Here is a 57,671-nt window from a genome sequence, read left to right on the forward strand (position 1 = left end):
CTTCTGCGCCTGCATTGGCGCAAACTCAAAACGACAATAAAATGAAAAAAAAAATCATTAATCCCTGGCAATGGCAGGACAAACGCAGTTATGTGCAAGCCGTTGAAGTAAAAAATGTAGAAAGCACACTGTATATTTCGGGGCAGACGGCCATAAACGCTGATGGAATATCAAGTAACGAAGACATGGAAACTCAATTAAATCAGGCGTTACAGAACCTGGAACAGGTTATCAGCAAAGCTGGATACGAATGCAAAGACATTGTGCGTTTAAATATCTATACGACTTCAAAGGCCGAGCTTTGGCCGCACTTCCATATTTTTCAAGATTGGATAGCTAAACATAATATTAAACAAACGCTTACTTTGTTGGAAGTGAAAAGCCTTTTTGAAACATTGAAAGTGGAGCTGGAGGCTACCTTGGTGAAATAGTGAACTAAAGACTTGTAGTGCATTAGAGGAGACTATCTCAAAAGGATAGCCTCTTTATTATTTTGCAGTATATTATTGGGGGTTGATCGGCCTGGGATTATTTTTCAGAGCCGTGAAAAATTTGAGAAAAGGCCGTTAAGCTGCTTTTTTAGCGAGATAATTTGTTAATTAACAAGGGTATGGCTTTTTTTGAATCCTTATTCACATTTCCAAACCTTTATGGAAGATTTAAAACAAGAAATGCAATTAATAGCTCAGCAAATCAATTTGTAACCTATACTCCTGATACTTATAATTTTCACGTTGGGATCATCACTTAGCATCCTGCGTAAATGTGTAATGAATACGTTCATGCTGTTGCCATTATACATACTGTCTATACGCTTGTCTGAATTGTAACCATTCCGGAGAAAGGAAAAAAGCCCTGAAATTTTTATTGCCTTCATGACCGTGTAGCGCACTTAAATAAGTTCCTGTTTTTGCAGTCTGGCCCACCATCTCTTCCAAATCGCGCTTCGCCTGGTCCCGCTGTGAAAGGTATAATTGGTTAAGCCAGGCAAGTTGTAAAACAATGCTTACCGCAATAACCAGGATCACCATAGGGTAAGTGTAACGATTAGATAACCATTTCATAAAACGAAATTGATCATAATATTTATTGATTTATCCATGCGTATCGCAGTTTTTTCTGTTCGTCTGTGAGGTTTTCATTCTTTGTGATTTTACCATCTTTCATATTCAACCCAACCTTTTTCAATGTTTCCTCAAGCGGCAATGCTTCATGTCCTTTTACATATCTCTCAAAGAAACCGCCTATTTCAGGATACCCGCAGATCTTTACGATTTCATCAAACAACTGATCATCCTTAAATGCTTTATCCGGGCCATATTTTTTCAGCAAAGCGAACACCAGATCCTGGGCGCCAAATTTTCCGTCAGAAAGCTCTCTTAAACGAATATCCAGGCATAAATTCAGCAACGGCCCTTTCTGATAGATATTGAGGTACTGGTCGTCCAGCTTCATAGAGTTCAAGCTAAAATCTACCAGGGAAATATCATTGTTGTATTTCTGCATTGCCTTATACTTATTTTCAATAACCTCAATAAAATCATCCAGGGAGATCAATTTGTTTTTTATGGGCATATGAATGGTGAAGTACTCCGTCATTCCTTCATAAAGCCAAAGATGCCGGGAAAATTTAGGGTCGTTAAAGTCATAATCAGCAATTTCGTACGAATGTATGCCAAGCGGCATGATAATATGAAAAAACTCATGACTGGCTGTGCCATAAACAGATTCTTTTAATGCAGCCATATCCAGTGGTGCGTTTAGTAAAATCAGTGTGGAATTGGCATGTTCAAGGCCCTGGGTCATGACCTTTTTTGAATCTTTTCGTTCATTATGGTAGATAATAAAGGTATACCTGGATACCGGTAATTTTCCACCTAAATATTTAGATTGATTAATTAGCAATGGCCTGATATAATTTGCTATTTCTTTTGACATAGGTTTACCACTGTTTGAATAACAGGCCACCTGCACATTGATCCCCGGCAACGTGATATTTGTAGTGTCGGGGATAGCATACAAAACCGGGTTATCTATCAACTGGTTATATGATCTGGCATAAAATACGTCCTTTAGCGGTGTCATGGATGATTTTAAACTGGTAGCAGCATATAAATATCCGGGCTTGCTAACCTGGATCTCGAACGGAGATTTCTCGAATTTTTTAAAATAACCGAATATGGTGTTATGATTGATTACGAAGCAGCTGTCTTTAAAGCTGGATTCAGTCATATAATATTCTCCGGTCCACTTTGAATGATTAAACTCCTCCCAGTTGCCGTTAACGGTATAGCTGACCCCGGTCAATTTTTTTGAGCCATAAATCTCCCACCGATTTACATCTATTCTTTTATTTAACAGCAGGTTACCTTGTTTGTCTTTAAAGCTGATTTTCTCAACGGATTTCCCGTAGTCAGCGGCGCTGTAAATACCGGGGATAATTTTAGGAAAACAAAACTGAACGGTATCGTCTTTAAACCCATTCACGTTAAGTTGAACCGATAATTGATTGTTTTTTAAATTATTCAGGTTTATGGAATACTTGTATGTTATTTCCGTTTGGTATGATGGCTTATTTTTTAAAGAAGCACATCCGGTAATTATTACAATGATGAAGCATAAAATTGAGTTTTTCATTTAATATAGTAGTTCAAGTTGGGGTTTGTGGAGCTCTTTCGCAAACAGATTGAAATCCAGCGGCGATAAGTAAATTTTCATAAAGCAAAGCTAGTCAGAAGTAATATTAATGAAACTTAAAAAACATTAAATATTGATATCGGTTAACCTTCAATAGCCTGTTAACTATAAGGTATGCTTTATTAAAATTCCGAGAATTCAAAGGCTAAAAAAGTTATAGCAGACTCGTGTTTTATGGCTGGGCTGTATCCATGGAATTTATTTTTAAGGCCCCTTCCCAACTCACCGGCGGGTGCAGCTATCCTGTTTATCTGCCTGATTTCAGGAGGCTACTTCTATCCGTAATGCGGTTAACTTTTCCAGATGCTCTTCCAGGCCTGATAAATGAGTATGGGTTGAAATACCAAGCTCGCGAAACGTTTATTGCTTACAAAATATCCTGCTGTGCCCGTTATTTTGATAGCTATTAATTTACTCGGCGACGCTTTAAGTTTTAGCATCGTTGTCACCATCATTCGTCTTGAGCTTTCCAAATTTATAACTTAAAGTAATACCAAAGGATCGCAATGTTTTTTGTCTTAAGTTGGTTTGTGTAAAACCGGTGCCATAAGCACTTGAATACTGGTTTATATATTGATTAAAGGGGTTCGTAGTTGTATATCCAAAACTTGCTTTCTTATCAAACAATTGCTTCTTTACAGCAAAGGTGTAAATATAAGAACCGGGACGGATGTTCTGAAAATCGGTTCTTTTGGAGTTTATTATACCGAACGCCTCGGCAATAAGGCCGTCACTTAATCTATAGGTAACATTTAAATTAGCCTTATAGGAAAAACCACCTACGCTGGGCAATCCGGGAACACTGTTGTTTTTGGACAGCAGTAAAATGTCCGTGCGAAGGGTTAGCCTTTCTGTAACTGTTGCTGAACCCGAAAGGTTGATACCTACTATTGTTTGTGAGCCAATATTAGCACTTTTTGAAAGCGATACATTGTAATAATTGCTTCCGTTCGCGGTATAAACCGGATAAAAAGTGGTAAAGGACTGGATATCATTATTGTTATAGCTATAAAAACCACCAATGTAGACACTGCTATTGTTTGCAAATGTTTTGTTATAGCCCAGCTCAAATTTATGACCGATTTCATTTTTCAACAGCGGTTCTCCGGTGGCGATATTATGCGGATCGATTATGTCCAGAAACGGATTCAGATCATCATAATCAGGACGTTCTATTCGGTAGGTGTAAGCAAACTTGATCGATTGCGTTTCCTCTAGTTTGTGCAGTACCAAAAGATTCGGTGACCAAATGTTATCAATAGGAATGTGAATACCCAACAAATCAGAATGTGTGTCCGTACGTTCATAACGTATGCCGGCCTTTCCGTTTAAAAAGTCGTTAAATAACGAAAAGGAAGTGGAAACATACCCGGCATAAATATTTCGCTTAAAATTAAACTTGTAGGTCTGGCCATTATCATTGATAAAAGTTCCGTTATTTAACAAGGTATCCGTAACTACACTGTTATTTATATTTTCCAATACGGTCTTAAGTCCTGCTTCTATTTGAAAGCCCTTTGCAACTGGCTCGGTGTAATCAACTGAAATATCTGTTTCACGATCATTTCCAGGGTTATTGCTTTGGATTCCGCTGCTTGGGTAGCCACCATTCAGGTAGTTGGTGATCTGAGAATCATAGTTTGTATTTTTCGAATAGCTGGAACTATACAATATGTTTAAGTCACGCCCTGATTTCCGAAAAGTTTTTTTGTAGTTCAAACTCCAGTTGTCAGCATTTTCGCCGAAATCTGTAGCGGATATGCGCTCGCTGCCGATATCTGATAAGACAATACCTGATGATAGATAGGTTTGCTGGTCCTGAGCCGTCCTTCCCGTCATATGGGTAATAATGTGATTGATGCCGACTGTCGCGGTCAGTTCATCTTTCGGGGTGATGTTCCAGATGAAGCAAAAACCGGATTGGTAACCATTTCTTGAAAATGGCGTGAACCGTTTCTGAAGGTATCTGTTCATGGTATCTTTTGCGGCATTGAATGATAGCCTGTCAGCAGTGTTGACAATATTTGAGTTTAGTTGGTCATTGCCGCTGAAGAAGGTACTTATACCCCAATTATTATTCTTCACATTTAAGTTAACAGAACCGTTTTCCAATCGTGTAGCGGCCGAAATATTGACGCTACCGTTTACTCCCTTAGTCTTATTGTCCTTCAAAATGATGTTAATAATGCCAGCAGTCCCCGCTGCGTCATATTTTGCGCCGGGGCTGGTAATCACCTCAATCCTCTGGATCTGGCTGGCTGGAATAGTTTGTAAAGCATCGGTTATGCTTGAGCCATATATGCTCGCCGGTTTGCCATTAATCAGAAACCTTACATTGGCATTCCCCTGCAATTCTACAATACCGTCTATGTCTACCGATACCATCGGGACTTTTGTCAGCACATCTGTGGCCGTACCGCCTTGTGAGGTAAGATCAGAAGTGACATTGTAAACCAGTTTATCAATCTTGCTTTCTAATATGGGAACTTTTGACTGGATGGTTACTTCTTTTAACTGATGTTGAACAGGTGTAATCATGATCGCTCCCAAAGAAACGTTAGCGGTTTTTGCTCCTATAAGAATATTTTCAACTGTTTTAATCCGGTAACCAAAAAAACCAGCGGTCAGGCGATACGTACCTTCAGGTAGGCCTGTTAAAGTAAACGTCCCTTTTTCATCAGCACTAGTTCTGATAAACGGGGTAACGATACCAATTTTGAATAAGCTGATTGTAGCGAAATCAACAGCCGTGTTAGTGACCGAGTCGATAATTTTTCCTGTGATATGTCCTTTATTAACTGACTGCGCAAAAGTACAGTTGAAAACAAAGGAGAACAAAAGCGTTAGAACAAATGCTAGATGAGTGCTCTTCTGTAATATAAGAACTTCAATTTGCACGCGGATTTGGGTAAAAAAAGTATTCATACCCCAAAGAAATGAGGCATTCCTGATACTTTTTTTTTATTTAGACGTACGGGTAAGATCAGCCGTGAATAGCGTTTTCGATGTGGAAGAACTGAGAAAGCAGTGTATATTTATCTATTAACGGCTCTGAAATCACCAAACGTCGAAAGAAAATAGCCACATGAAGTTTTATGAGCAAATTTGTATAATGCATAAAAATGACCACTACAAGACGATTGGGCGGCACCTGCTCTTTTGGATCGCCTATATTTTCTATATAGCTATTGATGAAGGCGGAAGGCACAGGGATTCCTGGCGTTTTGTATTGCCGATTTCAACACTTACTGACTTACCAGTAGCAGTTATTGTTGTTTACGTAAACTTATATCTACTAATGCCTGTCTACTATAAAAGCCAAAGGTATATTCAATATACATTTTGGCTTTTTGCCCTTTTGCTTTTTGGTGGACTGGCAGGACGTTTTTTTTCGTGGTGGCTGTGGCTTCCCCGTGAGCGCTATCTTGATCCTACAAGCATGGAGCCTAAAGAATTTTGGATATGGATTCGCATTGTTAAAGATTCATTTACAAATCTCCCCGTATTGACCGTAACGCTCGTATTGCAATTGATGAGGGATTCAAGTCAGCGAGAAAAAAGGCTAAGGGAAGTCGAAAAGGAAAGGTTCACTGCCGAAATGAACTTGTTAAAGGCGCAGATCAATCCACACTTCTTTTTCAATACCCTCAATAGCCTTTATTCATTGACCCTGCCTGTTTCGAAAAAAGCATCGGACGTAGTCGTTCGCCTATCAGACTTGATGCGCTATATGCTTTATGATGCCACCGCAATCAAAGTATTATTAAAGGATGAGATAATCCACCTAGAAAATTATATTGCTATTGAACACATGCGGTTCACCGACAGACTGGATCTGTCTTTCCAGCACTCCGGCGACATGGATGGAAAAATGGTGTCACCATTATTATTATTGCCTTTTATCGAAAACGCATTTAAACACGGCATCGGTAACAGCTCGGGTTGGATCACCATTGATCTGCAGGTCATCCGTAATCAACTATTCCTGAAGGTGGAAAACAGTTATACACCTTCAATCCCCAATAAAGGTGGTGGTTTGGGTCTCTATAATGTTAAACGCAGGCTTGACCTGATTTATCCTAATGCCTACTTGTTAAATATTGAACAAACCAATGAAACTTTTGCAGTGGAGTTAAAAATAAGTTTATGAGAAAGATCAACTGTATTGTTGCCGATGATGAAGTACTTGCCAGGAATGTGATTTTAAATCATTTAGGTATGTTAGGGAATATTAATATCCTGGCTACCTGTGCAACAGGCCTGCAGGCATATGATGCAATCAAAGGCTTCGATGTCGACCTGCTTTTTCTTGATATCCAAATGCCTAATCTAACAGGAATAGACTTGTTGCGGACCATTAAAAACCCACCGGCTGTGATCATCACTACCGCTTATTCTGAATATGCGATTGAGGGTTATGAACTTGACGTGATCGATTACCTTCTTAAACCAATAACTTTTGAACGTTTACTCAAAGCTATCGATAAGTTTGAGACGAGGAGTAATCCGGACTATAAGCGCCAGCAGAATTTCAAAGCAGAAAACCCCTCGTTTAATGATGCTTTTATCTATGTGAAATCGGACAAGAAAATGGTAAGGATCCCGCTAATAGATATCATCTATATTGAAGGTTTGAAGGACTACGTTAAAGTACATACGACCAACAGCCAAATAGTGACTTATAAAACAATGACATATTTTGAAGAGAAGTTGCCTGCTACGCAGTTTATGCGTGTACATCGCTCGTTTATTGTTTCTTTAAGCCATATAACTGCTTACACAGCGGCAGAAATAACCATGGGAGGAGATACCATTTCAATCGGAAGCACCTACTTAAAAGAGGTGTCTCGAAAGTTAAATACAATTATTGGCTAAACCCTTCCTTTTAAAACAAACGGAAAGTTGATTACAGCGAGGCTGCTATCAACAGTACCAAAAGAATAAGTTGTTGGTTTATATTGTGATTGATAACGCTAGCGGCAAAGCTTACAAATGAGCCATCCAGATTAACAATATACGCCAAGTCAAACTTTACTTTATAGATATACTCGAGCCAACTATAAATATTTATAATTGACCAAACTGTGACCGCGTGCGGCAGGAACCTTTTGATGAAGCCACAAGTTGTTGGTTTTCTACATGACTCTTCCATTTTTTATTTGTTTATTCAAATGGAAGATGATTTTTTTGGCCTGTAAAATAAATGAGGTGAAAGTGCTGAACTTTGGGGTGAAAAAGAGCAAAAGCTTAAAAAAGAACTCATTTATTTAAACATCTATCGCAACCGCGAGTGGATATCAACGGGGATGAAAAAAATAAACTATTCTTTTTATAGGTGTAATTTACTTCCAATAAGCATTGACTACTTTTTCTTCGAACAAGCCAAATTTAATTCTTTTTACTTCCCGCCTGATATGCCCAGTCAACGATCATTTCAATCGCTTTTAGCATTTCATCCCTACCTTCTTCCGTTGCAAGATCAATATCTGAAAATATCCCACCGTTAAACCGGGTATGTAAAATTGTATAATATATACCGCCGACCAAGAGTGCCGCCACTGCCCGGAAGTTGACGCCAGTATTGACAAAATGCTGATCGGTTAATTCAAACAGTTTCTGGCCCATAGTTTCCCTTACGTTATGGATACTCCGCATTAATGGACTGTTGGTGGAAACTTCCCACATGATCAGCTTTTGCATTTGTTTATCCAGGAAAAAGTATCGGAATTAATTTTGTAGTATATCAGTAATCAGCTTCTGGTTATCTGAAAAAGATCTCCTATCAATTAGCTCCTGGACACTACCAGCAAAAGTCAGCCAGTAATCTGTTTCTAAAATATACGCTTCTACCAGGTTGTCAAAATCCCGTTCAAAATAATCATAGATTAGCTTTTTAGCTACCCCAGCCTGTTTGGCTACTTTATTGACCCCTAAGCCTGTATGACCTTCTTTGCGAAAAATTTCGCCAACCGCGTCAATTAATTTTCGTTTCGTGAGCTCCTTGTTTCTGATAATTTTAGGGTTGTCTTTATTTTCCATAATGTGTAGCCTGGTATACATAAATCTGATTTCCTTCAGAAATTGATTGGCGGTGTAGGATTAGGATATCCAAGAAAGTCCGGATGAATAAATAATCTAAAGTCTTCACATTCATCACAATGATCACCTTGTTCGCCGGAAGATAATAGATAGTTTGGTGAGCTAAACCATAAGATGCCTTCTCACAGATTATAATATTACTGCCATATTTAGTGGCTACGGAATAATACCGTTTGTAAGAGAACTATAATTGGTTTTGCTATTTACCGATGAAGATTATCATCGAAATTACTTTTTCTTATTATCATAACACATTAATAAAAATAGCTTTTTTTTGTACTTTATGGCATTTTATCTATGTTCTGCGAAACAAAAAACAGCGCGTTGTTATCACAACAACCTATTTAAATAACGCTGCATGAAAAACAAAAAAATGTCCATAATGGGGTTTCAAATCCTTTAAGTAAAATAAATTGATTAAATGATGGCGGAGTTGGGAGTACTTTGTTTATAATCCTTCAGGCTAAGGAGTGCAGATAAAATTTGACCGACTTCAAAACAGGCAGAAGCCTCTTATTTCGTTAATTTGTCCTTTCTTGAACAAAACCCATCATAATGCATGAGGAAATCTTTACCCATTCTTTAAAGGACATCACTGACCAGGAAATCATTATCGACAAATTTATTTGGAAGGATAGAATTCATAGTTTATCTAAAAAACCAACGCATCGTAGAAATGACAACCAACTATTTTATTTTCCAAAAGAATGATAAAAGTAAAATTATAGTTGATTTTGAGGAAAGGTAAATTGGGTGGATATTCCGGAGCCGTGGATCATAACATTCCGAAATCGCGGACCAATAGTTCTGCAACACTTTGACCATATCAAATCACTGATTAATAGTTGCCATTTTTTAATGTGATAAACACAAGGCGCTGCTCTAAATGCCACGGAATCGCCTGGTCAAGGCCTACGGAACGTCCAGTTAAATAACATAATCTGAGCCGGCCCGCGATATAAAAATGAGACCATACCGGAATCGAAATTATTTAAAATAAGTTAAATCATCGTTATGAAAACATTTGTGGAGCAAGCTGAAAAGAATGGCATAAAATTATTGCACAGTGGGCCATGCCAATTTTGTCATGCACCAGTTGAAGCTGGTGTCTATAAGTGTTTTGAGCTTTTTAGTCAAGCGCTTAATTTATTAGACCTTAGCAAGCCCGAAGTGTATATTACTCGATTTTTAAGCGTGGACAGCCATGCACTACAACATTCAGAGGTGCATGGACGATGGAATAATCACCTTCACCTAACTCGCTTACATTTAATAATTGAAAGAAAATTTATTTGGGATTATAAAAAGACGCCCATTCTAAGTGATGTTCTAAAGAAGTATAAAAAAAATAACAGCAATGAATATTTAAGTCCACCCTCAGCCGGACAAAGAGGATTAATAACTATAAGTGATATTCAGAATGCAAAAAATGCAAGTGAATTAATAAAAATAATACATGAATGGGCAATCTCCGTCTATCAGGTATATGCTGTTTATCACAAAATCGTTGCTGGCATTGCCGATGAATTTGAAGAATCAGTATGGAAATAATGAGCATGCCATATATTTGGACAATCGGATAACATAGAAGTGAGGAAACTTATGACAAACCTTTCTGATGTTGCCCAAAAAGGCCTAGGGCAAATGGCAGCCGGTATCACAAAACGGCAAACCCGTAAGATTCTTGCTTATTACTCCATCGCTTTCAATTTGTTGTTCATTAAAAGAGAACAAACCATGACTACCGACTATAGATTAATCATAAAACCAACTAACATTGCCGACCTTGAGCATTTCTTTCAATTTCAGCTTGATGATGAGGCAATTTACCTGGCAGCCTTTACCCCTAAAGATCCTGCAGACAAAAAAGCTTATATCGATAAGATATCAAACGCCCTAAGCAAACCAACCACAACCATGCGGACCATCTTTGTGAACGACAACATTGTGGGCAGCGTCGCTAAGTTTGATATGGAAGGCGAAGCCCACATCACCTACTGGATAGACAAAGCATATTGGGGAAAAGGAGTCACCACACAGGCATTTAAAGAATTCCTAATCATTGAAACTACGAGGCCGATCTTCGGCAGCGCGGCGTTTGACAATTTTGCTTCACAGCGGGTAATGGAAAAATGCGGATTTGAAAAAATAGGCACCGACAAAGGATTTGCGAATGCAAGAAATGCCGAGATTGAGGAGTTTATTTATAAATTGATATAGTAGTTTGATGAAATCTTAAAAATTAACTATCCTCTTATTTATAGGGCTGCAAATATCCTGCGACCAAAAGGACGTTAATCTTCAGTAGGCACGCCAAAGAAAATTAGCGACCTGGGTGTAAACATTGCTTTCACCGATAATGGCAAGGGTGATACGACTTTGTTTTTTTACATGGTTGGTGCATCAACAAAACTTATTGGGATAATCAGATAAAATATTTCAGCAAAACTTATCGGGTTGTTAAAAAATTGGGAGGAATTACTATCACAATTTTATGAATATTGATTATTCATAAAATTTAATATTTTAGCGACCTGAAAATTGTCTTTAGTGTTATAAATCAAGTTATAATAAACTAAGTCATGTCGAAATTAATTCCGGAAACCGGGTATAAAGCAACTTTTAATAAAATTTCTGCAGCCATACTGCTGATTGATATTGATGCTCCTTTGTATACAATCCTCGATGTCAATGATGCCTATTTAATAGCTACTAACAGTACCCGCGAGGCATTGGTTGGGAAATCAGTATTCGGAGCCTTTCCGGCTAACCCATCGGATGAGGAGGCTGAGAATATCAGGATGACTATCTTTTCTTTCGAGGAAGCTATCCGTACCAAAATGCCCCATACCATGAGTGATTACAGGTATGATATCCCGATCAGGGGCACCGACGAATTCGAAGAGCGGTACTGGACAACTTCTAATACGCCGGTATTGGACGAAAATGAAAATGTAAGCTATCTCATTCATTCGCCGGCTAACGTGACCGAGTTGATCAAACTCCGGGAAAAAGAGATAGCCAGTGTGGAAGCGCTTAAAAATCACCGGCAGCAATTATATTCTACATTCATGCAAGCCCCGGTTGGAATCGCCATATTCCGCGGACCTGAATTTGTTGTTGATCTCATTAACCCAACGCTTTGTGAAATTTATGGCAGGACAGTAGAAGAAATGCTTGCCAAGCCGATCTTTGATGTGCTTGTGCACATCAGGGGACAAGGGTTTGATCAGTTACTTGAGCAGGTTAGGCTAACGGGGTCGCCTTTTAAGGGGCAAGGATATCCTGCTTCTCTTCTGCGCGATGGTAAACTGGAAACAGTTTACTTTGATTTCGTTTATGAACCCTATCGTGAGATCGACGGAACAATCAGCGGCGTTATTGCAGTAGCAACGGAAGTGACCGAACAGGTTACTGCTAAACAATTAGTAGAGGAAGCTGAGGAGCGGGCAAGATTAGCAGTTGATGCGGTTGGCTTGGGGACCTATGATTTAAATCTGGAAACGGGTGAAATGATTACAACGAAAATATTTGCAAATATATTTGGATTTGATGCACCCGTTCCGCGGGCTGATTATGTTAGTGTTTTTCATCCCGACGATATTAAATTACGCAATATGGCGCACGCAGAGGCAGTGGTCAGCGGTCAGTTATTTTATGAATCACGGGTGATCTGGCCGGATAAATCTGTACACTGGGCCAGGGTAGAAGGCAAGGTATACTATGATGCAGCGTCAAAACCCATGCGCATATTAGGCACACTATTAGATATTACAGCGCAAAAGCAGGCCAAGGAAGAGCAGCAGAAATTGATGGCATTGGTAGCTGATAGCGAGCAATTATTAAGAAATATTACCACTGCCGCGCCTACCGGCTTGTGGATGAGCGATGAACAGGGGGACATAACCTATGTTAACCAGACCTGGATCGATTGGACGGGCTTATGCTATGAAGAAAATCTTGCGAACGGATGGTTGAATTCAATTATCCCGGAAGACAGGAAAAGAGCTGGGGAAAAGTTTCTTGAAGACTTAGCCAATAAAAACTTGTATGAAGTAGAATTCCGAATCAATCACATAGATGGCACTAAGCACTGGTGCGTTGCGACCGGCAGACCGCAATACCGGAACAATGGAACTTTTTCCGGGTATATCGGATCTTGTGTTGACATTACCGAACAAAAGAATTTGCAACAGCAAAAGGATGATTTTATTGGTATAGCCAGTCATGAATTAAAAACGCCGGTGACCAGTATCAAAGCCTACACCCAGGTGCTTGAAAGAATGCTGCTGAAAAAAGGCGAAACCAAGGAGGCAGGAATGATTAGCCGAATGGACGGGCAACTGAACCGGCTAACGAGCTTGATCGGCGATCTGCTTGATGTTACCAAAATTAATTCTGGCAAACTGCAATTTAACGACCGCGACTTTGAATTTAATGACCTTGTAAAGGAATTGGTTGAAGACTTGCAGAGAACTACAGAGAAACATAAATTAATAGAGAAATTCTTCCCAACCGGGGTCGTTTTTGGGGATAAAGAGCGTATTGGCCAGGTCATCACTAATTTGATCACCAATGCTATTAAATATTCCCCGCACGCCGATAAGATCATTATACATACCGGGGTAAAAAATAACGAGGTTAGCTTATGCATAGAAGATTTTGGTATCGGAATCGAGGAAGATAAGCTGAATAAAGTTTTCGAGCAATTTTACCGGGTGAGCGGTGATATGCAGCATACATTCCCGGGGCTTGGACTGGGCTTATATATCTCATCAGAAATAATTAAACGCGAGGGTGGCCGAATATGGGTAACCAGTAAGCATGGTGAGGGTTCAACATTTTGTTTTGCTTTGCCATTAAAAACTAAAACAAAGGCGCTCCGATCTGATTATATAGGATGACGGATAGCTTTTTCAATTAGACCAATGAATAGAATTAAAACAATTATGATCGCCGATGACGACCCCGGCATCCTTGATGCAGTGTGTATCATGCTGGAGTTTGAAGGTTATAACGTTTACTGCACACCCGATGGCGCTGAAATTTTGAATATGAATAGCAAACTTCCTGATTTACTGCTACTGGATATATGGATGTCCGGTATCGACGGAAGAGATATTTGTAAGCAGCTTAAACAAAATCCAACTACCAATAAGTTACCGGTTGTCCTGATTTCAGCCAGCCGAGATATTGAAGGCTCTGCCTTAGCCGCCGGGGCAGATGATTTTTTGGCCAAACCTTTTGATATTGATGATTTGCTAAACAAAATCGAGCGAAATCTGGTTAATTAAACCTGTGGCCGGTATTTACTTTTTACCGCCCTTGTAGTTAGCATACCGACGGGCGCGCGAAAAATCTATATGCAAATGTTTTCGTCCATATGAGCGTTAACAACCTCGTGACGGTCTAATAGGTCAGGGACATTTCATAGATCTGTTCGCTGCTTTCTTGAGCAATAACCTGCGTTTTGAACCGCCAGTGGATTCCAATTTCACTTTCGTAAGGCTCATAGATTAAAACGCCTTGTTCACCTTTTCCAACGTGATAAATTTGGCTACGCACGATAATCGATATCCGGCTTCCAGGCATAGGATTCAATCTTAAAATTCAGGTATGAGGGAGTATCAGGCTTCATAGATTAATCTTGCAGTTCTATCCATACAGGTGCATGGTCACTGGAATATTCCCATCCGCGAACATGCTTATCAACTTGTGCGCCAATCGGCCGTTTGGTTAAATTTTCGTTTAATAGGAAATGGTCAAGTTTTAAACCAGCATCCCTACTGTAGGCATTTCGCAAATAGTCCCAAAATGTGGACGTTCTGAGGGCAATGACCATCCGGTACCGGAAATAGAAGGTAAATAGTTATGCTACACTTTGATCATGTTAAACAGTTGTAGGTAAAGATGCTCTTCATCTCTAATTTACACAAATTGGCGTTCCAAATGGCCCGGAATTGTCCGATCAAAACCTTCGGAATATCCAATGATCCCCGGACTGGACGGAATTCGAACCAATTAATTCAAGATTTGAAGTTTTTGAGTGAATTGAAGGCAGCTTAGATCAGGGGGCCGATTCCCTTGGGGCCCAAAGAAAATAGCCTTTAGCTAAAAGCTGAAGGCTATCCTGTCTTCAGTAGTTTAACATTTTTTTTACTGGAACGGTTAAGAATCATTCAAAAGCGTGTATTTTAAAATGCTATTATTTCCGGGTTAATGGTATCTGTAAATTCGTAGGCCGGTTTTCTTCTGTGTCGAAGCCACGTCCTTCGGCGTTTCGGGCACCCCAGAAAAGCATGTCTTTAAAAAGGTAGATCAAATCATACTCTTTGAAATGTTGCCCTTCGGCTAAACCGAAAGGTAAAAAGGATTTCCCAAAGATGCTTTGCACCTTTCCTACTTCCCATTTATCATAGCCGCTAACGGCTATCTGATTGAGAATGTCTGCAAAACCCTGTATCAAAGGGATGACTTCATCTGCTGTGAAATTCATTTTTTGAGCACCTTCGGCAATAGGTTGATCGCCTTCCCAACTGATATGGCCGGTAATGGCAATCCTGGCTAACGGCACCTTTCCATAAGGATTTGCGAAATTCAGGATCGTCAGTGTGAACTTGCCGCCACCAAATATTCAAAGTCCCGCGTGAGATAAAACGGTTTGGCGCTTCCATTTTCCTTTTTTTGATTGCTTGGCCTGATCTCTGGACTTATGCTATGCCATTTATCAAGAATAGCTTTTTTAGTTTCTTCAATTTTCACAGAGGTTTTGTCAATTACCGGACGAGAGTCATAATTAATTATCTTAGCGTTTTTGGCTGCCGTTTCAAGAATAGCAGCAAGTTGCCATGGTCAAAGTGTAACGGAACGCTCTAAACTTTTTTCCGGAACGCGATAATCAATGGCTCCGGAATTTCCACACAAGAAACTAATATACAAGCATTTTGATAATGCGTACAACCTCATTGAAAACTACATCGTTGAGAAAGACTTTTATATGGAATTTATAGGGAAGTTAGTGGATCTGCTGAAAGCAACATTCATCGTACCCGAGCTTGCAAAAGATTATAGCTTTATTGTTGAGCAACAGAATTTGAACGTTAAGCGATACTTTTTGAACGTTACCCTATCAGCCCCTGCTGTTAAATAAACTACCTTTGGTTTATTAAATGAGCAGGACATGAAAACCGACGAAGTACCTATCACCATCTTTCGCTACGACACCGCTGTCGCCAGTGTCAAGAACAGGGTCACTTTGCAGCAGAACTTATTCAGTTTCCTGCTGGAAGGGGAAAAGACCGTATTTTACGCCGGTTCCACGATCACTATCGACCCCTGCCAGTTCCTCCTGCTTTCCGCGGGCAATTGCCTGATGAGCGAAATGACGGCCGTCAAAGGCGGTGCCTATCGGAGCCTGCTGATCAAATTTGATAATAAAATACTTGCCGATTTTTTCACTGCGCATCCGGACCTGCTCCGGACAAAAGCAAGTAAACTGGAAGAAGAACCAGTACTGCTATTCGAAAAGGACGCTTTTCTGCATAGCTTTCTCGGATCGCTGGATCTCATGCTGGACAAACCATTATCTGCCGGTATGCAGTTGCTTAAACTCAATGAATTACTTTTATATCTGGGCGAAAGCTGCCCGGGCCAATTACAAAAGCTGCGCAACAGCAGCCAGGAAGCCGGCGATGAAATTCAGATCCGGCAGGCCGTGAACGCCAATATCGGCCAGCCGGTGAGTGTCGAGGAACTAGCCTTTCTGTGCAATATGAGCCTGTCCACCTTTAAACGGCGCTTCGCTAAGATTTACGGCACCTCCCCCAATAAATGGCTGATCGAAAAAAGAATGGCGAAAGCGGCGGAACTGCTCAAACAAGGCGGTTATAAAGCCAGTGACATCTATTATGAACTTGGCTATGAGAATCTTTCCAGTTTTATCCAATCTTTCAAACAAGCCCACGGCGTTACGCCCAAGCAGTATCAATTAACGAATTAACGAATTAAAGACATGACCAACACCTATTTTACGGCTTTAGCTGCTTACAACAGCTGGGCGAACGCTAAAGCTATAAGCTGGCTCGAACACATCAGCGAAACTCAATGGAAACAAATCAACGCCAGCAGCTTCAGCAGCGTCCAACAGACCGCTGTGCATATAGCCAGCGCGGAACAGATCTGGATCGACTTCTGGACGAAAGCGCCGGAGCCGGTTTATCTTTCCTCATATTTCCAGGGCTCCAAACAAGAACTCATCGCCATATGGCAAAAAGCCTCCGTTGGCATGCAACGCTTTATTGAAAATTGCGACAACCTGGCTGAGCTGGTGACTTTCGTTTACCCCAATGGAAGGGTCGGCCGAATGCCCTACTGCCAAACCTTCGCCCATATCATGAATCACTCCACCTACCACCGCGGACAGTTAGTTACACTGTTAAGGCAGGCTGGCTTCAGCCAGTTTTCATCCATTGACTTGGCCACCTATTTTATCACGTCCGCTTCCTGCACATCCCAATAAGATACCGATAGACAATGATGCCTGCAGGTAGTTGGGTGGAGATTCCTCAGACGATCAATTCTCTATTAATTGGTAATGTACCTTGGTTTTGAAAAAATCAAGGTGCATTATTAACATATGAAACAATTCCCGAAACAATTCAATTGATAATGAAATTATAAACTAAGCCTGTCTTTCACATCATCATGATTACTTTGATGGGCTGGTGCTATTTTTTTACCGAACTTATAAGATAAGCTTAAGGTAACTCGTCTGCTATCTGAATAACTATGACCGTTCATATGTATTGAACCGGCATTCGAGCTGAGCGTGTAGCCACTGCCCTTAAAAATATCATTTACGCCAAGTTTAACATTCAGCATCTTTTCAAAAAAGTTTTTCGATACGCCCGCATTAACCATGGAGTAATGTGAGATCTGGTATAGACCATCAATACTCGCTGAGCTGTAAATAGCTGTCAACTCGGCCTTCATATTGTTGGATAAAGAAAATGTGTTTATTGAATTCAGGTTGTAGCTAAACTTTCCGTGATTGTAAATGCTACCGCCCACATTGTCGCCATAATATGAATTGTACAAGCCTACTACTGTATTGTTACTGTTCCACCACCGGATAATGTTATAAGGCAAAACAACGGCCACACTGTAGTTTTCCAAGTGAGTAAAATTACCTTTCATAAAGGTCCATACCTTTGTTTGCTCATCCTGCTCAATAAAATCTGTGATGGCGTTATGTGTGTAGGTGTACCCTAAAGTAATAGAGATATCATGAATGTTATTGGTGAGTTCAAAGCTGTGCGCATATTCCGGTTTCAAGTTTGGATTCCCTTTTTCCTGTGTATAACGGTCGATGGGTACTACAAACGGTATAAGTGATTGATAAGCCGGGCGGTTAATTTTACCGGCATAAGAGAAGGTTAGTTCATATTTATCTGAAAACTTCTTATCAATAACTGCGCTTGGAAAAAAGTTCAGATAGTTTGTATTTAGGTTAGCGTTGCTCAGGCTGGCACTGGTTTGCTCGGCCCTTATTCCCCCTTGCAGCTTTAATGTTTTTAACTGTTGAGTAAGGATAAGATAGCCGGCAGCTATATTCTCTTTATAGGAAGTGTTGCTAAAATCAGGCGCACCAGTAAGAGAATTTACATCCTGATTAGACGAACGGTTAGCTGAGCTTGTGTACAAATTTTTCACACCTGTTTCCAGGGTAATATTGGTATCAAGCGGCAGGGTATAATCTGTTTGAAAGGTCGTTATATTAAATAACGAATTTGTACGGGTTACAGACGAACTATATTCAACGGGTTTGTTTGTTGAAACCGCAACCATCTGCGCGTCCAAATCCTGTTTAGTAAGGCCGGTAAAGTGCGACTGATTAAGATCGATAGTTATTTCTTCACCCTTCGCATTGATCTTATTTCTATAATTAAGATCATACGAGGTATAGTTGTTGTTTCTACCGGGGCGGCTGGCCGAAGTAAGTACAGAATCCAACGTGCCTGCCTCATCTCTGAAATAAGAAGTAGCGTTAGCACGATTATCGGATTGTAAAAACAGGCCTTCTACAGAGAAACCCATTGTACTGGTTTTGTTCAGCGTATAATCAATTCCCAGCTTTCCTGTTTCCGCTTTCCCATGTGTAAATAGTTCGGTTGGAGTTTCAAGCGTTATTGGCTGCCCGTCTGTTTGAAGGTAGCGGATCAAGCCTTCATTTCTATAGCCTTTCCCGTCCCTTAAATTTATATTGCCATAAATGTTTAATTTGTTGATGCGGTAATTCAGTGAAACTCCTCCATTATATTTTCCATAATCACTTCTTGAAGCAGAAAGGTTCGCCGTACCGTTCAATCCCATGCCGGTTCCCTTTTTAGTAATGATGTTGATAATACCACCGGTTGCCGAAGCATCATATTTTGCCGATGGATTGGTAATGATCTCAATTTTAGAGATCTGCTCGGCCGACATGCTTTGCAACAAGCTGCCCGCGGTTTCTCCCGGAATAATTTTACCATCCAACATCACCATTACATTGTCCTTTCCTTTAAGCTTTACGGTATTATCCTGGCTCAATGTTACCAGCGGGGCCATTTTAAGCAACTCCATGCCATTATTCCCGGCAGCTACTGTACTGTTCTCTACATTGAAAACCATTTTATTAGCATGGCGCTCAATAAGTGACTTGGTGGCTTTTATAGTAACCTCACTTAACTGGTTTGTTTGGGGAGCCAAATCTATACTTACATTAATTTCATCCTTTATAACCGTAACAGGAACCAGCTTTTTAACGTATCCTACAATTTGTGCCGATAACAGGTAATTACCTGCTTTAATGTTTTCTAATTTATACAAGCCATTATCATCAGCCAACCCGCCTTTCAACTGGCTTGAGTCTGCCGCTTTTAATAAGCTTACAGTTGAGTATGATAATGGCTGATGGGTTTTACTATCGGTAATTGTTCCTTTAATGCTTTGTGCGGATAAGATTTTGACTGCATTTAATAAAACAAGGCTTAATATTAATTTTTTCATTGCTGCTGCGATTTGTTTTTTGATTACGATTCAAAACAACAGTTTACCGGCAGCTATATTAAATAAGTTTGACCAACCTTACAGATAGCCTGACAAAGCCTTAAAAACAGGTTATCTGTACCTTAAATTTGAATATAAACAGCTTTCATCATTCAGAAACATAGTTTTGTCAGCATAAATATTAATTTCATCATCAAAAATCTTTTTGTTGATTACATTGGCAGAAATTTGGGTATGGAAGAAAATAATATTAAAAAGTTTGCAGCCAAAATAAATTGGAGAAGGGTTTACCTGCACACCATTTTTATACTCATTATTATAACCTGTCAGCCAGTTTTTAAACTGCTGTACTATCAGAAGTATAATTTCCAGTGGTCAGAGTCTTATGGACCAGTTTCCTTAATTTTTTATGCATTAACGCTAGCCTGCATTTATTTTACAGCATTTGTAGTTTTACGTAACAGACCCCAGTTGAAGCAAAGCACAGCCTTACTCATCAAAACAGCTGGGCTTATAGGTATGTTCTTTTTGTATGTACCCTTCAGATGGGTAATAGAGCAAAAACTGGAATTTTTGATTTTAGGTATTTCAAACTATCCCCAAAATGTATCCTACAGCTTTTTCTTTCATGATAATTTGGTCTTTGCATTTCTTATCCTCATCGCGGGAGCCTACGTGAAATTTATGGACGACTGGTATATCCATGATCGTATTAAATCAACTCTCGAAAAACAAAATCTCCGGCTGGAGCTTGATTTTCTAAAATCACAGGTTAACCCACATTTTTTGTTCAATACATTGAATAATATACAGTCATTTATTGTGCAGGATGAAAAAATGAGATCGATAGAATTGATAGGTCGGCTTTCTGAATTTATGCGGTTTGCCTTATATGAATGTGATGAAGAATATATTGACCTGGAAAAAGAAATAAGTATGCTTGCAGACTATGTAGAACTAGAACGTGTACGTTGTGATGACAGGGTAAAGATTCACTTTGAAACTACCGGTAATTTTGATGATTTGCAGATCCCGCCTTTGCTGCTAATGCCCTTTGTTGAAAATGCCTTTAAACATGGTGCAGCTACACAACTTGACAAGTCATGGATTAATATATCCATTACACTGCAACAGGAACGATTACATTTAAAAGTTGAAAATGATTTTATTGCGCCAGCAACCAACAGCGAAGTAAAGCCGGGCGGTATCGGTTTACAGAACGTAAAGAAACGACTGCAATACTATTTCCCTAATAAGCACCAATTGGATATTACCGCTAAGCAAAAAGTATTTGAAGTAAATCTAATTTTACGGCTTAATCCGGTGCCATCGCAAAATTATTTAAACTCAATACCCAATCTTTCTATAATTAATGAAAACTATTAACTGCATTATTGTTGATGATGAACCCCAGGCCCGCAAAATGATGGAGGCCTTCGTTTCACAATTGGGTGGATGGAAGATCCTGCGTGTTTGCAGCAATGCTATTGAGGCATTTGAAGCATTGCAATCTTCCCCGGTTGATGTGATATTTCTGGATATTAAAATGCCCATTATTACCGGCATAGATTTTTTAAAATCGTTAAAAAAACCTCCCCTTGTTATTTTCACAACTGCCTATAATAAATATGCGATGGACGGCTATGAGCTAGATGTAGTTGATTATCTGCTGAAACCCATTTCTATGCATCGTCTGTTACAGGCAGCCGAAAAAGTTACCGAACGGTTAAATGCCGGAGCTGAAAGGGGAACCAACAATAATGCAGCCGAAGCAACATTTATGTTTGTAAAACATGATAACAAACTGGTGAAGATAAATTTCGCAGACATGCTGTATGTAGAGGGTATGCAAAATTTTGTGCGTATTCATACAAACTCGAAACCTTATTTAATCACCTACACCATGAAAGCCTTGGAAGAAATTTTGCCTGCTAACGCTTTTATCAGGGTTCATAAATCTTATATCGTGGCAATGAATGCTATTACTACTGTTTATGGTAACACCATTGAAATTGGTAGCACCCAAATTCCAATAGGTAGTAATTTTAAAGCCGATTTCATGAATAAGATTGAAAGCTAAGGATTTGAAAATCAAAGCCGATTATTTGTGGTTCAAAGAATTTATTATTATAACTGGAGGTTCCGAAGGCCTTGACCAGGTAATTCCGGGCCACTCGGAGCACCAATTTGTGTAAGTTCGAGATAGAGAGACATCTTTACCTTCAATCGTTTAACAGGATCAAAGTGTAGCAGAATTGCTCGTCCTGCATTTCCAGAACCGGATGGTCAATGGTGCCGGAATGTCCATTGATGTCTTTATTTGCAACGTGTCACGTTCAAATTAAGATCAAGATATATTATTGTAAATTAGCAACTTACATTCCGATAAAAACTTAACTAATTGTAAATCAATAAGTGTTCGACAATCGAACATTTTTGCCGTGCAGTTTTTTATACAATAACAAATGGTAACGATTAATTAGCAAAGAAAACAGATAGATAAGTATACAAATCCCACTAAATATAAAAATATAACTAATTGATTTTCAATTCACTAATCAACAGCAAAAGAGGAATTAAGTGTTCGACCTGACCCCCACCTACCCACTTAAGGAGACAACATATAAGTGTTGCCTCCTTTTTTTATGCCACAAAATACCTGATAGTCAATTCTTTATAAAGCATGGTCTTTTAGTTCGATTTTAGCAAAGAAATTCTTGAACCGTTAAGACTTAACGGTCTGAAAAACAGTGTAGAAATGGAATTAAGGCACTTTTCGGTAGTTCGATTTCTCTTTAAGGTTCTTGTCGTCTAAATCACTATCACATTGGTAAGTTTTCGGAATCTATAGCGCCTGGCGCTACGATGTTGACCCGGATGCCGTGACTGCCTAATTCTTTAGCCTGATAATGCTCTAAAGTTTCCACAGCGCCCTTGACACTCGCATAGGCGGAACAGCCGGGAGAAGTAAACCGGTAGAAATATTAATAATGGCACACCATCATTCATCAGCGGTAACGCATTCTGTCTTAACAGGAAAACCCCTTTAAAATGGACATTGATTAACTGGTCAAGATTTTCTTCTATTGTTTCGGCAAAGTTTGCATATATACCCATACCTGCATTATTGATCAGGAAATGAATATGATCGGTATTAAAGGTATCACCTAATGTATTTTTCAGTTCCCCGAAAAACATCTCAAATCTTCCGATTTCGCCGGTATTTATTAGTAGGGCTGCCGCTTTTTGTCCAGAACCAATAATTTCGGCCACAATAATAACACACCCCTCACTATTGCCATCATCTTTTACAAATGCTAGGTGATGTTTACCTGTATCTGTTTGGATGAAAGTAATCAGGCTAAACAAACCGTATTTAGTGGGAATACGGATAGTTGTTTCTTTGCCAATGATTTTTTCCTTGCGTTGGCGGTAGGCTATCAGGTCTTTCATAGAAACTATTTTCAGCTGAATCACGCAGCGATCTTAATCAGATCAGGCAGACGAGCCATAGTCCCGTCGTCGTTTAATATTTCCACAATTATACCTGCGGGTCCAAGACCAGTAAGTGATGCCAACTCAAGTGGTAATGACATGTTTATCTGCGCAGCAAACTAACATATTGAGTCATCCGAAAAACCTTTATGACTTAACTTTTATAAGATCTCCGTAATATTTCCTTGATTTTTTTGCAAATAACCAATTAAGATATGATACAATTTATTTTAAGCTTCTCTTATTGGGCAGTTACCGCTAACATAATCCCATCGCTTATTCAGATTTGCATATCCTTGGTAAATTAAACCAATAAAATTTTATGCGTTGTTTTCCTAGAATATTCATTGAAAATGAATAAAAAGAACTGATATTATAATTATAAATATAATTATATTTATAATTATAATATAAACCCTAACCCTTTTTAAGCATGAAGATCACTCAAAGCCCCCCCTTGTTATCTTAAGATCATCGTATGCACTGGCATCATACTATATTAAGTGTGCCTGGGCATGGTATGTCTTGTCGTCTAAGGAATTTAATCCTTTATGATATCACAAATTAATTAAACCCAATAACCAAACCAATCACCTTTAAAATTATGGACAATCCATTTTTAGGCACTATCTCATTATTTGCCGGCAATTTTGCGCCGCGCGGCTGGGCTCTTTGTAACGGTCAGCTTTTAGCTATCGCACAAAATCAGGCTCTTTTCTCTATTTTGGGCACTACTTATGGGGGCGACGGCATCAGAACCTTTGCCTTACCAAATCTACAAGGACGCTCACCTATGCATTGGGGACAAGGACCCGGTTTAACGCCCAGGGTTATCGGCGAAGCAGCCGGCGAGGAAAGTGTAACCCTGTTAATTTCACAAATGCCAACGCACAACCATGCGCTTAATGCAAGTACCAACACCGGGAACCAGCCTTCGCCAACAAATGGTGTATTGGCTGTTTCAACAGATCCTGACGCTGGCGGCAATCCGATAAACTTCACAGCGGGGACAAATGTCAACACAATCATGGCTAATAATTCTATCGCCCCGATTGGTCAAAACCTGCCTCATGATAATATGCAGCCATACCTTGCGGTAACTTTTATTATCGCGCTGGAGGGAATATTCCCGTCTCGCAACTAATAGAATATACGGCTCAGTAAACTGATGAAAATAGGTATTGTTTCCAATTCGGCAACGCTGTATATGCCCCTGCTTTCGGCCTTATATAATTATAAGGCGAAAGCAGGGCTTATGCTTTACGTGGGTGGTTCTACGGCACCAGACAACAGTGTGCCCGAAACGGTGAACTATTGCAATGCTGGCGGCATTGGACTTACATTTGAACACGATAAAGCCGACCTTTATGCCTGGCTGCATCAACATGATATCGTTTTTTTTTCGGGTTATAGCAGTATTGTTAAAACGCAATACCTAAAACAAATACCACATGGCGCCTATAACATTCATTTTGGCGCCCTGCCGCAATTTCGCGGGCCATCGCCAGTTTTCTGGCAATTGCGGAACGGCGGCCAGCAAATAGGGCTGGCTATTCATGTACTTACAGACCAGTTAGACAGCGGCCCGATCATCTGGCAGCAAAATATATCGAATCAGCCACATTACAACTACGACACTGTTCATCAGCTGCTTAGCCAATTACAGATACAAGGCGTACTTGCCATAGTGAATGGTGTTAACAGCGGCACCAGATTACCGCTTACTGAACAGGATGAAAGTCTGGCAGTGTATTATCCGCGACCTGAGCTAAAAGATGTTTTTATTAATTGGCAGAAAATGGAGGCCGCAGAAATCATAGACACTATCCAGGCTTGTAATCCCTGGAACATGGGTGCTGTTTCACTTATTAACGGGCAGGAATTAAAAATACTAGACGCCTCCATTGGCTTAGCCAATAACCATTCTTATCCATCGGGCACTATTATTATTAACAAGCGCACGTTTGCCGTAATGTGTAAAGGCGCTCGTCTATTAAATATTAACTTTTTTAAGATGGGCAATAATTATGTACCGGCCAGGTTTGCCGGTGCCTATGGTTTTAAAAGCGGGCAAAGCTTTGCAAGCAGTGTGCCGCATTTAACCCACACAACAGCAGAAACTAACTAAAAACTATTATAAAATTATTACAGACCGGTAATCATAGGTGCCGGTCTTACCAATCAACCTTATTAAAATGAAAAAACATTTACTCGTTTTTTTTATAGGCCTTTTAAGTATCATAACCAGTTTGAGGGCCTCGGCCCAAACTTTCGACTGGTCTTGTTTCCCAACTTCGGGTACTATACTGGCTGATAACAATGGCATTGCCAATCTTAATCTCACCACTGCTAATTGCAGTGTGGCCAATGGCTGGGTGCTACAGTGCCAGGGAACCGGCGAACAGCGCATCCTGTCCTCGGCCCTGGGTGGTAACCCATTCATCCGGCTGCAAAAGGTGGGTACGGCTGCGACATTTAGCTTTGCCCGTTTACTTACGGCATCAGGTGCTTTATTTACATTGAAGAGCGTATCGGTTACACCAACCTCGGTAGGTGCAGCAGCCGGCGGTGCTCAGGTAATTACCGTGCACGCCTTCAAAGGCGGCAGGGAACAGGGGTCGACATCAACAGCCTCCCTCGGCTCGGTGGCACTTGTGAATATCCCCGAATCACAATTAGGGGCCTTCATCAATATTGATGAAATCAGGTTCACTTGTGATCAAGCTGCCTCTTTTGGCGTTGGTATTGATGATGTAGTTATTGTAGCGGCACCGAGCGCCCCAACTGTAACTACCGATAACTCAGCAGCGATTACCGCCAGCTCGGCCACATTAACAGGTACTGTAACTGCTGACGGTGGTGCTACAGTGACCGAAAAAGGTATAGTTTACGGCACCTCACCCAATCCCAATATCGTAACCGGCACTAAATTAACTAATGGCTCCGGTACAGGTGCCATTTCGGCAAACGCCGCAGGGCTTGCAAGTGGTACCAGATATTACTTCAGGGCCTATGCTACCAATACCAGGGGTACAGCTTATGGTGCCGATTTGTTCTTTAACACGCTTGCCAATACCGCACCGGTAGCGGTGGCTGATAACTATAATTTTAATACAGGGACAACTTTAACCGTTGCCGCTCCCGGCGTTTTAGGTAACGATACCGATGCCGACGGTGATCCCCTGACCGCCATATTGGTATCCGGCCCGGCCAATGGCACCCTGGCTTTAAATCCCAACGGCAGTTTTACTTATACCCCAACTGGTACTACTAATGATCAGTTTACTTATAAAGTTAATGATGGCAAGGTTGATGGCAACACGGTTACGGTGACGCTAACCCACGTCAACACCGCACCAGTAGTAACTGCATCTACAGGCGCAACCGTATTTTCTGGTGCGGATGCTGTTGTTGATCCGGGAATTACGGTGAGTGATGATGGTGGCACTTTAGCATCCGGTGTAATATCCATTACCGGGGGGCTGCACTCAGCAGAGGATCAACTGGTGTTTACACCCAATGGAACCACAGGTGATATTACCGGTTCTTATAATCGGCTCGTCGGTGTGCTCTCCTTGCAGTCGTCGAGTGGCGTAGCTACTATTGCACAGTGGCAGGCTGCCTTGCGTGCTGTAGTTTACAGGAACCAACAGGTGCCCCCTACAGCAAATGTACGAACCATTACCTTTTCAGTAAATGATGGTACTTTGGACAGTAACCCGGCCAGTAAAACTGTGAGTATTGCCCTGTCGGCGATCAGTACCAGCGGTACGTTATCGGCACTCAACAGCACATACGGCACGGCATCGGCCTCAGGTACATTCAATGTATCGGGAATAAACCTTACCGCTGGGATATTGGTTACCGCACCAACCGGTTTTGAAGTGAGTATGGATAACACCACATTTGCCCCTACGGTTACCATTGGCTCAGCCGGAACGATTCCTTCAACACCTGTGTACATCAGATTGGCGGCCAGCACCAACGCGGGTAGCTATTCGGGCAATGTAGTATTGAGCAATACCGGTGCAAGTAGTGTAAATTTACCAACAGTTGCCAGCACAGTTAGCCCTAAAAAACTGACCATCACTGCTAAAAATATAACCAAAACTTACGGCCAGACCCTTACCGGCGGAGGCACAACTACAGAGTTTACCACTGCCGGATTGGTTGGTACAGAAACCGTTGATAATGTTACCCTTGCTTACGGAACAGGCGCTGCCGCCAATGCCGCGGTTAACACCTACACTGGCACAGTAATAGCCAGCGCCGCAAACGGCGGCACATTTAACCCGGCAAACTATACCATTAATTATGTAGCCGGCAATATTGTGGTAAACAAAGCCGCATTAACCATTATGGCCAATAATAAAGGCAAAGCATTTGGTTCGGCCATTACCGGCGGTGCTGGCTCTGTTGATTTTTCTTCTACAGGTTTGGCTAATGCAGAAACCATAGGCAGCGTAACCATTACTTACGGCGCAGGCGCAGCTGCCAACGCTCCGGTTGGGCCCTATGCCGGCTCTATAGTTCCGAGTGCGGCAACAGGCGGTACTTTCAACACAGCTAATTACAATATTACCTATGCCGCCGGCACACTCACCGTTGGGCAGGCTATTTTAACGATAACAGCTAACAGCACCATCAAAATATATGGAGCACCCGTACCAACCCTAACGGTAAGTTATAGCGGTTTTGTGGGCACAGATAACGCATCCAGTTTAACTACACTGCCTACTGTCAGCACTACGGCGGTTACCAATTCGCCGGTGAACACTTATCCAATAACAGTGAGCGGTGCGGTATCGTCAAACTATACTATTGTTTATCAGCCGGGAACAATAACGGTAACACCAGCTCCATTAACCGTTACGGCCAATAATGCTACTAAAACCTACGGAGCGGCTGTTCCGCTATTGAGAGTAAACTACAGTGGCTTTGTGGGCACAGATAATGCATTCAGTTTAATTAGGGGGGCTGCTTTAACAACGCCGGCAGTAACCAATTCGCCGGTAGGTACTTATACAATAACACCAAGTGGCGCGGTATCATCTAATTATACCTTTATTTATCAGCCAGGAACGTTGACAGTAACACCGGCAGCATTAACCATTACAGCCAGTGATGCCACAAAAACTTATGGCTCGGTAAACCCGGCACTTAGCGTAACTTACACCGGTTTTGTAGGAACGGATAATGCAGCCAGTTTAACCGTTGCGCCTACTGTGAATACAACAGCTGTAAATAATTCACCGGTTGATACTTATCCTGTTACGGCCAGTGGCGCGGTATCTGCAAATTATGCCATCGCTTATACAAACGGCACTTTAAGCGTAACAAGGGCTGCACTGACCATTACCGCCAATAATAAAGGCAAAGCATTTGGAACACCAATTACCGGCGGACCGGGCTCTGTTGATTTTACATCTACCGGTTTGGTGGGTGCCGAAACCATAGGCAGTGTGACCATTACTTATGGCGCGGGTGCAGCGGCCAATGCTGTTGCGGGATCATATCCGGGTTCCATAGTGCCAAGCAGCGCTACGGGTGGTACTTTCAACGCGGCTAATTATAATATTACCTATACCGCCGGTACACTCACCGTTGGGCAAGCTATTTTAACCATAACAGCCAACAGCACCATCAAAACATATGGCGCACCCGTTCCTACCCTGACGGTAACCTATAGTGGTTTCGTAGGTACCGATGGTCCTTCCAGCTTAACTACACTGCCTACTGTCAGCACTCCGGCGATTATCAATTCGCCGGTAGGCACTTATGCAATAACCCCAAGTGGCGCGGTATCGTCAGATTACACCATTGTTTATCAGCCTGGAACACTTAGTGTAACACCTGCTGCTTTGAAGATCACAGCCGATAACAAGAATAAAATATATGGACAAAACCTAACCGGAGGCGCAGGTTCAACCGCGTTTACGTCAACCGGGTTGGTAGGTGCCGAAACTATCGGCAGTGTCACCATCAATTATGGAACGGGTGCGGCAGCGGGCGATGCGGTAAATACTTACACCGGGGCCATTGTAACCAGCGCTGCTACAGGCGGTACATTTAACGCGGCAAATTATAACATCAGCTATGCTGCCGGGAATATTACCGTAGGCAAAGCCCCTATCACGGTAACCGCCAATGTGGGGAATAAAATTTATGGCAATGTTGATCCTACTTTAACCTATGCAGTTACTACCGGAGCATTGGTTGGGACAGATGCATTTACCGGCACGCTTACCCGTACCCCAGGCGAAAATGCCGGAACCTATGCTATTTTGCGGGGCACCCTGGCGCTCAATAACAATTATACGTTGACTTATGCGGGCGCTAACTTCATCATTAACAAAGCCGCCATCACGGTTACTGCCGATGCACAAACCAAACCTTACGGTTCGGTCGATCCGGCGTTAACCTTCAAGATCACTAGTGGAACGTTAAAATTTGCGGATACATTTACCGGAGCGCTTAGCCGTGCTCCGGGAGAAAATGCAGGTACTTATGCTATTCAGCAGGGCACTTTGGCAATCAGCAGCAATTATGCATTGACCTATGCCGGAGCAAACCTTACCATCGGTAAGGCAGATATCACTGTAACTGCTGATGCGCAAAGCAAAGCTTTTGGTGCCGCTGATCCGGCGCTTACGTTCAAGGTTACCAGCGGAACGTTAAAATTTGCGGATACGTTTATCGGCGCGCTTACGCGTGCCCCAGGCGAAAATGCAGGTACTTACGCTATTCAACAAGGTACGCTGGCACTCAGCAGCAATTATAACCTGACTTATGTAGGTGCTAACCTCACTATTGGCAAAACGGCCATTACCGTAACTGCTGATGTGCAAACCAAGACTTATGGCGATGTTGATCCGGTATTAACCTATAAGATCTCCGGCGGAGTATTGGCACCTGGTGATAAATTTACCGGCTCGCTTACCCGTGTTACCGGCGAAAATGCAGGAACTTACGCCATTCAGCAGGGTAGCCTGACGCTCGGCAGCAATTATACTTTGACTTATGTTGGTGCTAACCTAACCATTGGTAAAGCAGCTATCACGATAACCGCTGATGCGAAAACCAAGGCCTATGGCGACACTGATCCGGCACTGACCTACAAGATCACCAGCGGAACGTTAAAATTTGCTGATACATTTACTGGTGCGCTTATACGTGCTCCGGGTGAAAACGCCGGAACTTACGCTATTCAACAAGGTACCCTGGCACTTAGCAGCAATTATACCCTTACTTATGTTGGTGCAAACCTGACAATAGGTAAAGCAGCCATCACGGTAACTGCTGACGCGCAAACCAAAGCCTATGGTGATGATGATCCGGCACTGACTTATAAGATCACAAATGGCGCTTTGGTTGGTAAGGATAATTTGACAGGTGCCCTTACCCGTGTTACCGGCGAAAACGTAGGCGCTTATGCTATTCAGCAGGGCACTCTGGCACTCAGCAACAATTATACGCTGACTTATGTTGGTGCCAATCTCACTATTGGTAAAGAGACTATCACCGTAACAGCAGATGCACAAACCAAAGTGTATGGTAATACCGATCCGGCATTAAGCTACAAGATTACAAATGGAGCTTTGGTAGGTACCGATAAATTTACCGGCGTATTGACCCGTACTACCGGCGAAAATGTGGGTACTTATCCTATTCAGCAAGGAACACTGGTGCTCAGCAACAATTATACCCTGACTTATGTTGGCGCCAATCTGACCATCGGTAAGGCAGCGATCACGGTAACTGCAGATGATCAAACCAAAATTTATGGCACAGCAGATCCGGCATTGACTTACAAGATCACAAATGGCGCTTTGATAGGTACTGATAAATTTACCGGTGCACTTAGCCGTATTGCCGGCGAAAATGCAGGTAGTTATCTCATTCAGCAAGGAAGCCTGGTGCTTAATACTAATTATACCCTGACTTATGTAGGGGCTAATCTGACTATTAATAAAGCAGCCCTCACGATAACGGCTGATGCGCAAACCAAGACTTACGGTGACGCTGATCCGGAATTGACTTACAAGATCACTCATGGGGCATTAATAGGTACAGATAAATTTACAGGAGCCCTTACCCGAGTTACCGGTGAAAACGTAGGTGTTTATGTTATTCAGCAGGGTACCCTGGCGCTTAATACTAATTATACGCTGACTTATGCCGGTGCAAATCTGACCATAACCCAAAAGGCGTTAACCATTACAGCTAATAATGCCACTAAGATATATGGTTCCGCAAATCCGGCCTTTAATGTAAGTTATAGCGGTTTCGCAGGCAGCGATAACACTTCAAGCTTAACCACCCAGCCAACGGTAAGTACTGTGGCAGTGGCTAATTCGCCGGTAGGTAATTATCCAATAACAGCCAACGGTGCCGTATCTGCCAATTACTCTATAGTTTATAAAGCAGGTACATTAACAGTAACATCTGCTGCCCTTATCATTACGGCTAATAACGCAACCAAAAGCTACGGACAAACCTTAACCAATCAGACGGCTTCAACTGCGTTTACATCAACTGGTTTGATCGGTACTGAAACCATCGGCAGTGTATCTATTACTTATGGCACAGGTGCATCAGCCGGGGCTGGCGTTGGAACTTACAACAGCTCGGTAGTAGCCAGTACGGCCACCGGAGGCACATTTACTCCGACAAATTATCATATTACCTACTTGCCGGGAAACATTGTTGTAAACCAGCTTACATTAACCATTACAGCTAATAATGTCAGTAAAATTTATGGCTCGGCAAATCCGGCCCTCAGCGTAACCTACAGCGGCTTTGTGAATGGTGATAACAGCAATACTTTAACCTCCAAGCCAATTATTACGACAGCAGCAACACAAACATCGGGGGCGGGAAGCTACCCTGTTACTGTAAGCGGAGCTGCTATTGCCAACTATAAAATTGTTTACGTACCGGGTACATTAACCGTTAGTAAGGCAACCTTAACCATTATAGCCGAGGATAAGAGTCGTTTATATGGTGTAGCTAATCCGGTGTTCACCGCGGTTTACAACGGTTTTGTGAACGACGATGGTCAGACCGCTTTAACCAAGTTGCCAGTGCTGGCTTCTGTAGCAAATCCCACTTCGTTGCCGGGTTCATACCCTATTACCGTAAGTGGCGCGGCATCAGCAAACTACTCCTTTAATTATGTACCAGGCAAATTAACAGTTATCGCGCTCAGCAACGCCAAACTGATTAACCTGGTGTCAACATCGGGCACGTTAACACCTTCATTTAATTCAGATAACTTCAATTACCGCTCTGAAGTTGATAATGAAATAGCAGGGTTGCGCCTTACACTCACTTTTGATCCAACGGCTACAGCAAGTATCAACGGATCTTCGGCATCAAATGACAGGCAATCATTCAATATCCCGCTCAATATCGGTAACAACACCATTAGCATAGTAGTTACCGCCCAGGATCATGTTACCACCAATACCTATACGCTGGTTATTTACAGGGGCGAGGATCAGAAAAATATCGTGGCCAGTAATATACTTACGCCTAATGGCGACGGTAAGAATGATACCTGGGTTATAGCCGATATCCAACTCTACCCCAATAATACGGTCACAGTTTTTGACAAAGGAGGACGCACAGTTTACAACAAACATGGCTATACTAATGATTGGAACGGAAGCTTTGGCGGCGCTCCGCTAACAGAAGGAACTTATTATTATGTTATTGACCTCGGTCCGCAGCAACGTAAATTCAAAGGGTTCATCACCATTATTCATGATAGGTAAAAACAGCCCAGAACCAGAGAAACAGAAAAACCGCAGATCAAAAGAAATTATAAATAAAATGAAAAACCTTAAACAACATAAAAATATAAGTTTTAAAAAGCCTTTGTTGTTAATGGCGCTGCTTACATGTTTTACATTGTGTAGCAAGGCGCAGTTAAACCCTTTTCAATCCATGTATTTCCAGAACAGGTATCTGATTAATCCTGCTATGGCTGGTTTGGATCAGGGACTCAACATTAATTTAGGCTATCGTCAACAATGGAGTCCGTTTCCTGGTTCGCCGAAATCGCAAACTCTTACAGCAGATTACCAGGCAACAGACAGGGTAGGTGTGGGTTTGAACGTAACTGATGATCAATCTGGTTTACTCAGACAGACCCGCGCTATGGGTACTTACGCCTATCATCTACCACTTGGTGAGCATAATCAGAAATTGAATTTTGGTCTTTCATTGGGTGTTAACGATGGACGTATTGATGTTGACAAGATTGTTGGAGATGAAACGGATGAACAAATAGCCCGGTACAACCAGGCGAAACCCTATGTAGATGGTGATTTTGGTATAGCTTATACCAGCGATAATTTATTTTTAGAAGGAGCTATCCCTAATTTAAAAGCCGCTTTTTTTAAAAATTCTATCGAACGTATAGATGTAGATAGGGTTGAGTTTTTTGCAGCAGCCAGTTATAAAATATATATAAGCAGTGGTTATACCGATTTATTGATAGAACCGCTTACCGCTTATCGTAAAGTTAAAGGCGCTAAAGATATTGTTGATGCCGGTTTTAACTTCACCATGAGCAATTATTTTATATCGTTACAAGCCATATACCATAGTAACCAAAGTACGGGGCTTGGTTTGGTGTTTGACCAAAGAGCCTATGCTTTTAACTTTACCTATAATCTGGAAACAGGAAAGCTTAGTGGCTATACCGCAGGTGCATTTGAATTGGGTTTAAAACTGAAACTGTTCCGCAAGTAAATAGGATAAATGGTTACGGAATAGATATCAGATACACTGTATTGTTTTGCATTTGGGCAAAACAAAAAAGCCTGTAAATTGGTAATTTACAGGCTTAACATGGATTTATACTCTTTTCTGTGACATCAGATGCGACATTGTCCTTTCGGTAATACTACGCTCAAACATGTTTGTCATCCAGCAATGGTATCATTATCAGAAGGTATAAAATAAATTACTCTTACGTTATGCTGATGATTACTTGAGTAGGCCACACTGTTCAATCGATGTTGTTTTGAAGCAGGTGTTGGATTCGATCGGGTCAGTGTTGCTTTTTTACATGATTTAACCCCAATTATTATTGCCGTAAATGATTTACTCATGACTCTTGATAAACTAATAAAATAATACGTTTAAAACATTTATTTTCTTTCGAGAAATTTAGACTAACCTATATAAATTTTTTTTTGTTAAAAAAAGATAATTGGCGTGTTTTGATGAATACCCACTTTTATTTTCATGTATTTTGAACAGCAAAAGCACCTGCTTCACGGGTGCTTTTAAACTAACTATTAACTGATATAAAGAACGGAACGAAGATTCTTGAATATTTTATTGGCCATAAGCTTTTAATCCGCTGTCCAAGTAGTTAATATAAGCGACAGGGTCATAGTCGGCACCTTGAGGCGGAACAAGTGGTTCTTCTGTATCAGGGTTGAGCAATACATAAAATGGTTGTGAGTTAGCCGCAAACTTTGATGTTTGCAAATAGCTCCATTTGTTACCAACGGTTTTAATCTGCTTGCCCTCGGGTGTAGTGATTTGTTCGGCTGGAGTTAGGTCGGTTTTATCATCTACATAAAGCTGAATCAATACATAATCATAATTTATTCGTTGATAAACCTGTTTATCTGGCCATACGTTAGCTTCCATTTTTCGGCAGTTTACGCAGGCATGGCCGGTAAAGTCGATCATGACCGGCTTATGCACCTTTTTGGCATAAGCAATACCTTCATCGTAATCAAAATAGGGGTTAAATCCTTTAGGTTTATCAAAAATATCGGCATACTTATGTGGTTTTGTGCCTGCCATACCATTGCTGTTACTTTGATTAGTGTTTGCTGAGCCTATGGTTGATAGATCAAAGTCCTGGGTTGACTGTGGCGGTAAAAAGGCGCTGATTGATTTTAAAGGCGCTCCCCATAAACCAGGTACCATGTACATCGTAAACGACAATACGATAATAGCCAGAAACAATCTTGGTACTGAAATATGAGCTAAGGGACTGTCGTGACTGAAAGTAAGTTTACCCAACAGATAAAAGCCCATCAAGGCAAATATCACAATCCATAGCACCAGGAAGATCTCCCTGTCAAACCAGTGCCAGTGATAAGCAAGATCAACGTTAGAGAGAAATTTCAATGATAAAGCCAGTTCTAAAAAGCCAAGCACTACTTTCACGCTATTAAGCCATCCACCCGATTTGGGTAGAGACTTTAACCAGGATGGAAACATAGCAAACAATACAAAAGGTGTAGCCAGGGCCAATGCAAACCCAAACATACCTATAGCAGGCCCCAACAGTGCACCTGTTGTAGCCGCCTGTACCAGCAATGTGCCAATGATGGGTCCGGTACAACTAAAAGAAACCAATGCTAAAGTGGCTGCCATAAAGAACAACCCGGCAAAACCGTCTTTATCTGAATTTTGATCCATTTTATTTACCCACGAATTGGGCAGTGTAATTTCAAACGCACCCAGAAAAGATGCTGCAAAAATCACAATGAGTAAAAAGAAAAGGAAATTAAATACGCCGTTGGTGGCCAAACTATTCAACGCATCCGCACCAAATATTACCGTAACAAGCAGGCCAAGTACAACATAAATAACGATAATGCTTAAACCATAAAGCACCGCCTTACCCGCAGCACTTCCCTTTTTATCAACCGACTTGGTAAAATAACTCACCGTAAGCGGCAGCATCGGGAAAATACAGGGCATTAACAAGGCAGCCAAGCCACCCGCCACACCAGCCAAAAATATGGCCCATAAGGTTTGCTGCTTTTGATGTTCACCGCCTGCTTTAATCGTCTTTTTTTCTGCTTGTTTATGAATACTGTTTTTATTTGCTCCAGTACTTTTTACTACGGGGGTTGTAGCAGGTATCGAAGTAAATTCAACACCTTTTGTGGAGGCTGTATCCTGCGCTTTTAGTTGATTTTTGGCCAATAGCAAACCTGTGATCATTATAATCACGATATATAATCGCTTCATGTACTTGAAATTTTTATAAGTTTATCAGGACTATTTTACGGGGATGCTAAAATCAATATCTTCCGGGGGCAAACACTGTTTGTCGTTACAGGTCATATATTCCAGCTTGCCATTTACCGTTGTTTGTTTTGTCTTTAATTTTATCTTTTGCTGAAAGATCACCGATTTTTCAAAAAATCCAACCTCCATGCTAAAAACTTTTTCCATTCTGGTGATAGGCTTAGGTTCAATAGTTTTATCAATAAGGGCATAAGTTTTATCCGGACTAAAAGTAATCGTTGTTTTTACCGGGCCACCATCTTTTACATATTGTGAGTACACATGCCAGCCTTCGTCTATGTTAGCCTTTATAAACACCACAGCTTCCGTAGGGCTTGTTTTTTTTGCTGCATAACTCCAGTGTACAGGTTGCAATATCTGCGCCTTTATTTGTACCGCGCCCAATAAAACAATTATTGCTGTAAGAATTTTTTTCATCCTGTCTATTATCTTTTAATTTGTTTGTTGTTGTTGTTTAACGTTAGTGTTACTTAATAACAGGCTCATGCAGCCGGCTTATAGGCCGGTAACCCGTAAAGCTGGTACCCGTTGAAATATATCCTTCTTTTACCGGTTCCTCCTTTACCAGGTCTGTGCTCAGGTATTTCTTGTTACTGTCAGACAGCAGCGTAACTACCGTGGCGCCCTCTCCTAATGCTTCTTTGAGCTTGATGGCTCCAATTACATTGGCACCAGATGATATGCCTACCGCAAGCCCTAATTCTTTGGCCAGCTTTTGTGCCATGATAATGGCATCGCCATCACTGGCCTGCACTATCTCATCCAGCTCTTCCAGTTTTACAATGGCCGGGATAAACTCGTCACTGATACCCTGGATACGGTGAGTGCCTACTTTATAACCTGTAGTTAATGTAGGCGATTCTGCTGGCTCTAAAGGATGGATCTTAATACCTGGATTTCTTAACCTGAGATATTTGCCGGTACCCATTACGGTTCCACCTGTGCCTACACCCGCGACAAAAGCATCCGGCATAAGACCAATACTTTGCAATTGTTCCCAAATCTCAGGGCCGGTGGTCAATTCATGCGCTTCAGCATTATACAGGTTTTCAAATTGTTTAGGCAGAAAATATTTATCCGAGGCATTACTCATGCCTTCGGCTAACTGTATACTTCCCAGAAAGCCTCCTTTGGCTTTGCTCACTAAATGAATTTTGGCACCCATGCTTTTAATGATATCCATCCGCTCTTTACTCAGCCAGTCGGGCATCATGATAATCACTTCGTGTCCGAGCGCTTTCCCTATTGCCGAAAAAGCAATGCCGGTATTTCCCGATGTTGCTTCTACAATAGTATCAGTGGGTTTTATCTTTCCCTGCTTATAGGCCTGAAAAAGTATATACAGTGCCATCCTGTCCTTTACACTGCCGGTAAGGTTATAATGTTCACATTTGGCATATATTTTACCCGGTTTACCCTGGTAAGTATACTGTAGCTCCAACATGGGCGTATTACCCACCAGGTACCACAAATCTTCAAGCTTTTTTTCCAGGCTTTCACTTAAGCCAATTAATTCCGTCTTTTCCACTATCTTAAATTTATCAGGATAAAGCTCCATATATGCAATATTAGTTACAATAGTTTCAGATAAATCCGGAAATTTTATGGATAATTGGTGAAAAATATATTCTTTTTACGGTTATATACAATTTCAATCTTTATCATTGTATGTTTTTTCACCCGATCGTTTTTTAACTCTATGATAAACACTGATTTAGACCCCTTAGACCGTGAGATTTTAAAGCTCCTGCAGCAGGATGTTTTACTAACGAACAAGGAAATTTCCTATACACTTCGTAAATCAATTGCTACCGTTCATGAACGGATCAGACGTCTGAGAGAACAGGGTTATATTAAACGTTCCGTCGCCATACTGGACAGGAAAAAGATCAACAGGAGCCTGGTTGCGTTTAGCCAGGTCCTGTTGAATGATCATGCATTAAGTACTTTGGCTACGTTTGAGGAGGAAGTTATCAAATTCCCCGAAGTTATGGAATGCTTTCAGATGACCGGGACTTTTGATTTTATCCTGCGGATAGCAACAAGCGATATGGACGCCTATCATCAATTTTACCGTCATAAATTAGCTACACTGCCCAATATAACATCCATCCAAAGTTTCTTTGTTTTATCAGAAACAAAAAGTGACACCGCCTATCCTCTTTAATGCTCGTCCATTAACCTCGCCTCTATCTTTAACGCCGAAATATTTCCTGAAGCTTTTTGTCTAATTCATCGCCCTTAATATTCACAGCGATGATTTTACCTTCCTTATCTAAGAGAAAGTTTTGTGGGATAGCCCGGATACCATAAAGTTTAGCTACCTCGTTATTCCAGAACTTCAGATCAGACACTTGTGTCCAGGTTAGCTGATCGTGATGAATTGCATTTAGCCAGGCGGCTTTACCTCCAGGCTGATCCAATGAAACTCCAAGTACCGTAAACCCTTTGTCTTTATACAGAGCATAAGCTTTAACTACATTGGGGTTCTCTTCCCGGCAGGGCCCACACCAGCTGGCCCAGAAATCAAGCAAAACATATTTCCCCTTAAAATCTGATAGTTTAACCATTTTGCCGGACGTATCGGGTTGTTCAAAATCCGGAGCCATCTTGCCTATAGCCGTAACTTTTTTGGCTTCGATTGCTTTCAGAATGCTTTGGTTGTAACTTGTGGTTTTATAAGACGGCCCAAGTTCATTGTAATAAAACTGCGCTTTTTCAGCCGGAACCACGGCAATCATCGTATTTAGCAGATATACTGATACAAAAGCATCGGGATGTTGTTTTATAAAACTGCCCAATCGTTCTGCTTCCGATTTATTGCCAGCCTCATTTAACTCATTATAGTATTGATAAATTTCCGGAAATTTGGGATCTTTTTGGTTAAGATGTTCCATTACATCTGCTCCAAATTTCTCTTTCAGCTTATCCTGAATCTGTTGTCTGAGCGGCAGGCCACCTTTCATAAATTCTGATAGTAACTCATTCTCCGGCGCATCCGTAATAACCGAATTGGCCAGGGTTTCCATATCAGCTTTCAGGTGAATTGTCCCTGGTTTTGATATCAGGATACCGTAGGGCGAATAACCTCCCTTTTTTTTCAATTCATATTTGCTGTAAAACATGTAACGGGTAGGTTCCTTATAAGGAACAGATAGTTCAAACCCGCCGTTTGCAACGGTTACAGAATCATGATCGCCTGTGGTTTTATTATATAAAACCAGTTGTTTGCCATTGTACGCTGTATCTGTTATACCTTTAAAAATCACCAATTGCTTTTCAGTTGCCGTTTGGGCAATAACTAATTTGCTGACCGATACGAAAAGTATGGCCAATACTATTTTTTTCATTTTCATAAATTACTTTTTACAGCTAGTTAAAAATTTTTGCGAGCGCTTTATCCAGGTCATCACCTTTGATATTCTTTGCCAGAATGGTTCCGTCAGGACCGATCAGAAAATTTGCAGGGACAGCGTTAATATTGTATAACTTCACTACTGCATTACCCCAAAATTTCAAATCGCTAACATGAGTCCAGGTCAGGTGATCATCGTGTATGGCTTTGAGCCATAACTCTTTTTTCCCCGGCTGATCGAGCGAAACACTTAAAACCGTAAAGTTTTTGTCTTTATACTGATTGTAAGCTTTTACCACATTAGGGTTCTCCAGCCGGCAGGGGGCGCACCAACTGGCCCAAAAATCAAGCAATACATATTTCCCTCTGAAACTCTTTAAGGAAACCGGCTTGCCAAGTGTATCGCTCTGTGTAAAATCTGGTGCCGCCTGTCCAACTTCAAGCATCTTTTTATTGTTTAAGGCAAATAGCATATCAGCGGCAATTTTATTATTGCGGGCGTATGGGGTCATTTTGTCTAAAATTGCTTTCTTTTCTTCATCGGTCAATCTACCACCGAAGGGTTCAAGCGGGCTGTGCATGATAAAAGCACACACAGCACTGTTTGGATGTTTATCGATCCACTGCAGAGCCATTATTTTACGAATGGAATCTGCCCTTTTCAATTGCCCACTTGTCACTTGTATAGCTGCGGAGTCTTTTTTAATCATTGCCTGGCGAGCGTTATTTTTTATACTTTCATAGTTTGCCAGCTCTGGGGCGCTTGCAAGAAACTGATGAAACTGGTTTAACTCCTGTGCTCCCTTATTCCCACCCAATGTTACATGCGTGAAGAGTGAGTCTTTCGAATTAATGGTAATAAGGCCTTTATCCACATATATAAAAAGCAGTTTCATCGCTGCAATTTTATCGCCAATTAATAATATCAGTTCATTCCCTCCACCCTCATCAAACATTTAGTTTAATGGTAAAACCGCCAGCCGTACTAAGAACAGAATCCCAATTTTCATAGCCCTTCATGTGTTCTTTGTCATTCCATTCGTAATGAACTTTTATACCAGGCCTCATTTGTGATATACTACCTTGAATGGTGGTGTTATATTGCTGGGCAAATCCTGTTAATGTAATGAGCAACAGGATTATTGTTGGGATACACTTGGCTAAACCGAAAAGATGCGATCGTTTTTTATTGTTTATTCTCATGATATTAAAATTTAAATATGGCTGCCAACATTTTGTCCAGGTCTTCGTCAGAACCGTTGTCAAAACGGCCGATGATCTTTCCATTGGGGTCGATTAATATTTTAGTGGGCAATGACCTCACCCCATATTGTTCGCCCAGATCACGTGGATTAGGCATACCCTTTCTGGCCATTTCCGTATTGCCACCGCGCAGGGTTTGATGGAACATGCCAGTACCGTCTTTATCAATAGCGGCCGACCAATTGGGTACATTCTTATCATCGTCTCCGATGGCAATGATATCGAAGTTTTTGGCCTTATATTTCTGATAAAAACTGATGATATGCGGCATGCTGGCACGACAAGGGACACACCAGGTAGCCCAAAAGTCGAGCAACACGTATTTACCTCTAAAGCTGGCCAATACCAGGTCTTTACCTTCCCTATCTTTTACCGCGAATTGAAAAGCCTCGGTTCCGGGTATACCTACTTCACGACTTTTAATTACGGCCGCCAGTCTACGGGCTCCCGTACTTTCTTTTACAGCAGGGCTAAAATTGCGGTATATCGTTTTCAGGGAATCTAAACTGAACGCGCCGGTTAAATACATTACACGATCTGATGATACATAAGAGTCTGGGTGACTTAAAAAGTATTTGTAATAGATATCAGCTATTTTAGCCTGATAAGGCGCAAGTGCTGAACGGTTACCGGCACTATTAGCCCCATGCGAAGCCGGGTTTAACGCTGACAGCGAATCAACAGTAGCTTGCAAGGCTTGTGTTTTACCCTTTAACTCATTCCATTCGTCCTGGGTTTTTGATCCTTTGGCATAGACGTATCCCCGTGCATCAGCCTCCTTATTGATCAGCATATTTCCAGGTTCGATATAAACCAGGTTTCTTTTTATTTCAACATCCCTTTTACTCAGTACCTCGCCCTTATGCTTAAATAAAAGAAAGGAAAATGAAGGTTGACTGATCGTTCCGCTGATGGTGAATTTCCCATCAGATGCCGGAACAATCTGGTGGATATATTTGCCCTGGCCATCTATATATTCGATAGAAACGGAGTCAAGTTGCGGGCTTGTCATTATCCCCTGAAGCGTAAATTGTTTTTCCGAATTTACCTGGCCTAAACATTTTACAGCTATAAAAAAACAAGCCGATAGTATTGTTAACTTTTTGATTTTCATTACAGATATATTTAATTAAGATTCTGCTTACTGCTGGTCTTTAGTAATTCTGAGTCAGGTTAGGGTTGTAATTGGTACCACTTTGCGGAAATGGAAAGATCCATAAAGGCGATTCTGGTTTCAGCTGGTAAATAACGCCATTAACTGTCCGGGTAATGGTTTGCTTATAAGCATCCTCCGTATTCCATCTTTTGATGTTGAAATAATTCTTGAAAGTGTACAAAAATTCTATCCTCGATAATTTCATCAGGTATCCCATAGCCTGGGCTTCGGTACCGGCCGTTTCATCAACACTGTTAACAATCCTTTTTTTTCTGATGGTGTTGATGATGCTCATGGCTCCGGCCACATCCTGTGTACGGGCCAGGCATTCTGCTTTGATCAGATAAGTATCGCTTGTGGTAAGGCCTGCCGTATTTACCGCATATATAGCCGGTGTATAATACCACAGCTTGGCGCCGGTTACACCAGTAATATTAAAAGCCCCGGCTACCGAAGGATAATATGGCTTAATATAATCGTTAATCACACTACCGGGCTCATAATAATTCATTACTTCTAAACTTGGCGCGTTAAGAATTGGAGGGCCCGAATAGGACGCATAAAAAAGATTATCGGGAGAAGTAACAGCCGGCTTGGCAAAAGTAATACCCCCTACTGGTTTGAAAAGATTGTCATCAATTAGTGTATTGTTGATGGCCAGGCTCGCATTGGCGGCAGTTAAAGCTCCGGTATAGTTGCGCATTGCTAAAAGTACCTGTGCCTTTACAGCATAAGCAAATCCCAGACCTACCCGCATATTGTTGGCCGGAACCGGGGGCAAACTGTTTAGCGCCAGACCCGCGTTGATGTCAGAAACGATGTTGGCATATACTTCGGCTACCGTACTTTTTTTGTTGGGTACGCTAATCACGTTATCTTCTTTTACGTACGGAATGCCTCCATCTGTTGCAGCTGTAGCTGGGTTGTATGCCTTTGCATAAAAATTAACCAGCAAATAATGAAAATAGGCCCGGAGTATGTACGCTTCCGCTTTTAACTGAGCGGCTTTTGTTTTATCACCACTTGCCTTATCGGCATTGGCTAATACCACATTGCATACGTTGTTAATAATAAAATACAGCTTTTCATATTTTGCATCTGAGATTGCCAGTGTTTTACGGTCTGTTGTTTCATCATAGGTAGTAAGGGCATAGGCTAATGTTACAGAATGCACTGCAATCAAATTGGTAACATTGGTTACATATGGATAAACATCATTAACTATTACACCCGCATCATTTGATTGAAATGCTGTACCTGCGGTTGTTCTGCCAGCTAAGCTGGTATCCCTTACACTGCCATTGTAGCTGTAATTAAAGTTTAGTATTAGGTCAAGGTCCGACACCCGGCTTAGTATGTTGGCGCCCTTAGGGGTTATTTCAGTAAACTTAGTGCAGGCTGGTAAAAAGAACAACAGACTCCCTAATAATACGCTGTTAAATATTATCTTTTTCATGTTCGTTATTATAAATTGAAATTAATACCAAATACGTATGAAGTAAGTGTCGGCGCTCCCCCGGTTTCAGGATCAATATTTACATCATTCTTTTTCCATAACGCTTTGGGGTTATTGAGCTGAAAACGCAGTTTTACATCTTTTACGCCCAATTTATCTGTCCAATTTCCAGGCAGTTGATAACCTGCCGCCACGTACCTGATCTTAATAAAATCGCCCGGGCGAACAAATGCGTCAGAATATGGAAGATGATAGGCAGGAACCGCAGATGTGCCGGGATAGTTTCCAGGAGCATATTGACCAAAACCCGGAATAATGGTATTGGTATTACCCGGCGACCAGCTATTTGATAAATAGGATGGCAATCCTGTGTAGGGTACTCCGCTATAAATATCAGGAACTACGGCCCTGAGGTACTGCCCGCCATAATATACAGCCAGCATGTTCAGACTAAACCCTTTATAGTAGATACTATTGGTCAGTGCAATATTGTTTTTAGGATCTGTTCCGCCTGAATAAGTAACGGCGCTTAAATCACTACCGGTAAGTCCAACAGTGGTTAGCGTTCCATCTGCCTTAAGCCACTGCGGCTGCCCCACACTGTTGAGTCCCTTATACTGAAAGGAGTATAATGAGTTAACCGGGTAACCCACCTTATACCCCCCCTGTACCAGGGCCACCGGCGATGCTGATACCTCATCTACATAAGTTATTTTATTGTTATTATGACTTATTACAAGTAAAGTAGTCCAGCCAAGGCCATCTTTTTTACCCGGTTTTAACCAGCTATAGCTCAGGCTCAACTCAAGGCCATTGTTCAACAATCCAGCATTGTTGATAACCTGACTGGTAAACCCTTCCGAAGCATCAAGCCTCTTCGTAAAAAAGATATTTGTCCCTTTTTTCCGGTACCAGTCAAACGAACCGCTTAGCCGGTTATTAAACAAACTGAAATCAAGACCCAAATTAGTTGTCGCAGTTTTTTCCCAGGTAAGCTGTGGATTGGCAGCACTGGTTACTACAGATGCGGGTTGGTTAGTAGCCGCATTGGTAAGGGTAGAATTAGCTGTCAATAAACTGGTTACACCGAGTTTTACATTTCCAGTTACACCATAAGTTGCCCTGAATTTTAGAAATTTAACCCAATCCACAGCCGCCATGAATGATTCATTCGAAATATTCCAGCCCAGGCCTGTTGACCATAGCGGTTTACCCCTGAATTTTTTATCAAGGCCAAAAACATCAGCGTAATCTACCCGGTAAGATCCAAAAACATTATATTTATTATCATACGTGTATGTCGCATTGGCATAACCTGAATTAAACCTGTGCTCAGTCTCTGGAATTACACCTATGGGATTATTTAAATAGGTGTTATACAAGCCCAGGGTATTGAACCCGTTTTTAAATGAGGTGGTTGTATTGTAAGCAAATAAAGCAGGGAAATTAACAGAAGTAGTTGACTGGGATTGCAGTTGGTCATCATATCCTAATAATAACCCACTTGTTCCTTTGGTGAGCGTTTGGCGGAATTCAGTACCAGCAATAACATCAATTGCATTTTTTCCATACTGGCGCTTATAATTCAGTTGCCCCCTTGCGGTCCAATAATCACCGGTACTATTGATAGTAGCCAATTTGCCACCATTGTCAGGAAGCAACGAAGTATAAGCTCCCGGCGTTGTTGCGGATGGGGAGCTGTACACATTTTTGAGGTATCGCATAATGTAACTATCCGGTTCGGAGTAAGCTGAAACGTTAGTTGTACTGCTCTCATATTGAAACTGGGGATTAAAGGTTAAACCCGGGATGATCCTGACGATAGCGTTAACATAATACCTGGTATTTTGCTGTTTGGTAATACTTGCGTCATGCTCCAGTTCATCCAGATGGTTAACCAGCATACTGTAACGTGGCTGCGTGGCTGGGTTGGTGTTATACATATTATAATCACCCGTGGTATAATATACCCGTTTACCATTTCCGTCAAGCAGTTGCATGTATGGTGATACATTAGTGCCATCAGTGGCAAAATCACTGCTGCTTGACTTGGTTTTGCCCAATACGCTGTTAACCCCAAAGTTTACATCCATCCATTTGCTTAAATTATAAGAACCCTTATAAAAAATATTAAGCTGATTATTGTAAGCATTGATGATGCCCGTGTTATCGCCTTTAAAATTTAACACCAGGCTCGACTGAAATTTATTTCCATCGGTGCGTATAGCGAAATTGTATTGCTGCAAAACGTCTTTTAATAAGGCATTATCTGTGTATTGCTTTCTAAAGTCGTTCTTTTTAAAGCCAGCCAGCTGATTATCCAGTTGACTTTGGGTGATTGAGCCCTGGGCACGCTGGTAATAAGCGTATTGAACAGGAGTAATCTGATTGCCATTGGTAATATCACTGGTTGTTTTAGTAATATTTGTTGCTATAGCATTACCTGTGAGATACTGATAGTTAAAAAAATTACTTTCCAGATCAACCTGCTGGGAGGGTGTAAGCATATTAAAACCCAGATCTGGCTTTTGGGTTATGGTCACATCACTTGAAAATTCTACAGATGTGCGTTTATTTTTAGCCTTTTTAGTAGTAATTACTATAACCCCATTAGCAGCCCTGATACCGTAAATAGCTGAAGCCGCGGCATCTTTCAATACGGTTATGCTTTCTACATCGTAAGGATTAATATTGGCTATCGAACCCTCAATAGGAAGACCATCTACTACAATAAGCGCCCCGGTTTGTGACTGTATGGTACTTACACCCCTGATAGTGGTAGCGCCCCTGTAATTTACCAGGCCCGGGATTCTGCCTTCCAGGTTGTCCATAATATTGGGGGTATATCTTTTCTCCAATTCTGTACTGCCCACGGTAACCGTAGCTCCTGTCATTTGTTCCTGCCTGACAGTTTGAAAACCGGTATTAACAATAACCTCCTTTAGCTCATTACTTTTTGCCTTAAGCGTAACTTTTATTTCGGTACGGTTATTTAGTTTTACTTCCACAGTTTCCATTCCTACATTGGTAAAAACCAGGATAGCATCGGCATTGTCGACTCTGATTTCAAACATGCCCTCTTTATCTGTGGCTATTTTATTTTTGGTGCCTTTAACACTTACCGTTACTCCAGGCATCGGATTTCCGTGTTCATCCAGCACCTGCCCGCTAATTTTAATATCAACAGTTGGTAATGTTTTCTGCGGGCCCTCCGTCTTTTTAGGTACAACAATGATCAGTTTATTATTGATAGAGTAGGTAAATGGCTGATCTTTAAAACAGGCATTTAAAACATCGGTTAAAGCCGCAGCCTTAACATGAATACTTACAGTTTTTGCCTGTTGTATCTGGTCTTCATTGATCAGGAAATCAAAACCGCTTTGTTTTCTTAATTCCTTAAACACCTCGGTAAGCGGAGCATTCGTCTTAGACAAAGAGATCTTTTGAGCATTTGCCGCAAAGCTGATCTGCATGAATGCGGTCAAAATTATCAGACAGGTTAAATTAATCCTCATCAGCCATATTTTTAGCGTAGTGTTCCATGTATTAATTCGGAAAAAGTTGTGCTGGGTATTCAGCGAACGGCGGGGCGCGCCATTCCCAATTGTATAGTAAAGTTTATACATTTGTTCTTCGGTTTAATCGTTGACAATCATTAACAGGGTTAGCTACGGGTTATCCGGATTTGAATCGGGGGCGGGTCGAAACGCCTCCGATTATTTTTCACGGTAACTTATTAGAAAGTAAAGTTCAAGGCATCACTTCAATCCTCCTTCCTTCCATTTTAAAGTGAACATTCTGATTCATTTCAAGCGCTTTTAATATTTCGGATAGTTTTTTTGTACGAGAGATAGTGCCAAAGAATTTTTTGTACCCGGTATTGTTTTTATATATCACATCCACATCATACCAGCGGGCTATCTGGCGCATAACGTTTTGCAGATCTTCGTCATTAAAAATAAAATCGCCATTTTTCCAGCCTACGGCCTGATCGGGATCTGCAGTTGCAATATTCATATTATTTTGAACAACGGTGGCCTGTTCGCCGGGCTTTAATAATCGTGCATGATTATTTACAGTAATATTTATGCTGCCTTCTAATAAGGTGGTTTTTAATGCGGGTTCATCAGCGTATGAATTAATATTAAAATGTGTGCCCAATACTTCTACGAGCTGCCCCTTACTCTTCACCCGGAAAGGTTTAGCCGCATTATGCGCAACTTCAAAATAAACCTCACCGGTAATTTCAACTGTCCGGTTATTTCCTGAAAAAGTGGTTGGATAGGTTATAGAGGATGCTGCATTGAGCCAAACATTAGTTCCGTCTGATAAAAGGACATGATACTGGCCGCCACGAGGGGTACTTGTAGTGTTAAAGGCTGCTGCTCCACCAGCACTTTCATCAGTGGCCTGATAAACAATCTGTCCATCCGCTGTTTTATTAATTTCGGCATTGCCCTCTTGAGCAAGCTTGCCGTTTGGATTACCGGATAATATGATCCTTTTGCCATTAGCCAGGGTAAGTATAGCTTTATTACTACCAGGTGCTATATCATGTTGATGAATTTGTGCTGTTTGGGGACTGTCTTTTTTATGGAGCAAGAAGTAGTAGCCACCTATGGCCAGGCAAATTACAACAGAGGCAGCTGCTGCAATGCGTGGCCAACCTATAAATTTAGGTCGCTGTATATCCCCGCTGCTATCAAGAGATTTTAAAATAGAATGAACATCTTCGGCCCATTCCGTATCGATTAGCTTTTTGGAAGGAGCTATAGTATATTGGTTATACCAGGTTTCCAATAAAGCCAGTTCTTCTTCCGAACAATTACCATCCTGATATTTTTGAAGCAGTTCTTGCGCTTTAGTTCTTTGCATAAACGAAGGTTATATCCTTAATTATAACAAAGACAGCTAAGAAAGGGTTAGGGCCCAGAAAATTCTATTAAAAAAATAAAAATAACAGATAATTAAGAATACCAAGCTTTACTCTAAGGACTTTAAGTGCATTATTGATTTGATTTTTTACTGTTTTTTCAGAAATCCCCAATTCTAAAGCAATTTCGCGGCGCGAAAAATGCTTTTTCCTGCTGAGTTCGAATATCTCTCTCATTTTAGGAGGCATGTTGGCTACTTCATTTTCAACAATGGCTTGTAACTGATTGGTCCGGGTTAAATAATCTGTATCAGCTTTCCCATGATCAAGAAAAGCCTGCAAAGAATCTGCATAATCAGACTCAATTTTTTTATGAGCGATAATATTCAGGATCTTGTTTCTGAGCGATGTATATAAATAACCGGAAATATTTACCTGGAACTCTATAGTTGCCCGTTTTGACCATAAAGAACTAAAAACATCCTGAACTACATCTTTTGCCTCTTCACGATCCTGTAATTTGGAATAGGCGTGGGTATATAATATCCCTGTATATCGGTGGTAAATTTCACGATAAGCACCATGATCGTCCTCTTTAATTAGGGCCACCAGATCAAAATCGTTTAAATCAATGTATACAGACATCTTAAAACCCCTAATATACAATAATAAAAAATTAATTATCTTGTATACCTCCAGTCATATCATCTTAATGTTTTGGCCATGGCTCAACAGGACATTAATGAAACGATTACTAAAGTAACCGATTCATCAATAACCGTTCGTTGCATTATTTTAAGATAACTAATCTAATATTGTTCATGATTATTAAAATTTTGAGTCGTTCGCATTCTATGTAGCCGTGCTGTAGCTGAGCTACCTTTTTTGCTTATTTAGAGATTGATATAACCACACCGGCCCAGCACACCTATACAATTCGTAGACAAACATTTCAGAAACGCCTTGACCATGTCAAATTCTTGAGTATTAATTGCGATTTTCCTTCTTACAAAACGCAACTCGATGCTCTAAATCGAACGGAATAGCCTGATCAACGATGCCGTAATATCCACCATACCCAGCATTGCCACGAAGTATTGTTGACAGCATAAAGCAAATGCAATACAGCGATCCGTTCTAAGGCGTGTTTTTTTTTATTTTGCATCTAAACAAGTTAAAAAAAGCCTAAGCAACAAATTACAACTAATTGAAAATAAACAACTTGCAAGCTAATAAAATGCAACAACCTGTAAATCAATGTGTGTTCGACAGTCGAACATTTTCGTCGTGAAATTTTCTAAATAAAGTTTTGAATTTGTACGATTTTGTCTCTCAAAGACGAAGTTAATCGGCGAAAAAACAATATTCAAATTTATATAATTACTTGATTTTCAAATCACTAATCAACAGTAAAAGAGGAATTAAGTGTTCGACCTGCCCCCCTCCGGCTCCACTTAAGGAAACAGCCACTTCTGGTTGTTTCCTTTTTATTCATATATACTACTGATTATCAAAAGATTAATTGTTAATTCATCGAACAAAATTGTGTTCGACATTTAGGGCGATTTTTCTTCTCAAATACTGATTACTTCAAAAAGGTCATTTAGTTCACTTTAAAAAATATTTTGGTGTTCGACTTTCCTTGGCTCCTTAACAGTTGCAACAGATCGCTTATTTTTTAGTGATCAGCTTTGAGTAAGTTAATCATTTTTAACAATTTTTAGAGAGCCGGCTGGTAACCCAAATAAATTTGTCCCCGTTGGAGATAGTGCTGATCTTATTAAGTGCCATTTGTGAGATAGCCCGCAATTTTAAAGCATTGTAAACATTCCCTGTCTCATCCAACGCTTTTTTCAATTTTAAGAATATCTCGTATTGATCTTTGTGATGGTTAAGCGTACGTTTTGGGGATAATGGATGTTCTCAATGGGGAGGAATTTTTCGAAGGTTGTATAATCTTCCGGGAAACTGCAGGAAGTAAAAACAGTATTGGAGAACTTAGAGGGGTAAAATGGTATTCAACTCAAGGTATGAAAAACAAGATATTACTTCTATAGAAAGCAACATTAATTTAACTATCAATAAGTTACAATATTTCAATCACAAACCAGCAAAAACAAATTTGACGTTTTTTTATCCCTTTTTAAGGGTTACGGTCACCAGTACTTTTTATAGCCCAATAAACAAGCATTGGCTGAAACAATAACCGCACAAATCTTTTGTTATCAGAATTTAAACCAAACGCGCTTCTCTTATGGGTAAACTGGGAAATATTTCCCGGGAAAACACCAATAAAAAATGCTGCGGCTATCTTTCCTACTTTTCTTTTGTGTTTTTCTGGGGTAAACACTAATGCGCTACCTAAGGCAATTTCAACGATGCCTGAATAAACAACTGTATCATCCTTTTTTAAAGGTACCCAGTCGGGTACCTGTGCCTTGAAATCTTTCCTTGCAAAGGTAAGATGGCTTATCCCGGCAAATATTAAACTTGTACCTAAAAGTATTCTGGCTATTTCTTTTATATTTTCCTCTTTCATTTTGATATGAATCTATGACTATCCGATTATACGTTTAAAATTAATCAACTAACTGCCGTTCGATTTTTGCTAATAAATTCTGGATGTCAAATGGCTTAGCTATAAAATCATTGGGAGCTCCTTGCTGATTTAGGGATTTGGCCAGATCATGGGTTCCTGATATTAAAATAACCGGAATCGAGTCTGTCTCTGTGTTTGTTTTGATTTCCCTGCAGATCACACGACCGTCCATATTCGCCAGCATGACATCCATCAGCACCAGATCTGGGTGGAATTTTTTAATGATCTCAAATACTTTTTCGCCAGACGATAGGGCGTGTACCTGGTAACCACTATCAATCAATAGGATGGACAACATATCTAATATGTCTGCATTATCATCAAGTATCAATATTTTCTTATCCATCACACAGAGTGATGCTAATATGATGCCAGCATTTACTTAAATATATTTCGGTTACAAGATGCTATCATTTACAACCAGCGGCTATTTTATTTCGTCAAATAGCGTCTATATAAACTATAACGTATACCTCATTATTGATTTTCTGTTTATTAAAGAGGGCGATAGGATGCCAAACGGTATACTATAAAAATAAATGACATATCTGTAAACCAATAACTTCTGCAAAATTATGGCTTATAACCTGAAGGTGTCCTTCCTTAATCATTTTCAGCGGTAGTAATACTATTTTTATTTAGGGCGGCCTCATTTGCCAAATCCCTTGCAAGAACCCTCATCCAGGCTAAAAAACTCTGATGATGTAAGGGATACTGATCAATGGAATTCCATATCTTTTGAAAAGTTCGTTCAAGAACTATTTCTGCCTTATCTTTCTGTGGGACGATACGAATGATCACCAGTAACAGAAAGGTAGCATAGGCATCAAAGAGCTCTTCAACTCCGTCCTTGCTTTGCGAGCGAATCAGCCTCACTATCTCATCATCGGTCGGCTTCACTTTTTTGATCATTATTAAAAATAAATACATAGCCAATCAGATCTACATAGCATCGGGTCTTTCCCCAAACCCCATAGGTTTTTCAATAACCTGTCCAACTAATACTTTAATTCTCGCGATCAGATCATACAAATCAAAAGGCTTGGTAATAAAATCATTGCAGCCATAACTACCGGGAACGAAACCTTTATTGGAGTAAGCGGAAATAATAATGATAGGAAGCCGGCTGGTTTTGGCATTTGTTTTTAATTGCTGGCATAGTTTGCCCCCATCTGTACCGTTCAAAGCGAAATCCATCATTAACAGATGCGGCTGATAATCCGCGATCAAAGCATCCAGGTTATTGGCCTCCTCAACTCCTACTACATCGAAACCCTCATAACTTAAAGCTTCCTGCATTACGTCGAGTACTCCGGGGTCATTATCCAATATCAGTACTCTTTTCATGATAGGTTTCTTTAACTAAACTTCAGAACTATGTTCCACTTTCACAGTGCTCAAATCGACTATAATAAGGGTTTCATCAATACCATCAGCCATTTGAACAGGCTCTTCGGTGATTTTAAAGTAGGTGTCGTACTTCTCGGGCAGTCTTCTCAGCACCGGTATATATTTAACCGGGGTCAGGATAATACAAACATTAGCGTCCGGGCCAAATATGCAGGTTGTTTTGGAAAGGCAATAGCGGTAACCTTGGTTAATCAGAAACTGTAACAATTTGGGGGTAAGCAAACTTCGCATAACTCATATCTTTGATAACAAAAATATGCCGGCTGATTTTTACCCTTATCGTACAAATACTCACATTAACGGTGGTAAATACTCTAATTGATTAATAATTAAACATTTAAGTTGTAGGAAGATTGAGAAACTTCTAATTTAAATGATTCCATTAAGCATAGCGAAACGAATTAAAGCAACCGTGTTACGCGAATTTGTCTTATCAATGAGGGTTTGCCGATGGTTCTCGATAGTTCGTTTGCTGGTGAATAGTTTATCTGCGATCTCCTGGTTAGTAAAACCCTCCGCGATCAAGCCTAAAATTTCAATCTCCCGGGTGGAGAATTCGATATCCTGGATATTTTCATGACTAACCGGATCGGGAATAGTCAGCAATCTATTCAAAAAGCGGATAGAGAGTTCTGAACAAATATAAGCGGTGTGTTGATGGGTATGTTTAATAGCAAAGATCAACTCATCCGGACTGACGCTTTTTAGGAGATAGCCGCTTGCTCCGGATTGAAACGCTTTGATGACATATTTTTCATGATCAAGAGCACTTAGGATGATGACCTTACTTTGAGGAAAATCATTTTTAATTCGCTCAGTCAGTTCCAACCCACCCATCACCGGCATGTTCATATCTGCCAGGATAATATCCGCATTCGTGCCTTTGTTAAGGAGATCAAGGACATCAGCTCCATTGGTTGCTTCACCGGTTATGACAAAGTCTTTCTCCTTTTCCAGCAGGGATTTTATACCTCCCCGCACAATATGGTGATCCTCTGCTAATATGATATGGATCATGATCTGTTAGTTAAGGTGCGTTTTTGATTGGAGTCGTTATCGAGTGTGATCCTTACGATGGTACCTGTTCCAGGTATTGATTCAATATGTAAGTGACCATGATATAAGCCCATTCTATTTTTTATACTGCTCAAACCTGATCCTGAGGGTATCTCTTCCTGCTCTTCTACCTTAAATCCTTTGCCGTTATCTTTTACGCATATCTCTATTATTCTGTTTTTCTTTATTTCAATATTGATCAGGTCGGCAGTTGAATGCTTCATACAATTATTGACCAACTCTTGTATTATCCTGAAAATGCCGATCTCCAGTTGAAGATCCAGCCTTTCATGAAAACCAACAATTCTTGTTTTGATCAGCATGTTTGGGGTCGATAAGCGTTTGGCCAGTTCTTCTATCGTAGCTGGCAAGCCAAAATCAGCTAAAATTGATGGCGCTAATTCAAAGGAGATATTACGCGTTTCCAGGATGGCCATATCCAGTAATTCATTTACATTACGAACCACCTCTCTTGAATCATTGCAATCCTCAAGCGTTCCTAACTTAATTCTGATGCTGTATAATAACTGGCTAACGCTGTCATGCAAGGCATCACTGATCCGTCTGCGTTCATTTTCTTCTGCGCGAAGCGTAGCCAAAATAATATTTTTTTGCGAATCATGTTTTAACCTGGCCGATTCTTCTTCTATCTGTCTTTTTTCGCTAATATCCATCATGATACCCACGAAGCGGTGGGGCTGTCCCTCTTCGGTGATCACATGCCCGCGTATACTGGCATATCGCATATGTCCGCTGCTGTTAATGAAACGACATACCAAGTCAATGGCTTTTTGATTATTCAATGAGGTGCGAAAATGTTGATCGACCATATCCCTGTCGTCTGGATGAATGAGTTGTATAAATGTTTGATATTTACCGTCAAACTTATCGCCGGGTATGGCACAAGTTTGGTAATTGAACTCATCCAGGTAAAACTTCATGGTATCCAGTTCCAACTCCCAGGTGCCAGCAGATGAAGCTTCCAGGGCGAGCTCCAGCCGTTCCTTGGTTTTGGCAAGGCTTTTTTCGGCATTTACCCTTTTCGTAATATCAATAACCGCGATATCACATTGTAAAGGAAGCGTGGGTATTGGCGTAATGGCAATACCTTCCATCTGTACATAAAACTCAGTCCCCTTTTTGGATGTCATCTTCACATGGCAATTTTGCCTTTGACCAGAATTCAGCATTTCCCGGTAAAACCGGTGATAGGTATCTGAATATTCCGCCGCCACAAAAAACTGCAATCTATTTTTAATAATATCTCCTTTACCTGTTTCGAGTAAGTTTACCCCTTCGTTATTTACCTCATTGATGATGCCATATTTATCCAAGATGAAATAACCAATTGGCGCCAGATCATAAATACCTGCGAATTTGAGTTGCTGCAGTTCCAGTTGTTCATTAGCAATTCTTAATTCATCATTCTGCATCTCCAGTTCCACCTGGTGCATCTGTAATTCCTGGAACAGCATTTCCATACTTTTCCCGTTTAGAACAGAATCCGACTGTTTATAGGCAGCGTTCGATTTTTCGTCCTTGGATGATATTACCGCTTTATTTTCTACTTTCTTTCTGTTCATTAATCATGACTACGATTAAAGGCGTAGTATTTGTTTCCTCCGCAAAAGGCTTAGCTGTCAACTCAAACGTTCTTGGTTCCTTTTCGCCAATGTTAATCAGTGCGCTTTGCGTTACCCGTGTTCTTAAACATTTATTTAACAACTGATCCGGTATTTCTGTTTTCCAACGTTCCTTTAAAAAGCCTCCAAGGCTTTTTCCAAAAACGTCTTTCTCAGCTATCTGAAATATCTCCAGGAACCTGGTGTTGACAGCTAGCACCGACAGTTCTATGTCTAATTGTATCACAGCTTCACCGATCGTATTCATTAAACTTGCTGAATAGTCCTGTAAAACCTGCAGTCTGGATTGCATTTGTTTATAATCGGTAACCAAAGTAAAAGTAAGTACTGCTCCGGATATAAAGTTGTCCAGCGTACGGTAAGGCATAATGCGGATCCTGTACCATTCATTATGCTTTGTTTTAACATCAATTTCCTTTATGGTTAGTTTATCAATCACCTCTTTGATGTCATTTTCATCAAAGGGAGTTTCAAAATTAGAAACCACATGCACGATCGGCCGGCCAACATCTGTGGGGATAAGGTTAAACAATTTGCGTACCTGGGGAGTATATCGGAGTATATCAAGATTGTTATCCAGGAACATCGTACCGATCTCTGTAGCATCAAGCAAGTTTTTCATATCGTTGTTCAAGCGGGTAAGTTCTTCCGCCTTAGCTTGATACTGCATATTAATGGTCATCAGCTCTTCGTTGAGTGACTGCATTTCTTCCTTAGTGGTCAGTGATTCTTCATTGGTACTTTGCAGTTCTTCATTGGTACTTTGTAATTCCTCGTTGGTTGATTTTAGTTCTTCCAGGGAGGTTTCCATTTGCTCGATCGTATTATTGAGCCTTTGTTTGGTATAAACCAGTTCTTTTTCTAATTCTTTAGCGTTTGAGTTATCTTTTGTGATTACACCTGTGCGAGGTTTTTTCCCGAGCAATCCCTGATCTTCAAATACCAGCAGTACAAGCTCCTCCATGCCTGGTTCACGAAGGGCGCTGGCTTTCAAACTCACCATCCTGACGTGTTTATCCTCTTTTAATTTAACAGCTTCCGTAATAACCGTTCCTTCCTGAGCAATTGCCTGATGTATGCTGTTACCGATCACATATTTCAATTCTTCTCTTGCCATTTTATGAATGTTCACAACCGCCTCTCCACTGGGAAGCTCCAGGTACTTACCGGATTTACCATTAGAGTACAGAATATCTCCTTTCTCATTCACCAGCACAGATGCAGGAGTAAATTTATCGATCAGCACCTTATTAAATATGGCAACTACTGATTTTTCGCTGGCGGTTGATCTGGGATCTTCTATTTTGGTGATATTCATTGGTTGTTTAGCTACATGAAAAGGAAAATCAATGATCTTGTTCATCTGGATATTACCTTTTTTACGTTCAAACAGCTTCCATTTGGGGTCTATAGCAGCGAACATATCCGTGAACCCGCCTATGGTCTCGGCAGGGCCCATAAACATGATACCATTTGTATTTAGCGCATAGTAAAACAAAGGAATGATCTTCCTCTGCAGCTCTGTCGTAAAATAGATCAGCATATTGCGGCAGCAAAGCAGGTCCAGCCTGATAAAAGGGGCATCTTTGATCAGGTTCTGCTGTGCGAAAACAATCATTTCCCGCAACTCTTTCTTTACGGAATACTGTTCCTCTTTTTTAACGAAGAACCTTTCTATACGTTCAGGTGAAACATCGGCAGCAATATTACTATGATAAACACCCGCACGGGCTATATCAAGCGCGTCCGCATCCAGGTCTGTTGCGTATATTTGTATCCGAGATTTGTCTTTGCTTTTATACGTATCCAGGCACTCGATCAGCAACATGGCTACGGAATAGGCCTCCTCTCCTGTTGAACACCCGGCAACCCATACCCGAACAGATTCTTTCTTGGTTTTAGCTTGTATCACATGAGATAATTTGTTCTTCAGCGAATCAAAAGCGGCTGAATCCCTAAAAAACTTGGTAACGCCGATCAGCAGTTCGTTAAACAGGGTGTCGATCTCCTGCGGGTTTTCCTGGAGATAGTCCACATAATGTCCATAATCCGGCAGTTGATAATACGCGATCCGCCTGTCGATCCGGCGTGTAATGGTGTTTTTTTTATAAGATGCAAAATCATTCCCGGTATGGGAACGCAGCAGCATCAGTATTTTTTGAATGGCATTCGCATTCTCTATGGATGATTTTACCTGATCAGAAGCCTCCTCGGCAAGTACAGGGTGGCTCATATACCGGATCAGTTTTTGTGGCATTTCTTCTGGCGACAGCACAAAATCCACCAGGTTAGTGCCCACGGCGGCCAGGGGCATGCTATCGTATTCGGCAGTTTCCGGATCCTGCACCATGGTTAAACCCAGTTTTTCCTTGATCATCCGGATCCCGGTCTCCCCGTCAGATCCCATCCCGGAGAAAATAATGGCCACTGATCTATTCCATTGGTCTTCAGC

At 40.9% G+C, this 57,671-nt stretch carries 48 protein-coding genes (1 of these 48 only partly in view); 17 read left to right on the plus strand and 31 right to left on the minus strand.

Annotated elements, in window-relative coordinates; translation table 11 throughout:
- Nucleotides 1-41 precede the first annotated feature (41 nt).
- Nucleotides 42-431, plus strand: coding sequence for a RidA family protein (locus BW976_RS02180; RefSeq protein ID WP_076370618.1), 390 nt, complete (start codon nucleotides 42-44; stop codon nucleotides 429-431).
- A 363-nt stretch (nucleotides 432-794) separates the two neighbouring features.
- Here BW976_RS02180 and BW976_RS29200 read toward each other — a convergent pair whose 3' ends face one another.
- The 3 genes from BW976_RS29200 to BW976_RS02195 form a co-directional block, all read right to left on the minus strand.
- Nucleotides 795-1,064 (minus strand): hypothetical protein, encoded by a 270-nt coding sequence (locus BW976_RS29200; protein ID WP_175614019.1) that lies wholly within the window; start codon nucleotides 1,062-1,064, stop codon nucleotides 795-797.
- A 22-nt stretch (nucleotides 1,065-1,086) separates the two neighbouring features.
- Nucleotides 1,087-2,637 carry a M61 family metallopeptidase gene (locus BW976_RS02190; protein WP_076369935.1) on the minus strand — a complete coding sequence of 517 codons (1,551 nt, stop codon included), beginning with the start codon at nucleotides 2,635-2,637 and terminating at the stop codon, nucleotides 1,087-1,089.
- 486 nt (nucleotides 2,638-3,123) lie between these two features.
- Nucleotides 3,124-5,535, minus strand: coding sequence for a TonB-dependent receptor (locus BW976_RS02195; protein WP_175614020.1), 2,412 nt, complete (start codon nucleotides 5,533-5,535; stop codon nucleotides 3,124-3,126).
- Between the two features lie 274 nt (nucleotides 5,536-5,809).
- On the opposite strand from BW976_RS02195, the gene BW976_RS02200 reads away from it, so the two are divergent.
- Both BW976_RS02200 and BW976_RS02205 read left to right on the plus strand, forming a co-directional pair.
- Nucleotides 5,810-6,847: a sensor histidine kinase gene (locus BW976_RS02200; protein ID WP_076369939.1), complete on the plus strand. Its 1,038-nt coding sequence runs from the start codon at nucleotides 5,810-5,812 to the stop codon at nucleotides 6,845-6,847.
- Nucleotides 6,844-7,572, plus strand: a complete 729-nt coding sequence (locus BW976_RS02205; RefSeq protein ID WP_076369941.1) for a LytR/AlgR family response regulator transcription factor — start codon at nucleotides 6,844-6,846, stop codon at nucleotides 7,570-7,572. The genes BW976_RS02200 and BW976_RS02205 overlap by 4 nt, the downstream gene beginning before the upstream one ends.
- A 513-nt stretch (nucleotides 7,573-8,085) precedes the next feature.
- Here BW976_RS02205 and BW976_RS28840 read toward each other — a convergent pair.
- Together BW976_RS28840 and BW976_RS28845 are read right to left on the minus strand one after the other, a co-directional pair.
- Entirely contained in the window at nucleotides 8,086-8,397 is a 312-nt protein-coding gene (locus BW976_RS28840) for a hypothetical protein (protein WP_084192022.1), read from the minus strand.
- A gap of 27 nt (nucleotides 8,398-8,424) precedes the next feature.
- Nucleotides 8,425-8,736 (minus strand): TetR/AcrR family transcriptional regulator, encoded by a 312-nt coding sequence (locus BW976_RS28845; protein ID WP_175614021.1) that lies wholly within the window; start codon nucleotides 8,734-8,736, stop codon nucleotides 8,425-8,427.
- A 1,074-nt stretch (nucleotides 8,737-9,810) separates the two neighbouring features.
- Between BW976_RS28845 and BW976_RS02220 the strand changes: the two genes are divergently transcribed.
- From BW976_RS02220 to BW976_RS02235, 4 genes are all read left to right on the plus strand, one after another.
- Nucleotides 9,811-10,347, plus strand: coding sequence for a DUF5946 family protein (locus BW976_RS02220; RefSeq protein ID WP_076369945.1), 537 nt, complete (start codon nucleotides 9,811-9,813; stop codon nucleotides 10,345-10,347).
- A 51-nt stretch (nucleotides 10,348-10,398) separates the two neighbouring features.
- Entirely contained in the window at nucleotides 10,399-11,016 is a 618-nt protein-coding gene (locus BW976_RS02225) for a GNAT family N-acetyltransferase (protein ID WP_245834602.1), read from the plus strand.
- Nucleotides 11,017-11,378: 362 nt separating this feature from the next.
- Complete coding sequence (locus tag BW976_RS02230) at nucleotides 11,379-13,700, plus strand: PAS domain S-box protein (RefSeq protein ID WP_076369947.1); 2,322 nt, start codon at nucleotides 11,379-11,381, stop codon at nucleotides 13,698-13,700.
- 24 nt (nucleotides 13,701-13,724) lie between these two features.
- Nucleotides 13,725-14,090, plus strand: a complete 366-nt coding sequence (locus tag BW976_RS02235; RefSeq protein ID WP_076369949.1) for a response regulator — start codon at nucleotides 13,725-13,727, stop codon at nucleotides 14,088-14,090.
- A 15-nt stretch (nucleotides 14,091-14,105) separates the two neighbouring features.
- Here BW976_RS02235 and BW976_RS29990 read toward each other — a convergent pair whose 3' ends face one another.
- The 3 genes from BW976_RS29990 to BW976_RS02250 all read right to left on the minus strand — a co-directional run bounded on the left by BW976_RS29990 (nucleotide 14,106) and on the right by BW976_RS02250 (nucleotide 15,370).
- Nucleotides 14,106-14,165, minus strand: coding sequence for a DUF4385 domain-containing protein (locus BW976_RS29990; RefSeq protein ID WP_139332192.1), 60 nt, complete (start codon nucleotides 14,163-14,165; stop codon nucleotides 14,106-14,108).
- Between the two features lie 40 nt (nucleotides 14,166-14,205).
- Entirely contained in the window at nucleotides 14,206-14,388 is a 183-nt protein-coding gene (locus BW976_RS29875) for a DUF4385 family protein (protein ID WP_076369951.1), read from the minus strand.
- Between the two features lie 613 nt (nucleotides 14,389-15,001).
- Nucleotides 15,002-15,370 (minus strand): hypothetical protein, encoded by a 369-nt coding sequence (locus BW976_RS02250; RefSeq protein ID WP_217696193.1) that lies wholly within the window; start codon nucleotides 15,368-15,370, stop codon nucleotides 15,002-15,004.
- 327 nt (nucleotides 15,371-15,697) lie between these two features.
- Here BW976_RS02250 and BW976_RS02255 point away from each other — a divergent pair, with 327 nt between their 5' ends.
- The 3 genes from BW976_RS02255 to BW976_RS02265 are packed head-to-tail and all read left to right on the plus strand — an operon-like array spanning nucleotide 15,698 to nucleotide 17,314.
- Nucleotides 15,698-15,946 (plus strand): hypothetical protein, encoded by a 249-nt coding sequence (locus tag BW976_RS02255; RefSeq protein ID WP_076369953.1) that lies wholly within the window; start codon nucleotides 15,698-15,700, stop codon nucleotides 15,944-15,946.
- A gap of 30 nt (nucleotides 15,947-15,976) precedes the next feature.
- Complete coding sequence (locus tag BW976_RS02260; RefSeq protein ID WP_076369955.1) at nucleotides 15,977-16,795, plus strand: helix-turn-helix domain-containing protein; 819 nt, start codon at nucleotides 15,977-15,979, stop codon at nucleotides 16,793-16,795.
- Between the two features lie 12 nt (nucleotides 16,796-16,807).
- Nucleotides 16,808-17,314, plus strand: coding sequence for a DinB family protein (locus tag BW976_RS02265; RefSeq protein WP_076369957.1), 507 nt, complete (start codon nucleotides 16,808-16,810; stop codon nucleotides 17,312-17,314).
- A gap of 155 nt (nucleotides 17,315-17,469) precedes the next feature.
- Here the strand turns inward: BW976_RS02265 and BW976_RS02270 are convergent, their stop codons facing one another.
- The gene (locus BW976_RS02270; RefSeq protein WP_076369959.1) at nucleotides 17,470-19,842 is read right to left on the minus strand and encodes a TonB-dependent receptor; all 2,373 of its coding nucleotides are present in this window, start codon (nucleotides 19,840-19,842) and stop codon (nucleotides 17,470-17,472) included.
- A 234-nt stretch (nucleotides 19,843-20,076) separates the two neighbouring features.
- Here BW976_RS02270 and BW976_RS02275 point away from each other — a divergent pair, with 234 nt between their 5' ends.
- Together BW976_RS02275 and BW976_RS02280 are read left to right on the plus strand one after the other, a co-directional pair.
- Nucleotides 20,077-21,228, plus strand: coding sequence for a sensor histidine kinase (locus BW976_RS02275; protein WP_076369961.1), 1,152 nt, complete (start codon nucleotides 20,077-20,079; stop codon nucleotides 21,226-21,228).
- A complete protein-coding gene (locus BW976_RS02280; protein WP_084192024.1) occupies nucleotides 21,215-21,922 on the plus strand; it encodes a LytR/AlgR family response regulator transcription factor in 708 nt (235 codons plus the stop codon). Before BW976_RS02275 ends, BW976_RS02280 begins: the two co-directional genes overlap by 14 nt.
- A gap of 742 nt (nucleotides 21,923-22,664) precedes the next feature.
- Here the strand turns inward: BW976_RS02280 and BW976_RS29995 are convergent.
- From BW976_RS29995 to BW976_RS02295, 3 genes are read right to left on the minus strand one after another with little or no spacing between them, the layout of a single operon-like run.
- Nucleotides 22,665-22,769, minus strand: coding sequence for an SDR family oxidoreductase (locus BW976_RS29995; RefSeq protein WP_084192025.1), 105 nt, complete (start codon nucleotides 22,767-22,769; stop codon nucleotides 22,665-22,667).
- On the minus strand, nucleotides 22,741-23,295 hold the full coding sequence (locus BW976_RS02290; protein WP_076369963.1) for an SDR family NAD(P)-dependent oxidoreductase: 555 nt from the start codon (nucleotides 23,293-23,295) through the stop codon (nucleotides 22,741-22,743). Before BW976_RS02290 ends, BW976_RS29995 begins: the two co-directional genes overlap by 29 nt.
- 20 nt (nucleotides 23,296-23,315) lie before the next feature.
- A complete protein-coding gene (locus BW976_RS02295; RefSeq protein ID WP_084192026.1) occupies nucleotides 23,316-23,438 on the minus strand; it encodes a 3,4-dihydroxy-2-butanone-4-phosphate synthase in 123 nt (40 codons plus the stop codon).
- A gap of 503 nt (nucleotides 23,439-23,941) precedes the next feature.
- Here BW976_RS02295 and BW976_RS02300 point away from each other — a divergent pair.
- The 4 genes from BW976_RS02300 to BW976_RS02315 all read left to right on the plus strand — a co-directional run bounded on the left by BW976_RS02300 (nucleotide 23,942) and on the right by BW976_RS02315 (nucleotide 34,095).
- Nucleotides 23,942-24,481, plus strand: coding sequence for a phage tail protein (locus BW976_RS02300; protein WP_076369965.1), 540 nt, complete (start codon nucleotides 23,942-23,944; stop codon nucleotides 24,479-24,481).
- Nucleotides 24,482-24,505: 24 nt separating this feature from the next.
- Nucleotides 24,506-25,465: a methionyl-tRNA formyltransferase gene (locus BW976_RS02305; protein ID WP_076369967.1), complete on the plus strand. Its 960-nt coding sequence runs from the start codon at nucleotides 24,506-24,508 to the stop codon at nucleotides 25,463-25,465.
- Nucleotides 25,466-25,532: 67 nt separating this feature from the next.
- Nucleotides 25,533-33,113: an MBG domain-containing protein gene (locus BW976_RS02310; RefSeq protein ID WP_076369969.1), complete on the plus strand. Its 7,581-nt coding sequence runs from the start codon at nucleotides 25,533-25,535 to the stop codon at nucleotides 33,111-33,113.
- 58 nt (nucleotides 33,114-33,171) lie between these two features.
- Nucleotides 33,172-34,095 carry a PorP/SprF family type IX secretion system membrane protein gene (locus BW976_RS02315; RefSeq protein WP_076370625.1) on the plus strand — a complete coding sequence of 308 codons (924 nt, stop codon included), beginning with the start codon at nucleotides 33,172-33,174 and terminating at the stop codon, nucleotides 34,093-34,095.
- 591 nt (nucleotides 34,096-34,686) lie between these two features.
- On the opposite strand, the gene BW976_RS02320 is transcribed toward BW976_RS02315, so the two are convergent.
- The 3 genes from BW976_RS02320 to BW976_RS02330 are packed head-to-tail and all read right to left on the minus strand — an operon-like array spanning nucleotide 34,687 to nucleotide 37,966.
- Complete coding sequence (locus BW976_RS02320; RefSeq protein WP_076369971.1) at nucleotides 34,687-36,348, minus strand: protein-disulfide reductase DsbD family protein; 1,662 nt, start codon at nucleotides 36,346-36,348, stop codon at nucleotides 34,687-34,689.
- 30 nt (nucleotides 36,349-36,378) lie between these two features.
- On the minus strand, nucleotides 36,379-36,825 hold the full coding sequence (locus BW976_RS29675; RefSeq protein ID WP_076369972.1) for a protein-disulfide reductase DsbD domain-containing protein: 447 nt from the start codon (nucleotides 36,823-36,825) through the stop codon (nucleotides 36,379-36,381).
- Nucleotides 36,826-36,874: 49 nt separating this feature from the next.
- Entirely contained in the window at nucleotides 36,875-37,966 is a 1,092-nt protein-coding gene (locus BW976_RS02330; RefSeq protein WP_076369975.1) for a PLP-dependent cysteine synthase family protein, read from the minus strand.
- 141 nt (nucleotides 37,967-38,107) lie between these two features.
- On the opposite strand from BW976_RS02330, the gene BW976_RS02335 reads away from it, so the two are divergent.
- The gene (locus BW976_RS02335; protein ID WP_076369977.1) at nucleotides 38,108-38,575 is read left to right on the plus strand and encodes an Lrp/AsnC family transcriptional regulator; all 468 of its coding nucleotides are present in this window, start codon (nucleotides 38,108-38,110) and stop codon (nucleotides 38,573-38,575) included.
- A 28-nt stretch (nucleotides 38,576-38,603) separates the two neighbouring features.
- On the opposite strand, the gene BW976_RS02340 is transcribed toward BW976_RS02335, so the two are convergent.
- The 16 genes from BW976_RS02340 to BW976_RS02415 all read right to left on the minus strand — a co-directional run.
- Nucleotides 38,604-39,758: a TlpA disulfide reductase family protein gene (locus tag BW976_RS02340; RefSeq protein WP_076370627.1), complete on the minus strand. Its 1,155-nt coding sequence runs from the start codon at nucleotides 39,756-39,758 to the stop codon at nucleotides 38,604-38,606.
- A 22-nt stretch (nucleotides 39,759-39,780) separates the two neighbouring features.
- Nucleotides 39,781-40,719: a peroxiredoxin family protein gene (locus tag BW976_RS02345; protein WP_076369979.1), complete on the minus strand. Its 939-nt coding sequence runs from the start codon at nucleotides 40,717-40,719 to the stop codon at nucleotides 39,781-39,783.
- On the minus strand, nucleotides 40,712-40,966 hold the full coding sequence (locus BW976_RS02350) for a hypothetical protein (protein WP_076369981.1): 255 nt from the start codon (nucleotides 40,964-40,966) through the stop codon (nucleotides 40,712-40,714). Before BW976_RS02350 ends, BW976_RS02345 begins: the two co-directional genes overlap by 8 nt.
- 4 nt (nucleotides 40,967-40,970) lie before the next feature.
- Nucleotides 40,971-42,140: a TlpA disulfide reductase family protein gene (locus tag BW976_RS02355; protein WP_076369983.1), complete on the minus strand. Its 1,170-nt coding sequence runs from the start codon at nucleotides 42,138-42,140 to the stop codon at nucleotides 40,971-40,973.
- 40 nt (nucleotides 42,141-42,180) lie between these two features.
- Nucleotides 42,181-43,638: a RagB/SusD family nutrient uptake outer membrane protein gene (locus tag BW976_RS02360; RefSeq protein ID WP_076369985.1), complete on the minus strand. Its 1,458-nt coding sequence runs from the start codon at nucleotides 43,636-43,638 to the stop codon at nucleotides 42,181-42,183.
- Between the two features lie 8 nt (nucleotides 43,639-43,646).
- Complete coding sequence (locus BW976_RS02365) at nucleotides 43,647-47,111, minus strand: SusC/RagA family TonB-linked outer membrane protein (RefSeq protein WP_175614022.1); 3,465 nt, start codon at nucleotides 47,109-47,111, stop codon at nucleotides 43,647-43,649.
- 277 nt (nucleotides 47,112-47,388) lie between these two features.
- Nucleotides 47,389-48,513 (minus strand): FecR family protein, encoded by a 1,125-nt coding sequence (locus BW976_RS02370; protein WP_076369989.1) that lies wholly within the window; start codon nucleotides 48,511-48,513, stop codon nucleotides 47,389-47,391.
- Nucleotides 48,514-48,580: 67 nt separating this feature from the next.
- Nucleotides 48,581-49,156 carry an RNA polymerase sigma-70 factor gene (locus tag BW976_RS02375; protein WP_076369991.1) on the minus strand — a complete coding sequence of 192 codons (576 nt, stop codon included), beginning with the start codon at nucleotides 49,154-49,156 and terminating at the stop codon, nucleotides 48,581-48,583.
- A 1,498-nt stretch (nucleotides 49,157-50,654) separates the two neighbouring features.
- Nucleotides 50,655-51,050, minus strand: coding sequence for a DoxX family protein (locus tag BW976_RS02380; protein WP_076369993.1), 396 nt, complete (start codon nucleotides 51,048-51,050; stop codon nucleotides 50,655-50,657).
- Between the two features lie 40 nt (nucleotides 51,051-51,090).
- Nucleotides 51,091-51,456, minus strand: coding sequence for a response regulator (locus tag BW976_RS02385; protein ID WP_076369995.1), 366 nt, complete (start codon nucleotides 51,454-51,456; stop codon nucleotides 51,091-51,093).
- 257 nt (nucleotides 51,457-51,713) lie between these two features.
- Nucleotides 51,714-52,010 (minus strand): hypothetical protein, encoded by a 297-nt coding sequence (locus BW976_RS02390; protein ID WP_175614023.1) that lies wholly within the window; start codon nucleotides 52,008-52,010, stop codon nucleotides 51,714-51,716.
- Between the two features lie 42 nt (nucleotides 52,011-52,052).
- The gene (locus tag BW976_RS02395; RefSeq protein ID WP_076369999.1) at nucleotides 52,053-52,457 is read right to left on the minus strand and encodes a response regulator; all 405 of its coding nucleotides are present in this window, start codon (nucleotides 52,455-52,457) and stop codon (nucleotides 52,053-52,055) included.
- 15 nt (nucleotides 52,458-52,472) lie between these two features.
- Nucleotides 52,473-52,751, minus strand: a complete 279-nt coding sequence (locus tag BW976_RS02400; RefSeq protein WP_076370001.1) for a hypothetical protein — start codon at nucleotides 52,749-52,751, stop codon at nucleotides 52,473-52,475.
- A gap of 138 nt (nucleotides 52,752-52,889) precedes the next feature.
- Nucleotides 52,890-53,537, minus strand: a complete 648-nt coding sequence (locus tag BW976_RS02405) for a response regulator transcription factor (RefSeq protein WP_076370003.1) — start codon at nucleotides 53,535-53,537, stop codon at nucleotides 52,890-52,892.
- On the minus strand, nucleotides 53,534-55,159 hold the full coding sequence (locus BW976_RS02410) for a PAS domain-containing sensor histidine kinase (RefSeq protein WP_076370005.1): 1,626 nt from the start codon (nucleotides 55,157-55,159) through the stop codon (nucleotides 53,534-53,536). The genes BW976_RS02405 and BW976_RS02410 overlap by 4 nt, the downstream gene beginning before the upstream one ends.
- A protein-coding gene (locus BW976_RS02415) for a CheR family methyltransferase (RefSeq protein WP_076370629.1) crosses the window boundary here: on the minus strand, nucleotides 55,134-57,671 show its 3' portion. 351 nt of this gene lie beyond the right edge of the window; 2,538 of the gene's 2,889 nt are visible here — the last part of the coding sequence; the start codon falls outside the window, past its right edge; the stop codon is at nucleotides 55,134-55,136. Before BW976_RS02415 ends, BW976_RS02410 begins: the two co-directional genes overlap by 26 nt.

This window comes from Mucilaginibacter lappiensis, assembly GCF_900155965.1.
Taxonomy (GTDB): domain Bacteria; phylum Bacteroidota; class Bacteroidia; order Sphingobacteriales; family Sphingobacteriaceae; genus Mucilaginibacter; species Mucilaginibacter lappiensis.

Bases quoted from the DNA above. Each gene is read 5' to 3' on its own strand.
- BW976_RS02180 (WP_076370618.1), top strand. From the start codon at position 42: ATGAAAAAAAAAATCATTAATCCCTGGCAATGGCAGGACAAACGCAGT.
- BW976_RS29200 (WP_175614019.1), bottom strand. From the start codon at position 1,064: ATGAAATGGTTATCTAATCGTTACACTTACCCTATGGTGATCCTGGTT.
- BW976_RS02190 (WP_076369935.1), bottom strand. From the start codon at position 2,637: ATGAAAAACTCAATTTTATGCTTCATCATTGTAATAATTACCGGATGT.
- BW976_RS02200 (WP_076369939.1), top strand. From the start codon at position 5,810: ATGCATAAAAATGACCACTACAAGACGATTGGGCGGCACCTGCTCTTT.
- BW976_RS02205 (WP_076369941.1), top strand. From the start codon at position 6,844: ATGAGAAAGATCAACTGTATTGTTGCCGATGATGAAGTACTTGCCAGG.
- BW976_RS28840 (WP_084192022.1), bottom strand. From the start codon at position 8,397: ATGCAAAAGCTGATCATGTGGGAAGTTTCCACCAACAGTCCATTAATG.
- BW976_RS28845 (WP_175614021.1), bottom strand. From the start codon at position 8,736: ATGGAAAATAAAGACAACCCTAAAATTATCAGAAACAAGGAGCTCACG.
- BW976_RS02220 (WP_076369945.1), top strand. From the start codon at position 9,811: ATGAAAACATTTGTGGAGCAAGCTGAAAAGAATGGCATAAAATTATTG.
- BW976_RS02225 (WP_245834602.1), top strand. From the start codon at position 10,399: ATGACAAACCTTTCTGATGTTGCCCAAAAAGGCCTAGGGCAAATGGCA.
- BW976_RS02230 (WP_076369947.1), top strand. From the start codon at position 11,379: ATGTCGAAATTAATTCCGGAAACCGGGTATAAAGCAACTTTTAATAAA.
- BW976_RS02235 (WP_076369949.1), top strand. From the start codon at position 13,725: ATGAATAGAATTAAAACAATTATGATCGCCGATGACGACCCCGGCATC.
- BW976_RS29875 (WP_076369951.1), bottom strand. From the start codon at position 14,388: ATGCCTGGAAGCCGGATATCGATTATCGTGCGTAGCCAAATTTATCAC.
- BW976_RS02255 (WP_076369953.1), top strand. From the start codon at position 15,698: ATGGCTCCGGAATTTCCACACAAGAAACTAATATACAAGCATTTTGAT.
- BW976_RS02260 (WP_076369955.1), top strand. From the start codon at position 15,977: ATGAAAACCGACGAAGTACCTATCACCATCTTTCGCTACGACACCGCT.
- BW976_RS02265 (WP_076369957.1), top strand. From the start codon at position 16,808: ATGACCAACACCTATTTTACGGCTTTAGCTGCTTACAACAGCTGGGCG.
- BW976_RS02270 (WP_076369959.1), bottom strand. From the start codon at position 19,842: ATGAAAAAATTAATATTAAGCCTTGTTTTATTAAATGCAGTCAAAATC.
- BW976_RS02275 (WP_076369961.1), top strand. From the start codon at position 20,077: ATGGAAGAAAATAATATTAAAAAGTTTGCAGCCAAAATAAATTGGAGA.
- BW976_RS02280 (WP_084192024.1), top strand. From the start codon at position 21,215: ATGAAAACTATTAACTGCATTATTGTTGATGATGAACCCCAGGCCCGC.
- BW976_RS02290 (WP_076369963.1), bottom strand. From the start codon at position 23,295: ATGAAAGACCTGATAGCCTACCGCCAACGCAAGGAAAAAATCATTGGC.
- BW976_RS02295 (WP_084192026.1), bottom strand. From the start codon at position 23,438: ATGTCATTACCACTTGAGTTGGCATCACTTACTGGTCTTGGACCCGCA.
- BW976_RS02300 (WP_076369965.1), top strand. From the start codon at position 23,942: ATGGACAATCCATTTTTAGGCACTATCTCATTATTTGCCGGCAATTTT.
- BW976_RS02305 (WP_076369967.1), top strand. From the start codon at position 24,506: ATGAAAATAGGTATTGTTTCCAATTCGGCAACGCTGTATATGCCCCTG.
- BW976_RS02310 (WP_076369969.1), top strand. From the start codon at position 25,533: ATGAAAAAACATTTACTCGTTTTTTTTATAGGCCTTTTAAGTATCATA.
- BW976_RS02315 (WP_076370625.1), top strand. From the start codon at position 33,172: ATGAAAAACCTTAAACAACATAAAAATATAAGTTTTAAAAAGCCTTTG.
- BW976_RS02320 (WP_076369971.1), bottom strand. From the start codon at position 36,348: ATGAAGCGATTATATATCGTGATTATAATGATCACAGGTTTGCTATTG.
- BW976_RS29675 (WP_076369972.1), bottom strand. From the start codon at position 36,825: ATGAAAAAAATTCTTACAGCAATAATTGTTTTATTGGGCGCGGTACAA.
- BW976_RS02330 (WP_076369975.1), bottom strand. From the start codon at position 37,966: ATGGAGCTTTATCCTGATAAATTTAAGATAGTGGAAAAGACGGAATTA.
- BW976_RS02335 (WP_076369977.1), top strand. From the start codon at position 38,108: ATGATAAACACTGATTTAGACCCCTTAGACCGTGAGATTTTAAAGCTC.
- BW976_RS02340 (WP_076370627.1), bottom strand. From the start codon at position 39,758: ATGAAAAAAATAGTATTGGCCATACTTTTCGTATCGGTCAGCAAATTA.
- BW976_RS02345 (WP_076369979.1), bottom strand. From the start codon at position 40,719: ATGTTTGATGAGGGTGGAGGGAATGAACTGATATTATTAATTGGCGAT.
- BW976_RS02350 (WP_076369981.1), bottom strand. From the start codon at position 40,966: ATGAGAATAAACAATAAAAAACGATCGCATCTTTTCGGTTTAGCCAAG.
- BW976_RS02355 (WP_076369983.1), bottom strand. From the start codon at position 42,140: ATGAAAATCAAAAAGTTAACAATACTATCGGCTTGTTTTTTTATAGCT.
- BW976_RS02360 (WP_076369985.1), bottom strand. From the start codon at position 43,638: ATGAAAAAGATAATATTTAACAGCGTATTATTAGGGAGTCTGTTGTTC.
- BW976_RS02365 (WP_175614022.1), bottom strand. From the start codon at position 47,111: ATGCAGATCAGCTTTGCGGCAAATGCTCAAAAGATCTCTTTGTCTAAG.
- BW976_RS02370 (WP_076369989.1), bottom strand. From the start codon at position 48,513: ATGCAAAGAACTAAAGCGCAAGAACTGCTTCAAAAATATCAGGATGGT.
- BW976_RS02375 (WP_076369991.1), bottom strand. From the start codon at position 49,156: ATGTCTGTATACATTGATTTAAACGATTTTGATCTGGTGGCCCTAATT.
- BW976_RS02380 (WP_076369993.1), bottom strand. From the start codon at position 51,050: ATGAAAGAGGAAAATATAAAAGAAATAGCCAGAATACTTTTAGGTACA.
- BW976_RS02385 (WP_076369995.1), bottom strand. From the start codon at position 51,456: ATGGATAAGAAAATATTGATACTTGATGATAATGCAGACATATTAGAT.
- BW976_RS02395 (WP_076369999.1), bottom strand. From the start codon at position 52,457: ATGAAAAGAGTACTGATATTGGATAATGACCCCGGAGTACTCGACGTA.
- BW976_RS02400 (WP_076370001.1), bottom strand. From the start codon at position 52,751: ATGCGAAGTTTGCTTACCCCCAAATTGTTACAGTTTCTGATTAACCAA.
- BW976_RS02405 (WP_076370003.1), bottom strand. From the start codon at position 53,537: ATGATCCATATCATATTAGCAGAGGATCACCATATTGTGCGGGGAGGT.
- BW976_RS02410 (WP_076370005.1), bottom strand. From the start codon at position 55,159: ATGAACAGAAAGAAAGTAGAAAATAAAGCGGTAATATCATCCAAGGAC.